The 54203-nt window shown below is 60.2% G+C and carries 61 protein-coding genes and 1 other RNA gene (1 of these 62 running past the window's edge); 19 read left to right on the forward strand and 43 right to left on the reverse strand.

What is annotated here, in order from left to right; genetic code table 11:
• The first annotated feature begins 341 nt into the window (after positions 1-341).
• The 4 genes from ACGKZZ_RS14010 (at position 342) to aat (ending at position 3314) form a co-directional block, all read left to right on the forward strand.
• Positions 342-581, forward strand: coding sequence for a hypothetical protein (locus tag ACGKZZ_RS14010; RefSeq protein ID WP_411224203.1), 240 nt, complete (start codon positions 342-344; stop codon positions 579-581).
• Between the two features lie 200 nt (positions 582-781).
• Positions 782-1264, forward strand: coding sequence for an acetyl-CoA carboxylase biotin carboxyl carrier protein (accB, locus tag ACGKZZ_RS14015; RefSeq protein WP_411224204.1), 483 nt, complete (start codon positions 782-784; stop codon positions 1262-1264).
• 15 nt (positions 1265-1279) lie between these two features.
• Entirely contained in the window at positions 1280-2638 is a 1359-nt protein-coding gene (gene accC, locus ACGKZZ_RS14020; RefSeq protein WP_411224205.1) for an acetyl-CoA carboxylase biotin carboxylase subunit, read from the forward strand.
• A gap of 40 nt (positions 2639-2678) precedes the next feature.
• Entirely contained in the window at positions 2679-3314 is a 636-nt protein-coding gene (aat, locus tag ACGKZZ_RS14025; protein WP_411224206.1) for a leucyl/phenylalanyl-tRNA--protein transferase, read from the forward strand.
• Here the strand turns inward: aat and ACGKZZ_RS14030 are convergent.
• From ACGKZZ_RS14030 to ACGKZZ_RS14045, 4 genes are all read right to left on the reverse strand, one after another.
• The gene (locus ACGKZZ_RS14030; protein ID WP_411224207.1) at positions 3278-3640 is read right to left on the reverse strand and encodes a DUF2155 domain-containing protein; all 363 of its coding nucleotides are present in this window, start codon (positions 3638-3640) and stop codon (positions 3278-3280) included. The two genes, aat and ACGKZZ_RS14030, sit on opposite strands and share 37 nt — an antisense overlap.
• Positions 3641-3671: 31 nt before the next feature.
• Positions 3672-4055, reverse strand: a complete 384-nt coding sequence (locus ACGKZZ_RS14035; RefSeq protein ID WP_411224208.1) for an NADH:ubiquinone oxidoreductase subunit NDUFA12 — start codon at positions 4053-4055, stop codon at positions 3672-3674.
• A gap of 153 nt (positions 4056-4208) precedes the next feature.
• The gene (clpX, locus tag ACGKZZ_RS14040) at positions 4209-5474 is read right to left on the reverse strand and encodes an ATP-dependent Clp protease ATP-binding subunit ClpX (protein WP_411224210.1); all 1266 of its coding nucleotides are present in this window, start codon (positions 5472-5474) and stop codon (positions 4209-4211) included.
• 149 nt (positions 5475-5623) lie between these two features.
• Positions 5624-6253: an ATP-dependent Clp protease proteolytic subunit gene (locus tag ACGKZZ_RS14045; RefSeq protein WP_411224211.1), complete on the reverse strand. Its 630-nt coding sequence runs from the start codon at positions 6251-6253 to the stop codon at positions 5624-5626.
• Positions 6254-6398: 145 nt separating this feature from the next.
• On the opposite strand from ACGKZZ_RS14045, the gene ACGKZZ_RS14050 reads away from it, so the two are divergent.
• Entirely contained in the window at positions 6399-7592 is a 1194-nt protein-coding gene (locus tag ACGKZZ_RS14050; RefSeq protein WP_411224212.1) for an FAD-binding domain-containing protein, read from the forward strand.
• Between the two features lie 115 nt (positions 7593-7707).
• On the opposite strand, the gene ACGKZZ_RS14055 is transcribed toward ACGKZZ_RS14050, so the two are convergent.
• The 11 genes from ACGKZZ_RS14055 to ACGKZZ_RS14105 all read right to left on the reverse strand — a co-directional run bounded on the left by ACGKZZ_RS14055 (position 7708) and on the right by ACGKZZ_RS14105 (position 17568).
• On the reverse strand, positions 7708-8976 hold the full coding sequence (locus ACGKZZ_RS14055; RefSeq protein ID WP_411224213.1) for an FCSD flavin-binding domain-containing protein: 1269 nt from the start codon (positions 8974-8976) through the stop codon (positions 7708-7710).
• Between the two features lie 55 nt (positions 8977-9031).
• Complete coding sequence (locus ACGKZZ_RS14060) at positions 9032-9712, reverse strand: c-type cytochrome (RefSeq protein WP_411224301.1); 681 nt, start codon at positions 9710-9712, stop codon at positions 9032-9034.
• 39 nt (positions 9713-9751) lie between these two features.
• Complete coding sequence (locus tag ACGKZZ_RS14065) at positions 9752-10804, reverse strand: c-type cytochrome (protein WP_411224214.1); 1053 nt, start codon at positions 10802-10804, stop codon at positions 9752-9754.
• Positions 10788-12062 (reverse strand): sulfite dehydrogenase, encoded by a 1275-nt coding sequence (gene soxC, locus ACGKZZ_RS14070; protein WP_411224215.1) that lies wholly within the window; start codon positions 12060-12062, stop codon positions 10788-10790. Before soxC ends, ACGKZZ_RS14065 begins: the two co-directional genes overlap by 17 nt.
• Before the next feature lie 18 nt (positions 12063-12080).
• Positions 12081-13778 carry a thiosulfohydrolase SoxB gene (gene soxB, locus ACGKZZ_RS14075; RefSeq protein WP_411224216.1) on the reverse strand — a complete coding sequence of 566 codons (1698 nt, stop codon included), beginning with the start codon at positions 13776-13778 and terminating at the stop codon, positions 12081-12083.
• Between the two features lie 97 nt (positions 13779-13875).
• Positions 13876-14730, reverse strand: coding sequence for a sulfur oxidation c-type cytochrome SoxA (gene soxA / locus ACGKZZ_RS14080; protein ID WP_411224217.1), 855 nt, complete (start codon positions 14728-14730; stop codon positions 13876-13878).
• An 85-nt stretch (positions 14731-14815) separates the two neighbouring features.
• A complete protein-coding gene (gene soxZ / locus ACGKZZ_RS14085) occupies positions 14816-15145 on the reverse strand; it encodes a thiosulfate oxidation carrier complex protein SoxZ (RefSeq protein WP_411224218.1) in 330 nt (109 codons plus the stop codon).
• A 32-nt stretch (positions 15146-15177) separates the two neighbouring features.
• Positions 15178-15594 carry a thiosulfate oxidation carrier protein SoxY gene (soxY, locus tag ACGKZZ_RS14090; RefSeq protein WP_411224219.1) on the reverse strand — a complete coding sequence of 139 codons (417 nt, stop codon included), beginning with the start codon at positions 15592-15594 and terminating at the stop codon, positions 15178-15180.
• Positions 15595-15624: 30 nt separating this feature from the next.
• On the reverse strand, positions 15625-16104 hold the full coding sequence (gene soxX / locus ACGKZZ_RS14095; RefSeq protein WP_411224220.1) for a sulfur oxidation c-type cytochrome SoxX: 480 nt from the start codon (positions 16102-16104) through the stop codon (positions 15625-15627).
• A gap of 129 nt (positions 16105-16233) precedes the next feature.
• Positions 16234-16812: a thioredoxin family protein gene (locus ACGKZZ_RS14100; RefSeq protein ID WP_411224221.1), complete on the reverse strand. Its 579-nt coding sequence runs from the start codon at positions 16810-16812 to the stop codon at positions 16234-16236.
• 18 nt (positions 16813-16830) lie between these two features.
• Positions 16831-17568: a cytochrome c biogenesis CcdA family protein gene (locus tag ACGKZZ_RS14105; protein ID WP_411224222.1), complete on the reverse strand. Its 738-nt coding sequence runs from the start codon at positions 17566-17568 to the stop codon at positions 16831-16833.
• A 72-nt stretch (positions 17569-17640) separates the two neighbouring features.
• On the opposite strand from ACGKZZ_RS14105, the gene ACGKZZ_RS14110 reads away from it, so the two are divergent.
• From ACGKZZ_RS14110 to ACGKZZ_RS14125, 4 genes are all read left to right on the forward strand, one after another.
• Positions 17641-18033 (forward strand): thioredoxin fold domain-containing protein, encoded by a 393-nt coding sequence (locus tag ACGKZZ_RS14110; RefSeq protein WP_411224223.1) that lies wholly within the window; start codon positions 17641-17643, stop codon positions 18031-18033.
• A gap of 9 nt (positions 18034-18042) precedes the next feature.
• Positions 18043-18378 carry an ArsR/SmtB family transcription factor gene (locus ACGKZZ_RS14115; RefSeq protein ID WP_411224224.1) on the forward strand — a complete coding sequence of 112 codons (336 nt, stop codon included), beginning with the start codon at positions 18043-18045 and terminating at the stop codon, positions 18376-18378.
• A gap of 80 nt (positions 18379-18458) precedes the next feature.
• A complete protein-coding gene (locus tag ACGKZZ_RS14120) occupies positions 18459-19520 on the forward strand; it encodes a YeeE/YedE family protein (RefSeq protein ID WP_411224225.1) in 1062 nt (353 codons plus the stop codon).
• 137 nt (positions 19521-19657) lie between these two features.
• The gene (locus ACGKZZ_RS14125; protein ID WP_411224226.1) at positions 19658-20722 is read left to right on the forward strand and encodes a Hint domain-containing protein; all 1065 of its coding nucleotides are present in this window, start codon (positions 19658-19660) and stop codon (positions 20720-20722) included.
• Positions 20723-20772: 50 nt separating this feature from the next.
• Here the strand turns inward: ACGKZZ_RS14125 and ACGKZZ_RS14130 are convergent, their stop codons facing one another.
• On the reverse strand, positions 20773-21294 hold the full coding sequence (locus ACGKZZ_RS14130; protein ID WP_411224302.1) for an SH3 domain-containing protein: 522 nt from the start codon (positions 21292-21294) through the stop codon (positions 20773-20775).
• Between the two features lie 117 nt (positions 21295-21411).
• Between ACGKZZ_RS14130 and ACGKZZ_RS14135 the strand changes: the two genes are divergently transcribed.
• From ACGKZZ_RS14135 to ACGKZZ_RS14145, 3 genes are read left to right on the forward strand one after another with little or no spacing between them, the layout of a single operon-like run.
• Positions 21412-22398, forward strand: coding sequence for a 2-hydroxyacid dehydrogenase (locus tag ACGKZZ_RS14135; RefSeq protein WP_411224227.1), 987 nt, complete (start codon positions 21412-21414; stop codon positions 22396-22398).
• A 49-nt stretch (positions 22399-22447) separates the two neighbouring features.
• Positions 22448-23128: a ligase-associated DNA damage response endonuclease PdeM gene (pdeM, locus tag ACGKZZ_RS14140; RefSeq protein ID WP_411224228.1), complete on the forward strand. Its 681-nt coding sequence runs from the start codon at positions 22448-22450 to the stop codon at positions 23126-23128.
• Positions 23129-23154: 26 nt separating this feature from the next.
• Positions 23155-23568: a PaaI family thioesterase gene (locus ACGKZZ_RS14145; RefSeq protein WP_411224230.1), complete on the forward strand. Its 414-nt coding sequence runs from the start codon at positions 23155-23157 to the stop codon at positions 23566-23568.
• A gap of 33 nt (positions 23569-23601) precedes the next feature.
• Here the strand turns inward: ACGKZZ_RS14145 and folD are convergent, their stop codons facing one another.
• From folD to ruvC, 15 genes are all read right to left on the reverse strand, one after another.
• Complete coding sequence (folD, locus tag ACGKZZ_RS14150; RefSeq protein ID WP_411224231.1) at positions 23602-24504, reverse strand: bifunctional methylenetetrahydrofolate dehydrogenase/methenyltetrahydrofolate cyclohydrolase FolD; 903 nt, start codon at positions 24502-24504, stop codon at positions 23602-23604.
• A 76-nt stretch (positions 24505-24580) separates the two neighbouring features.
• Complete coding sequence (locus ACGKZZ_RS14155) at positions 24581-26257, reverse strand: formate--tetrahydrofolate ligase (RefSeq protein WP_411224232.1); 1677 nt, start codon at positions 26255-26257, stop codon at positions 24581-24583.
• 214 nt (positions 26258-26471) lie between these two features.
• Complete coding sequence (gene ftsH / locus ACGKZZ_RS14160) at positions 26472-28391, reverse strand: ATP-dependent zinc metalloprotease FtsH (RefSeq protein WP_411224233.1); 1920 nt, start codon at positions 28389-28391, stop codon at positions 26472-26474.
• Positions 28392-28469: 78 nt separating this feature from the next.
• A complete protein-coding gene (tilS, locus tag ACGKZZ_RS14165; protein ID WP_411224234.1) occupies positions 28470-29819 on the reverse strand; it encodes a tRNA lysidine(34) synthetase TilS in 1350 nt (449 codons plus the stop codon).
• Positions 29816-30643, reverse strand: a complete 828-nt coding sequence (locus tag ACGKZZ_RS14170; protein ID WP_411224235.1) for a tetratricopeptide repeat protein — start codon at positions 30641-30643, stop codon at positions 29816-29818. The genes tilS and ACGKZZ_RS14170 overlap by 4 nt, the downstream gene beginning before the upstream one ends.
• An 8-nt stretch (positions 30644-30651) precedes the next feature.
• Positions 30652-31170: a peptidoglycan-associated lipoprotein Pal gene (gene pal / locus ACGKZZ_RS14175; protein WP_411224236.1), complete on the reverse strand. Its 519-nt coding sequence runs from the start codon at positions 31168-31170 to the stop codon at positions 30652-30654.
• Between the two features lie 137 nt (positions 31171-31307).
• Positions 31308-32633 (reverse strand): Tol-Pal system beta propeller repeat protein TolB, encoded by a 1326-nt coding sequence (tolB, locus tag ACGKZZ_RS14180; RefSeq protein ID WP_411224237.1) that lies wholly within the window; start codon positions 32631-32633, stop codon positions 31308-31310.
• On the reverse strand, positions 32630-33772 hold the full coding sequence (locus ACGKZZ_RS14185; RefSeq protein ID WP_411224238.1) for a cell envelope biogenesis protein TolA: 1143 nt from the start codon (positions 33770-33772) through the stop codon (positions 32630-32632). Before ACGKZZ_RS14185 ends, tolB begins: the two co-directional genes overlap by 4 nt.
• Positions 33773-33780: 8 nt before the next feature.
• The gene (gene tolR / locus ACGKZZ_RS14190) at positions 33781-34248 is read right to left on the reverse strand and encodes a protein TolR (protein WP_411224239.1); all 468 of its coding nucleotides are present in this window, start codon (positions 34246-34248) and stop codon (positions 33781-33783) included.
• 3 nt (positions 34249-34251) lie between these two features.
• The gene (gene tolQ, locus ACGKZZ_RS14195) at positions 34252-34947 is read right to left on the reverse strand and encodes a protein TolQ (protein ID WP_411224240.1); all 696 of its coding nucleotides are present in this window, start codon (positions 34945-34947) and stop codon (positions 34252-34254) included.
• A gap of 114 nt (positions 34948-35061) precedes the next feature.
• On the reverse strand, positions 35062-35451 hold the full coding sequence (gene ybgC / locus ACGKZZ_RS14200; protein WP_411224241.1) for a tol-pal system-associated acyl-CoA thioesterase: 390 nt from the start codon (positions 35449-35451) through the stop codon (positions 35062-35064).
• Positions 35448-36092, reverse strand: a complete 645-nt coding sequence (locus ACGKZZ_RS14205) for a hypothetical protein (protein WP_411224242.1) — start codon at positions 36090-36092, stop codon at positions 35448-35450. The genes ybgC and ACGKZZ_RS14205 overlap by 4 nt, the downstream gene beginning before the upstream one ends.
• A 65-nt stretch (positions 36093-36157) precedes the next feature.
• On the reverse strand, positions 36158-37180 hold the full coding sequence (gene ruvB / locus ACGKZZ_RS14210) for a Holliday junction branch migration DNA helicase RuvB (RefSeq protein ID WP_411224303.1): 1023 nt from the start codon (positions 37178-37180) through the stop codon (positions 36158-36160).
• A gap of 71 nt (positions 37181-37251) precedes the next feature.
• A complete protein-coding gene (gene ruvA, locus ACGKZZ_RS14215) occupies positions 37252-37917 on the reverse strand; it encodes a Holliday junction branch migration protein RuvA (RefSeq protein ID WP_411224243.1) in 666 nt (221 codons plus the stop codon).
• Positions 37914-38402 (reverse strand): crossover junction endodeoxyribonuclease RuvC, encoded by a 489-nt coding sequence (gene ruvC, locus ACGKZZ_RS14220; RefSeq protein WP_411224244.1) that lies wholly within the window; start codon positions 38400-38402, stop codon positions 37914-37916. The genes ruvA and ruvC overlap by 4 nt, the downstream gene beginning before the upstream one ends.
• A gap of 316 nt (positions 38403-38718) precedes the next feature.
• Here ruvC and ACGKZZ_RS14225 point away from each other — a divergent pair, with 316 nt between their 5' ends.
• Positions 38719-38910, forward strand: coding sequence for a DUF1127 domain-containing protein (locus ACGKZZ_RS14225; protein WP_411224245.1), 192 nt, complete (start codon positions 38719-38721; stop codon positions 38908-38910).
• Positions 38911-38994: 84 nt separating this feature from the next.
• Here the strand turns inward: ACGKZZ_RS14225 and ACGKZZ_RS14230 are convergent, their stop codons facing one another.
• Both ACGKZZ_RS14230 and ACGKZZ_RS14235 read right to left on the reverse strand, forming a co-directional pair.
• Positions 38995-39324 (reverse strand): hypothetical protein, encoded by a 330-nt coding sequence (locus ACGKZZ_RS14230; RefSeq protein WP_411224246.1) that lies wholly within the window; start codon positions 39322-39324, stop codon positions 38995-38997.
• 141 nt (positions 39325-39465) lie between these two features.
• On the reverse strand, positions 39466-40350 hold the full coding sequence (locus ACGKZZ_RS14235) for a 50S ribosomal protein L11 methyltransferase (RefSeq protein ID WP_411224247.1): 885 nt from the start codon (positions 40348-40350) through the stop codon (positions 39466-39468).
• A 284-nt stretch (positions 40351-40634) separates the two neighbouring features.
• On the opposite strand from ACGKZZ_RS14235, the gene ACGKZZ_RS14240 reads away from it, so the two are divergent.
• Positions 40635-41696, forward strand: a complete 1062-nt coding sequence (locus tag ACGKZZ_RS14240) for a YeeE/YedE family protein (protein WP_411224248.1) — start codon at positions 40635-40637, stop codon at positions 41694-41696.
• A gap of 175 nt (positions 41697-41871) precedes the next feature.
• On the forward strand, positions 41872-42165 hold the full coding sequence (locus ACGKZZ_RS14245) for a 5-aminolevulinate synthase (protein WP_411224249.1): 294 nt from the start codon (positions 41872-41874) through the stop codon (positions 42163-42165).
• 24 nt (positions 42166-42189) lie between these two features.
• Here the strand turns inward: ACGKZZ_RS14245 and ACGKZZ_RS14250 are convergent, their stop codons facing one another.
• From ACGKZZ_RS14250 to hemE, 3 genes are all read right to left on the reverse strand, one after another.
• On the reverse strand, positions 42190-42951 hold the full coding sequence (locus ACGKZZ_RS14250) for an ABC transporter permease (protein ID WP_411224250.1): 762 nt from the start codon (positions 42949-42951) through the stop codon (positions 42190-42192).
• On the reverse strand, positions 42948-43883 hold the full coding sequence (locus tag ACGKZZ_RS14255) for an ABC transporter ATP-binding protein (RefSeq protein WP_411224251.1): 936 nt from the start codon (positions 43881-43883) through the stop codon (positions 42948-42950). The genes ACGKZZ_RS14250 and ACGKZZ_RS14255 overlap by 4 nt, the downstream gene beginning before the upstream one ends.
• A 112-nt stretch (positions 43884-43995) precedes the next feature.
• A complete protein-coding gene (hemE, locus tag ACGKZZ_RS14260) occupies positions 43996-45030 on the reverse strand; it encodes a uroporphyrinogen decarboxylase (RefSeq protein WP_411224252.1) in 1035 nt (344 codons plus the stop codon).
• A 100-nt stretch (positions 45031-45130) separates the two neighbouring features.
• On the opposite strand from hemE, the gene hemC reads away from it, so the two are divergent.
• Entirely contained in the window at positions 45131-46081 is a 951-nt protein-coding gene (gene hemC, locus ACGKZZ_RS14265) for a hydroxymethylbilane synthase (protein WP_411224253.1), read from the forward strand.
• A 10-nt stretch (positions 46082-46091) separates the two neighbouring features.
• Here the strand turns inward: hemC and ACGKZZ_RS14270 are convergent, their stop codons facing one another.
• Genes ACGKZZ_RS14270 through nudC form a run of 3 tightly spaced genes read right to left on the reverse strand, consistent with a single transcriptional unit; the run spans position 46092 to position 48367 of the window.
• Positions 46092-46895: a DUF4198 domain-containing protein gene (locus tag ACGKZZ_RS14270; RefSeq protein WP_411224254.1), complete on the reverse strand. Its 804-nt coding sequence runs from the start codon at positions 46893-46895 to the stop codon at positions 46092-46094.
• On the reverse strand, positions 46892-47359 hold the full coding sequence (locus ACGKZZ_RS14275) for an SRPBCC family protein (protein WP_411224255.1): 468 nt from the start codon (positions 47357-47359) through the stop codon (positions 46892-46894). Before ACGKZZ_RS14275 ends, ACGKZZ_RS14270 begins: the two co-directional genes overlap by 4 nt.
• A 39-nt stretch (positions 47360-47398) precedes the next feature.
• Positions 47399-48367, reverse strand: a complete 969-nt coding sequence (nudC, locus tag ACGKZZ_RS14280) for an NAD(+) diphosphatase (protein ID WP_411224256.1) — start codon at positions 48365-48367, stop codon at positions 47399-47401.
• Between the two features lie 128 nt (positions 48368-48495).
• On the opposite strand from nudC, the gene ffs reads away from it, so the two are divergent.
• An RNA gene (gene ffs / locus ACGKZZ_RS14285) (signal recognition particle sRNA small type) lies at positions 48496-48594 on the forward strand.
• Here ffs and ACGKZZ_RS14290 read toward each other — a convergent pair.
• The 4 genes from ACGKZZ_RS14290 to thyX form a co-directional block, all read right to left on the reverse strand.
• Positions 48594-49109 (reverse strand): protein-tyrosine phosphatase family protein, encoded by a 516-nt coding sequence (locus ACGKZZ_RS14290; protein WP_411224257.1) that lies wholly within the window; start codon positions 49107-49109, stop codon positions 48594-48596. The two genes, ffs and ACGKZZ_RS14290, sit on opposite strands and share 1 nt — an antisense overlap.
• A gap of 2 nt (positions 49110-49111) precedes the next feature.
• Positions 49112-49945, reverse strand: a complete 834-nt coding sequence (locus tag ACGKZZ_RS14295) for a neutral zinc metallopeptidase (RefSeq protein WP_411224258.1) — start codon at positions 49943-49945, stop codon at positions 49112-49114.
• Between the two features lie 63 nt (positions 49946-50008).
• Positions 50009-50800: an inositol monophosphatase family protein gene (locus ACGKZZ_RS14300; protein ID WP_411224259.1), complete on the reverse strand. Its 792-nt coding sequence runs from the start codon at positions 50798-50800 to the stop codon at positions 50009-50011.
• Positions 50801-51004: 204 nt separating this feature from the next.
• Positions 51005-51910, reverse strand: coding sequence for an FAD-dependent thymidylate synthase (gene thyX / locus ACGKZZ_RS14305; RefSeq protein ID WP_411224260.1), 906 nt, complete (start codon positions 51908-51910; stop codon positions 51005-51007).
• A 220-nt stretch (positions 51911-52130) separates the two neighbouring features.
• Here thyX and ACGKZZ_RS14310 point away from each other — a divergent pair, with 220 nt between their 5' ends.
• On the forward strand, positions 52131-53243 hold the full coding sequence (locus ACGKZZ_RS14310; RefSeq protein ID WP_411224261.1) for a hypothetical protein: 1113 nt from the start codon (positions 52131-52133) through the stop codon (positions 53241-53243).
• Positions 53244-53610: 367 nt separating this feature from the next.
• Positions 53611-54203 carry the 5' portion of a hypothetical protein gene (locus ACGKZZ_RS14315; RefSeq protein ID WP_411224262.1) on the forward strand. Its footprint extends 442 nt past the window's final position, so only the first 593 of its 1035 coding nucleotides appear in the window; its start codon is at positions 53611-53613; the stop codon falls past the right edge of the window.

Here is a 54203-nt window from a genome sequence, read left to right on the forward strand (position 1 = left end):
TGGGCCCCCGGCCTGCCCAAAACCCGTTCCGGCAAGATCATGCGCCGCATCCTGCGCAAGATCGCCGAAAACGACACCGGGTCCTTGGGCGACACATCCACCCTCGCCGACCCCTCCGTCGTCGAAAACCTCATCGAAAACAGAGCCATAAAAGGGTGACACACATGCGCGATACGCCGGCACGAGCGTCCGGGCGTATCGCCAATTTGAATAAGTTCTTCAGCATTCTGAAGCTGCAGAAAAAGAATGATCGGTCTAAACTCAAATCTGGAGGGGGTCTTTGAACACAGGGTAAAATCATGCCTTCGATACAACCAGTGATGCCAAACCTTGTCACTCCGGTGACACGCAAACCTGATATTCAGGCGACGTCCTGTTCGACAACCGCTGCGGCGCCTGCGGCAGCAAAGCCCGCATCAGAACCGGAAACCGGTGAAAAGGCCGTCACCCCTGCCGCGCCGCCCTCGGCGTTGCAGGTACAGATCAAGGCGATCATCACGGAACAGGCCAAATCCCTGGTTCGCGAGGAAGCGGAGCAAGCAACCAAGGACCACGAATTCGCCCCTGAGCAGGACATCTGAAAACACCCATTGCGCCCTGCGCCCTCAATCAGAACGTCTGATAACACGATTGATCACCGGCTTGCTCTTGCTCCTGACGGTCAATCGGTGCAAGGAAAGACATCTATGACAGGCGATGCCTTTGGGTAAAGCGACACTCCGGTCCATCCGATGAGGGAGGCGCGCCTTGGGCGGCGACAAAGAACCGGGCGAGGGACAGCATGACGAAGAACAAGCATGATGCCGATGTGGCTTTTATTGAAGCCTTGGCGCAACTGCTGCGAGACAACGACCTGACAGAACTTCAGGTCAAACGCGAATATGGGGAAGATGACAGCCTGAACGTCCGGGTCAGTCGCATGATCCAGTCTGCGCCGGCCGCGCCCGCACTTCCCTCCGTCGCAGCGCCGCTTCCGGCTGCCGCACCCGCCAACCCGACAGCGGCATCCCCTGAAGACCCGGCGGAACACCCCGGCGCGGTCACCTCTCCGATGGTCGGCACGGTCTATATGCAGGCCGAACCGGGATCGCCCGCGTTCATTTCGATTGGCCAACAGATCAGTGAAGGCGATACCTTGCTGATCGTGGAGGCGATGAAAACCATGAACCACATTCCCGCCCCACGCAGTGGCACGGTCAAGCGTATTCTGGTCGAAGACGGCGCACCCGTCGAATATGGCGCGCCTCTCGTGATCCTCGAATAACCGGGCCGCAGAAACATGTTTGACAAAATCCTGATTGCCAACCGGGGCGAGATTGCTCTTCGCGTCATCCGCGCGTGCCGCGAGATGGGCGTCGCCAGCGTTGCCGTCCACTCCACTGCCGATTCCGACGCCATGCATGTGCGCATGGCGGACGAGGCGATCTGCATCGGCCCACCGCCATCGACGGACAGCTACCTGTCGATCCCGGCGATCATTGCCGCCTGCGAAATCTCCGGCGCACAGGCGATTCATCCCGGCTATGGGTTCCTGTCGGAAAACGCGCGCTTTGTTCAGATCGTCGAAGATCACGGCCTGACCTTTATCGGACCGACCGCGGAACATATCCGCGTCATGGGCGACAAGATCACTGCCAAAGACACGATCAAGGCATTGGGGGTGCCCTGCGTTCCCGGGTCTGACGGTGGCGTGCCCGACCTTGCAAGCGCCAAGAAGGTCGGAGAGGAAATCGGCTATCCGGTGATTGTCAAAGCCACCGCTGGCGGCGGCGGGCGCGGCATGAAGGTTGCGCAAACAGCCGCCGATATGGAGCGCGCCTTTCAGACCGCGCGATCCGAGGCGAAAGCCGCCTTTGGCAATGATGAAGTGTATGTGGAGAAATACCTGACCACGCCACGCCATATCGAAGTGCAGGTGTTTGGCGATGGCAAGGGGGGCGCCGTACATCTGGGCGAGCGCGATTGCTCGCTGCAACGACGCCATCAAAAGGTACTGGAAGAAGCGCCCGGCCCCAGCATCACGGCCGAGGAGCGCGCGAGCATCGGCAAGGTTTGTGCCGATGCCGTGTCGCGGATCAACTATGCGGGCGCGGGCACGATCGAATTCCTGTACGAGAACGGCGCATTTTATTTCATCGAAATGAACACGCGCCTCCAGGTCGAGCATCCCGTGACCGAAGCGATTTTCGGCGTCGACCTTGTGCGCGAACAAATTCGCGTTGCCTCAGGCCTGCCGCTTTCGTTCGAACAGGACGATCTTGTGATCAACGGTCATGCGATAGAGGCGCGCATCAACGCGGAAAAACTGCCGACGTTTGCACCGTCACCGGGGCGTATCACGCAGTATCACGTGCCCGGCGGGCTTGGCGTGCGCATGGATAGCGCGCTCTATGACGGGTACAAAATCCCGCCCTATTACGACAGCCTGATTGGGAAACTGATCGTGCATGGCCGGGATCGCGACGAGGCGCTGGCGCGGATGTCGCGCGCCTTGGGAGAATTGATCGTGGATGGCATCGACAGCACGGTTCCGCTGTTCAAGGATCTGTTGGAAGACCCTGATATTCAACGCGGCGAGTACAACATTCATTGGTTGGAGCAGTGGCTGGAGCGCACCTATGCCAGTCGAAAGGCTTGAGACGACGGGCGCGGGTGGCTGATACCTCTGGTTCTGGGCGATGAGTATCACGCCGGATTTGCTGTTGCGAGCCTACCGCGTCGGTCTGTTTCCGATGGCCGAACATCGTGACGATTTAGATTTGTTCTGGGTCGATCCGCAAAAGCGTGGGGTTCTGCCCCTGAACGCGTTTCGGATTTCACGCAGCCTTGCCAAGACGCTTCGCAGCGACAAATTCACCGTGACGCGCAACAAGGATTTCTCGCTCGTCGTCGACGCCTGCGCCGATCGCAGCGAGACGTGGATCAACAACGATATTCGTCGCCTGTACCAGGAACTGCATCACCGCGGAGCCGCGCATTCCATCGAGGTTTGGCAGGACGACAATTTGGTGGGTGGCGTTTACGGCGTCGCTGTCGGAGCGGCGTTTTGCGGCGAAAGCATGTTCTCGCGCGAACGCGATGCGTCTAAGGTTGCTCTGGCCTGGCTGGTCGATCTGTTGCGGCGCGGCGGGTTTGTCCTGTTCGACACCCAGTTCATCACCGATCATCTGGCCTCACTCGGCGCGGTCGAGATCACGCGCGCAGAGTATCGGCGTCGGTTGGACCAGGCCATCCTCGGACATGCCGACTTTTCAGGCACGCCGCTCGCCCTTTCGGGTCAGGACGTGATGCAGCGCAATACCCAAACGTCATAACGCGGGTGGTCCATCGGGTTCAGCGCCGGGGATGAGGCAATCATCCACCCCTGGTAGACGGGCGCGTCGATTCCGATTTCCGTGATCGTCATATGGGCATATGCCTCGCCAGCCGCGTTGCCGTTGGGATAGCGACATTCGTCGGCTGTGATCGTGATCCGGCCAATTGTCGTCTTTTGCCGCGCGGCAATCTCAAGATCCGAGACTTTCCCCGTCAACTTGTCCAAAGCGCGCACATTGACGCCGCTTCCGTTGCTCGTAGCCAACTGCGCGGCTCCGGATGTCGCGATCACGCAGGCGCAGGCCAAGGCGGTCAAACGTTTCATTCTGTCGCGGTTCTTTCAAACATGCCCTGCCCTATTCCGGGCTCCACGCCTCGTAATCCCGCCGGTCGGCGGGAACAGGGCGTCGAATCGATCCGTCCGGCGCATAGGCCAATGCCGTTCCGGTCAGGTTTTCCTGATGGGGCTTGATCCACGGTTGCTGGGGCAACGGCCGTTCGCTGGGCAATTCGTCAAAGGTATGATGCAGCCATCCATGCCAGTTGGCATCCACCCGACTCGCTTCGATCTCGCCGTTATAGATCACCCAACGCCGCACACCGTCTTTGGACTGGTAGAAGATGTTGCCCTGCGAGTCTTCTCCCACCTTGTTGCCCTTGCGCCAGGTGTAAAACTGGGTGCCATAGGTTTGACCGTTCCACCAGGTCACGGCGCGCAAAAGAGAGTTCATAATGCCCATGGAGGACTCCTCGGGGTGTTGTTTGCGCCGTTATAGGGCGCATTGTAGACCAAGGTCCAGCGCAGCTATGACGCAGTTTGAATAACAAAGGGTGGATGCACGCACCCACCCCCAATCCAGTGTTACGCAGGTCCGGCCCTGCGCTTGTCAAACTCACCCCGCTTCCGCAGACCCTTTTTTCTGATCGGCATAGATCATCAGCGGCTTGGCGTCGGACGTCACGGCCTCTTCGTTCACGACGATCTCGGTCACCTCGTCCATCCCGGGAAGCTCGAACATGGTATCGAGCAGGATATCCTCAAGGATCGAGCGCAAACCCCGCGCGCCGGTCTTGCGCTGAATGGCGCGCTTGGCGATCGCACTCAGCGCGTCTTCGGTGAAGGTCAGCGTGGTATCTTCAAGCTCGAACAGGCGCTGGTATTGCTTGACCAGCGCGTTCTTGGGCTGTGTCAGAATGATGATCAACGCGTCTTCATCCAGGTCTTCCAATGTTGCGATCACCGGCAGACGGCCCACGAATTCGGGGATAAGGCCGAATTTCAGCAGGTCTTCGGGTTCGAGCGACTTGAAGGTTTCACCGATACCCGCCTCGCTGTCATCGCGCACATCGGCACCAAAGCCCATGGCCGACCCTTTGCCGCGCTGCTTGATGATCCGTTCCAGCCCGGCAAACGCGCCGCCGCAGATGAACAGAATGTTGGTCGTGTCCACCTGCAGGAACTCCTGCTGTGGATGCTTGCGCCCACCCTGCGGCGGCACAGAAGCGACCGTGCCTTCCATCAGCTTGAGCAACGCCTGCTGCACACCCTCGCCCGATACATCGCGGGTGATCGAGGGGTTCTCCGACTTGCGTGTGATCTTGTCGACCTCGTCGATATAGACGATGCCGCGCTGCGCCCGCTCGACGTTGTATTCAGACGATTGCAGCAGTTTGAGAATGATGTTCTCGACATCTTCGCCCACATACCCCGCTTCGGTCAGCGTGGTGGCGTCTGCCATGGTGAATGGCACATCGAGGATGCGCGCCAGTGTCTGGGCAAGCAGCGTCTTGCCGCACCCGGTCGGCCCGATCAGCAGGATGTTGGATTTCGCCAGTTCGATGTCGGAGGATTTCTGCGAATGGTTCAAACGCTTGTAGTGGTTGTGCACGGCCACCGACAGCACACGCTTGGCGACCGCCTGACCGATCACATAATCGTCCAGCACATCGCAAATCTCGCGCGGGGTCGGTACACCGTCGGTCGACTTCAGCCCGCCGCCCTTGGTCTCCTCGCGGATGATGTCCATGCAAAGCTCAACGCACTCATCGCAGATGAAGACAGTTGGCCCGGCAATCAGTTTTCGCACTTCATGTTGGCTCTTGCCGCAAAAACTACAGTAGAGGGTGTTCTTGCTGTCGCCGCCAGAATTCGTCGCCATGTCTTACCTTTCCCGACTCGCCTTTGGATGGTTGATTGAACTCACCACTCTCCTCTGGCGTGTGTCGTATTTGCTCCTCAGAACCTTAGGACAGCAGAACTTGGGCCACAACGCCAAAAACGCCGATTGGCGAAGCGGCCCGTTCACGATTATTCGTCCTCGGCGGTTTTGGCCCGGCTTTCGACGATCTCGTCGATCAGGCCCCATTCCTTGGCCTCTTCCGGCGACATGAAGTTGTCGCGCTCGAGAGCCTGTTCCACCTTCTTGAGGCTTTGCCCGGTGTGCTTGACGTAGATTTCGTTCAGCCGCTTTTTCAGCTTCAGCGTCTCTTCGGCGTGGATCATGATGTCCGTCGCCTGACCCTGGTAGCCGCCAGAGGGCTGATGCACCATGACCCGGCTGTTGGGCAGCGAAAAGCGCATTCCCGCCTCGCCAGCTGTCAACAGGAGCGAGCCCATGGACGCGGCCTGTCCGATCACCAGCGTCGACACCTTGGGCTTGATATATTGCATCGTGTCATAGATCGAGAGCCCGGATGTCACCACCCCACCGGGCGAGTTGATGTACATGCTGATCTCTTTGGACGGGTTCTCCGCCTCAAGATGCAAAAGCTGCGCCACGATCAGCGATGACATGCCGTCATGCACGGGACCGCTGAGGAAAATGATCCGCTCTTTCAACAGGCGGGAGAAAATGTCGTAAGCCCGTTCGCCGCGGCTTGTCTGCTCGACCACCATGGGGACGAGCGTGTTCATATAAGTCTCGAAAGGATCGTTCATCTGTGCCTGCCTGATATTGCCACCGCCAAAGCGGTGGTGCGGTTGCGAGTTGGGGGGAGACTAGTGTTGCGCCATGGGGGCTGCAAGGGGGGTGCGGTCGCGCGCGCGGCTTGACCGGACATCCCCCCAGATTAATTGCATCAAAATGTCAGAACTTTTTCCCCCGACCCGCGCAGGCGCGCTCGATAAACTGTCGGGCTTCCTGGAGTGCGGCGCCGCGCGCTATGGCACAGATCGTAATTTTGATCGCGGTCGCGGCCAGCACTATAACGTGTCGATGCTGTCACCCTACATCCGTCACCGGATCCTCACCGAACAAGACGTCCTTGCTGCTGCGTTGGGCCGGAACGCAGCCGGTCCCGGCGACAAATTCGTGCAAGAAGTGTTCTGGCGAACCTATTGGAAAGGCTGGTTGGAAATGCGTCCCTCGGTCTGGCAGAGCTACCGCCAAGGGCTGGTGCGCGCATGGGATGATGTTCAAACCCAATCCGGCCTGCGCGCCGGCTGGTCCTCGGCGTGTCAGGGTGACACCGGCATCACGTGTTTTGACCATTGGGCGCAGGAGCTGGTGGACACCGGTTACCTGCACAACCATGCGCGCATGTGGTTCGCGTCGATCTGGATATTCACGCTGCGCCTGCCATGGGAATTGGGTGCCGATTTTTTCCTGCGCCATCTGCTTGACGGCGATCCCGCCTCCAACACGCTCGGGTGGCGCTGGGTCGCAGGGCTTCAGACCCAGGGTCGCAATTACGTTGCAAGCGCCAGCAATATCGACACATTCACCCAAGGTCGGTTCAATCCCGAAGGCCAGCTTGCCGTCGATCCCGCCCCGCTTGACGGCCCTCCGCACCCGCCCTGCACTGACGCACCAAAGGGCGACGACCCAGACCTCTCGAAACCATCCGTCCTGCTCTTGCACGAAGACGATCTGAACCCTGACCACATCCTCGAAACTGGGTTGATCCCGTTGGCGACAGCGACACTTGACGCCACCAACGCAACAAGCCCGCTAACGATGTCTGCGAACGTGACCCGCTTCAAGACCGCGCTCATGGCAGACACCACGTTTCGCCACGCCGAAAGACTTGGTCCCGTGACCAACGCGCTGTCCACCGCCACGCAGATCGAGGATTGGGCCAAAGCCAACGGCGCGGCTCAGATCATCACACCCTACGCGCCGGTTGGCCCGGCGGCTTCGATCCTGGATCGAATCAGCGCCATGCCGGTCGTGCGCCCCTTGCGCGATTACGACCGTCGCGCCTGGCCACACGCGACCGCCGGTTTCTTCAAGTTCCGAAAGAAAATTCCGGATTTGCTCGCGGCCTTGAATCTCTGACCCCCTGTTGGTCTCGCGGCGGCTTCTTCTCAATTCAAATGGCCCGGGGAGTTCGGGGGCTGCCCCCCACCGAGCGGATCGGATCGCACCGCGATCCGATCGTCTTGGTCATGGCCTAGCCAAACATGTCGGCCGTGATCCCCTCGTACCAACCGACGCTTTCTTCAAACGTCACCTTGCGCAACGCGGCATCCTCACCGGTCTGGCTGATGAACCCGTCGACCTTGGCGATCTTTTCGTCTGTCGCCTCGTAGGTCGCGCCGACCTTCACGCCGTCTTCGGTGTCGATCAAAGACCAGCAGGTGTTCGAGAACTTGGCCGGAAACACGCGTGATCCTGTCAAGGCCCCGCGCACCGCCATTGCCGCGACCTTGGCTTGGGAATTGGCCGAAAACGCCGATTTCGGCATATCGCCCTGATTGGTGGCATCGCCAAGAATGTGGATATTCTCATCCAGACGTGACTGCATGGTGTGGCCATCGACCGGTGCCCAGTTGTTTTCCGTCAGGCCCGCGGCCTCGCAAATCAGCCCGGCTTTTTGCGCCGGTATCACGTTGACCACGTCGGCTTTCACCACCTCGCCGTCGATATCGACGGTCATTGCAGCCGGATCGACAGAGACATTCTTGCCGCCGAAATCTGGCCCGATCCGTTCGATCATGCCGGTATAGTGTTTCTGCCAGCCTTCCTCGAAAAGCGCCTGCTTGGAGTAATTCGCCTTGGGATCGGCGATGATGATCTTGGCGGTCGGGTTGCTGGCTTTCAGCACATGCGCCACCATCGAGATCCGTTCGTACGGTCCGGGCGGGCAACGGTACGGATTGGGCGGCGCAACCATGACGTAGGTGCCGCCTTCGGGCATCGCCTCGACCTGCGCCTTGAGCAATTCCGTCTGACTGCCGCCCTTATAGGCATGCGGCATCGCGTTCTGTGCCGACACGTCCCAACCCGGAACCGAGCCGTCGACGAAATCAATGCCGGGGCTCAGGATCAGGCGGTCATAGGGCACCGAACCGCCCCCCGCCAGAGATACGGTCTTGGCGTCCCGATCAACGCCGACGGCCCAGTCATGCACCACGTTGACACCGTAGTCTGACGCCAAGGTGCCGTAAGAATGCTCGATGCTTTCGAGATCACGGAACCCGCCGATGTAGAGGTTGGAGAAGAAGCAGGTGTAATAGCTGCGGCTCGGCTCGATCAGGGTCACATCGATCTCGCCGTTGCTGTCCTTGGCGATATAGCGCGCCGCGGTGGCGCCACCGGCGCCGCCGCCGACGACAACCACCTTGGGTTTGCCATGCGACGCGGCGTGTACGGTTGGCGCGGTGAGCGTGGATGCTGCGGCAAACCCTGTGCCGACAAAGGTGCGTCTGTTCAGTTTCATGAGTAACCTCCCTTGAGTTAACGTTAAAACCGAACCACCCGACGTCTTTTGCGCCTTATTCGAGTTCGGCAAAATATGCCGCCAGAGCGGCAATCTCTTCGTCCGACAATCTTTCCGCCATCATCTGCATGACCGGATGGGAGCGCAATTTGCGTTTGTAGGCGTGCATCGCGATCACGAAATCCTCGGTCGGCCAAAGCGTGATCGACGGGATCCCCTTGTCCGAGCCGTCCGGCTGGTGGCAGGTCGTGCATTCGCTCGCCAGATACGCGCCGTATTCCCGATCACCGACAATCGCCAGAATGTCCGGCGGCAGATCGACCTCGCGCGCTTGTGCGGTCGGGGCGGCTTCGGGGATATCCTGCGGATTGTCGGAAAACTGGCGCAGATAGGCCAGGACATCATGCCGATCCTGCGGGCTCTTTAATCCGTCAAACGACATCCGCGTACCGCTGACCAGCGCTTTGGGATTTTCCAGATAGGCATCGAGATGTTCGAAATCCCAGGTCAACCCGTCCGCCGCCGCGCGCTTGAGGCTTTTCGAATAGGAAAACCCGTCAACCGCGCCTGCCCTGCGATCAAAGACGCCGTTCAGATGCGGTCCGATGCGGTTTTTGGCGTTCGGCCCGACCATGTGGCATCCCGCGCATTGCGCGAAGATCTCGCCACCGCGATCCCTGTCACCAAGCGCGGTGGCCTCTTCCTCGGCCCACGCCCCGGCCATCGGCCAGAGCATGGCACAGACAGCGGCTATGACGCGAGACCGGCGCACCGGTCAGCCGTCAAAGCTTTTGAGATACTCCGTGACGGCCTTGATGTCTTCGGGCTTTCGCAGCCCGGCAAAGCTCATCTTGGTGCCTTTGGCATAACCGCGCGGGTCGGCGAGATAGGCAGCAAGCGCATCCTCGCTCCATACGCCGTCGAGCCCCTCCAGCGCACTGGAATACCGGAAACCCTCGACCGTCGCGATTTCCCCGCCAACAATTCCGTTCAGAGCCGGACCAACCCGATTTTTCGCGCCCTCACCCACCATGTGGCAGGCCTTGCATTGGCGAAATACCTTCTCGCCATCGGCGACGAGTTCAGGGTCAAGCGCCGCGGCCTCGGCCACGACCACGTCAGCCTCTTCCTTCACTGCGTCTGCCGGAACGATCACAGCCTCTTTCTCCAGCGCCTCGGTGCCCTCCTCGTTGGGGGTGACATCAAGAACGGTGGCGCGCATCGTGATCTCGACGCTGTCCTTGCACGCGCTCATGCACGGCTCGGCCCGCCATTGCGGATATTCCGTTTCGGCCCGGTCATCGACGATGAAGCCATCGGCGTTGGGCATCTCGACCTCAAGGAAATTCTCGTTGCTCAGAACGAAATCGTCATCCACGAGGAAGTTGGAATAAAGAATATAGGCAACGATGGCATAGACGTCGTCATCGCTCAGCGATTGCGCGTTGCCATAGGGCATGGAGCGATGGATGTAGTCCCACGCGGTCGACAGATAGGGCCAATAGCTGCCCACGGTCTTGACCGGATCCTCATCGGCCAGTGTCCCTTCGCCGCCGGCGAGCGACGGCCAGTTGTCCACGCCTTCGGCAAATTCTCCGTGGCACGCGGCGCAATTGTCCGAGAACAATATTTCGCCATCGGCGGCAGACCCCGATCCCTCGGGCAGACCGGTGCCATCGGGGCGCACTGCGACATCCCATGCCGCGATCTCTTCCGGCAGCGCTTCGCGGCCAAGGCCCAGTTTTTCCTCGGCCAGCGCCTGCGACGAAACAAGTGCGCTGGACGCAAAAAGCGCAGCGCTCGCAATTCCTTTAGGAAACTTCAACATTCTCCGCCTCCCCGTTCGGCTTCACATGCCATGTCTGGATGCCGTTATTGTGGTAAATCGAGTTCTCGCCACGCACCTCGCGCAGTTCATCCTTGGTTGGCTGGACATATCCGGTGTCATCCATCGCCCGTGCCTGAAGCAGCATCTCTTCACCGTTCCACGTCGTATCGAGGTAAAAGCGGGTCAGCGCCATCTTCTCGCCCGGCTTGGCAAGCCGCGCGGTTTCCCACGTCATGCCGCCATCCTTTGACACATCCACGCGCGTGATCGCGCCGTGGCCCGACCATGCCAGACCGCTGATGACCAGCGGACCGTGACCGTGCGTGATCGGCGATTGCGGGCTCGGAGAGGTGACGACGGATTTCGCGTCCATCACCCATGTCCACTTGCGGCTGGTGCCGTCGGCCAGCGTGTCGGTGTATTTGCTGGTTTCCTCTCGGCTTTCGACCGGGCCGTCCATCACCTCGATCCGGCGAATCCACTTGACCCACAGGTTGCCTTCCCAACCCGGCACGACAAGACGAACCGGATAGCCATGCTCCTTGCGCAACGCCTCGCCATTGGCTTTGAACGCAACGAGCACGTCGTCCAAGGCTTTCTCCATCGGGATGGATCGCCCGTTCGAGGATGCATCGGCTCCTTCGATGAACACCCATTTGTCCGCCAGATCGCCAGCGGCATCGAGCCCGGCCTCTTGCAGCAGCGTGCGCAATGGCACGCCGGTGTATTCCATGTTGTGAATCATCCCGTGCGTGAACTGCGCGCCGTTCAACTGCGCGCCGGCCCATTCCATGCCTGTATTGGCTGCGCATTCGCAGAAATAGACATGATTTTCGCGCGGGAAGCGTTCGAGATCGTCATAGGTGAAGACCAACGGCGTATCGACAAGGCCGTTGATCATCAGACGGTAATCCTGCTTGCGCAGATCGATCGCACCGGAGTGGTGCCGCTCGAACGCGCAGCCCTGCGGCGTGATCGTGCCGTCAAGCGCGTGAATCGGCGTGAAGTTGATCGAGGAGATCGTGTCGGCGGTCAGCCACTCGACATTGCGGCGGATCACATCGGCCTCGTACTCGATCGGCAGTCCGTAAGGGTGCGCATCGACGGCATCGCCGAAGGAGATCGCCCAATCCTGCGTTTCGGTGATCAGCGGATCGGGTGTCTGCGCGCGCGCGGCCGAACCGGCGGTCAGGCCTGCGGCAGCCGCCGCAGTGCCACGCAAGAACGCGCGGCGGGAAGGTTTGAAGATGTCGGACATGCCTCACACTCCGCTAGGTTACGCGCCCACAACCGTGACGCTGTCGTTTTGGTTTACGGTGACGGTGCCAAGCTTCTTGATATGCGCTTCGACGACGTCCCAAATTTGCGGCCCCTCGGTGCCCTCGTTCACCGATGCCCATCCGGCGACAATGTAATTGCGCGAAGGATCAATGGCTTCACCGGTCTTGAGCAACGTCATGTCGCTGATGCGTTCGCCCTGCGGTTTGGTCACGTCGATGCGATAGCCTAGACCGCCCGTGCGCACCATGTCGCCACCCTGCTGGTAGTAGGGATCGGGGTTGAAGATATTGTCGGCCACATCCTCAAGCACGACCTTGAGGAATTCGCCCGTCATCTCGTTTCGATACGCCTCACCATAGGTCATGGAGGTCACGTTCCAGATATCCTCGCGGGTGATGTCCTGTCCGGGGATCAGGCTCGGCCCCCACCGCACGCCCGGCGATAGCGCGATCTCTGCATCGCGCTCGCTGAGCAAGGCGTCGCAGATCACGTCGTCCCATGACCCGTTGAAATTGCCCCGGCGATACAGAAGGCTGTCGGTCTGGCCGACCACCTCGTTCAACTCGGCTTCGAACGGTGCGCGCTGTTCGTCGATCAGCGACGCCATCTCGGCATCGGGTTCGATCACGTCAGAGAAGATCGGGATCAATTTGTGACGGAATCCCATCATGCGGCCGTTTTGCACGTCCAGATCAACCCGGCTCACGAACTTGCCGTTAGAGCCTGAAGCGACGATGATCGTATCGCCCACCAGCACGGGTTCGGGCAGCGCGTCATGCGTATGGCCCGACAGGATCACGTCGATGCCAGTCACGACGCTTGCCATCTTCTTGTCGACGTCAAAACCGTTATGGCTCAGGCAGACAACCAGTTCGGCGCCCTGGCTGCGCACCTCATCGACCATCGCCTGCATGTTCTCGTCGCGGATGCCGAAGCTGTATTCGGGGAACATCCAGCCCGGATTGGCGATCGGCATATAGGGGAACGCCTGCCCGATCACCGCGATCTTCACGCCGCCACGCTCGAAGAACTTGTAGGGCGGGAAAAGCTCTGCCGGTTCGTCCCACTCCGCATCGAAAATGTTCTGGCCCAAGGCCGCAAAGGGCAATCCCTCGACAATCTCGGCCACGCGGTCGGACCCGAGGGTGAATTCCCAATGGAAGGTCATCGCGTCGGGCTTGAGCCCGTTCATCACGTTGACCATGTCCTGACCTTCGGTGTGATAGCAGGTGTAGCTGCCGTGCCATGTGTCACCCCCATCGAGCAACAACGCATCGGGCCGGTCCGCGCGGATCGAGTTGATCACGGTGGCCACGCGATCAAGCCCGCCGACACGGCCATACGCCTCGGCAAGAGCCGTGAAATCGCCCGAACTCAGTGCGTAATGGTAGGGGCTGCCGTCGTCGATGCCATAAAGCCTGCGAAAGTCGGCACCGGTCACATGCGGCACTGCGCCCTTGTTCTCGCCCACCCCGATATTGACCGACGGTTCGCGGAAATAGATCGGTTTCATTTGCGCATGGATGTCGGTGATGTGGATCAGCGACACGTTTCCGAACGTGTCAAATTGCAGCAATTGATCCTGCGTCAGCGCCTGTTGCGCCGCCAATCGGGACCAATTGCCAAAACCGGACGCGCCGACGAGCGCGGAAGCGGCCATCGACACCTGAAGGAAATCGCGTCTTGAGATCATGGGATGTGCCTTTTGGGTTTCGCACCACACATTCGCATGTGTGAATGGAAAATTCGTCGAAAAACCCCGCGCTTGCAACAGCGCGAGGTCGTAGGATTTAGTTGCGGACCGAGGGGCCTTCGACCGACAGGCCGTTTCCGCGCGACGCAACGTACAGCTCAAGCGCGACGAACTCGGGCGAACCGGGAGAGAACGTCTCTGCACGGGTATCGCGGATGCACCCCTTGAAGCGGTTATGCTGCTGGATAAGTCCGGCCTGCTTCAGGCGGTAGGTCGGGAATCCGTTGATCTGGCCTTGGCTCAGGTGATCGGCGCGGATGTAATTGCCGTAGTTCTGTTCATGGCAATTCGCACAGGACAGCTCTAGCAGACCATATCGCGTGTAGTAGATTTCCTTGCCCTTTTCCCACGTTTCGGCAACCGGCCCATCGATGGCCACATTGACGGGCATGCCGCGCGATTGCACCGAGATCAGCGCCTCCATGGCGGTCATCTGGGCGCCGTCATATTTGTAGGGCTCGGCCCCCATACGCTCGGTGCGGCAGTCGTTGATCTGCATCGCAAGCGTGCGGACCTCGCCAGCCTCTTCGTTCCACTTGGGATAAACCGCGCGCACGCCCTCCATCGATTCCGGGCCTTCGTGGCACGAGGCGCAGGATTTTTCGGCACTGCCTTCCACGGTATTCCATGTGTCAATCGCCTGGTCGACGAAGATCATGCCGGGATTGTCGAACGTGTCGGCCTGCATGGCCTGCGTGTCGTCCTCGCGGAAATGCCAGCCCGACATGATCGTGTCGATTCCGGTCTCTTCCATATGCGGCGGAGCGGCGGTCTTGGTAATCATCTCCTGACCGTCAATGGCCAGCGTGTCGTCATCCGGACCACCGGCAAACGCCACCGGCGTTGCGATGGCAAGCGTGGCGCATAGCGCCGTCATCGCCCTTAATTTCATTCCTGTTCCTCCCGTTGAGCTATCCCGCCATTCCATGTGGCGGGTCTTGGCGTCCCTGCCCCCAAACCAGGGAGCAGGTGCAGGATCAGCCGACGGCGATCGCTTTGGAATCTTCGTAGACCGACCCGTCATCATCGTACCAGGTGAACTTGAACTCACCGGCTTCGGGCACGGTGGCCGCAAATTCGATATAGGGGTTGGTCGAAATCGCCGGTTCCAGCTTCACGTCGATCACGTTCTCACCGTTGAAGTCACAGGTGAAGCGGTTGATGATCGAGCGCGGAATGACGTTGCCGTCACCATCCTTGCGCTGGCCGGATTCCATTGGGTGACTGATCAAGGTCTTGATCGTGATCGCGTCGCCAGCGGCGGCGGATTTCGGAACCTTGACGCGGGGTTTTACACCGGATGCCATGTTTTATCTCCTGAAATTCTGGGGTTTGACCGTCAGCCGCCGCAGCCGCCGATGGTGACCTTCACGGTCTTGGAGCTGCGCGCAAAGCTGCCATCCGCCAATTTGGCAATCGCGATAACGTCTTGCGTACCCGCCAGACGAATGCGTGTGCTTGCCGTCTGGGACGCCGCGAGCGGTCCGAAGTTGAATGTGGCGACCGGCGGCGTCGGGTTGCCTGCGGCCAGAACCATGATCGCCGAGGCGCCGGGTGCCGACACTTCGATCGGAACCGTGTTACCGTTCTCCGCGATCTCCGGAGCCGTCAACTCGACACCTGACTCGGCCAGATCGGCCCCGCCGGTGAATTCGCTGACCAGATCCTCGACCGCCGCGTTGGCGCGGAATGGCAGAACAAATGTCAGCGCGGCTGCCCCACCGATGGCCAGGGCTTCGCGTCTCGTAAAATCCATGTCGTGTCTCCTAACTCGTTTGGGGGCGGCTCAGCCGTCTTTCAGCGTCATGAGAAACGCCACCACATCTTCGATTTCCTGTGCCGACAGGATCGGCTCAAGTTCATCCATGTTGGCGGCCTTGCCCGTGTACCCGTCGCCGGGGCGGATAAAGCCGCTGGTCTTGTAGAACGCGGGCATCACCGTGCCTTCGAACGTCATCTTGGAGTTGGCGACAAGGCCGCGCAGCTCTTCCTCGGTGCGGTATTCGGCAATGCCGTCAAGCGTCGGCCCGACCTCGCCGTGAAACGGCGCGTCGTTCAGTGCAGTCACGGCGTGACATGCAATGCAGTTGCCCTTTCCGCGGTCGACCATGATCTTCGCTCCGCGTTCCGCATCCCCCGTTTCACCGGAAAGCGACGTCTCGACAGCGCCGTATTCGGTGAACTCAACCTCGCCCGGCTTGACCGGGTTCGCGATCGCAGCAGTCGCACTCAAGGCGATCACCGCAGAAATTCCTGTTAGCTTCATTGTCCCTCCCTTGCCGCCCGGTCTTTGATGCGGGCCAAATGTGGCTTTGCATACCGTAGGCCACCGACATCGATTCATGCAACTACAAATTCACGAAAGTGAATAATTGAGTGTGAACGAAGTCGGCGCTCAGTCGAATTTGCCGTTATCGCGCTCCTGAATCCGGCGCGCATGGTAGCGCTGGAAATCCTCGCCATCATCAAGTAGGTAACGTTTCTCGTTGACCCAGGTGAACATGTCGAGCGTCGTGCCCTTGGCGAACGCTCCGGGCATCACCGCAACCGACGCCTCAAGCGCGGTCTGATCCTCAGGAACTTCTTCGGGAAGGAAGACGATGCTCGGCGTGAACAGCACGCGCCACCGCTGCGCCATATCCTTTTCAGACATCGCCTCGCCGTCAAAATCGACCACTTCGATGTCGCCATGCAGGTTCAATTGCACAACAAAGTAATTCTCGGCGATATAGTCGCTGACTTCGCTGTCCGAAAACACCTCCTCGTGCATCTGCTTGCAGTAGATGCAGCCGCGCTGTTCGAAAAACAGCACCAGACGTTTGCCCTCGGCGTTGGCCTCGTCCAGATCCTCGCGCAGATCCTTGAACGTGTCGCGCATCCAGGGCTGCTTGTGCAGCCCGTCATCGCCAATCTCCGCCGCAGCGACCGGCATCGCCATCATCATGGCCAATGCGCCTGCCAATACGTGTTTCATCTGACTTCCTCCCAAGTGTTAACCAAGTGACGACCAGTTCGGGAACCACTCCAACATCGCATTCGCAATCAGGTTTATGGTATCCGTCGCGATCAGGATCGCAAACACGATCAGCATTCCGCCCATCGCCTTTTCCGCATAGTGCAACAGCCCCCTGTTGCGCGCCGTCCAGCGCAGGAACGGTCCCGAAAACAGCGCGGCTATGACGAATGGAAAGGTCATGCCGACACCGTATACGAACAGCAGCAAACCGCCCTGCACCACATCTCCCATGCCCCCCGCGATCATCAGGATCGATGCCAGCGCCGGACCGACGCAGGGCGTCCAGCCAAACCCGAATGCCAGCCCCATGACATAAGCGCCAATCCAGGTCGTCGGCTCTGTCTTTGCCTCAACCTTGGCCTCACGATACAGGATCGGGATGCGCACGATGCCCAGAAAATGCAGACCGAATGCAGCCAGAACCACGGCTGCCACATATCTCAGCGGTTCTCGATAATCGGCAAATGCCTGTCCCACCGCCGTCGCGCCCATGCCGAGCAAAACAAAAATTGTTGTCACGCCAAGCGCGAACAAACACGCCGACGCCACCAGATTCCACGCCACGCCCTGAGGGACATCCTCCTCGCCCTTGAGTTCGTTCATCGAGATTCCGGCCATGTAGCACAGGTAGAATGGAACCATCGGCAGGATACACGGCGTAAAGAAACTCAGAATGCCGGCAAGTGCCGCACCCGCGAACGAAATGTCGAACATGGACCGAGATTCCTTGAATTATTCACATATTCAAATTAGGTGTTTTGTCACAACAACGTCAATCGGTGTCTCATGCACGTGGTCACATCCCTGAAAGCCTCGCTTTTCGCGGCAGTCGGCATCTGCTGGGGTGCTGCCGCACTGTCTGACCCGGTGCTCGTGATGGTCGAGCAGCCCGGCTGCATCTATTGCCAGCGATGGGACGCGCAGATCGCGCCCGCCTATCCAAATACGGACGAGGGAAAATTCGCGCCCCTGATGCGCACAGGGTTGCGCGACGGACCACCCGACGGCATGACCTATGCCCGCCGGGTCGTTTTCACACCGACCTTCATTCTGGTTGAGGATGGCGAGGAACTGGCCCGGATCGAGGGCTATCCGGGCGAGGACTTCTTTTGGCCCGTGCTGTCAAAGATTCTCAAGGAACACACGGATTTCGCACCCTCTGACACGATTGAAAACTGAAGGTACGCCATGGGACTTCCTCAACTCAGCCCCGATTTGACCGTCCAGGAGCTTGACCGGATTGCCGACAAGGCGACCACAGCTTCGAATTTCCTCAAGGCGATCAGCCATGAGGGCCGCTTGATGATCCTGTGCCATTTGGTGACGGGCGAAAAAACCGTGACCGAACTGGAGGAATTGCTGTCTGCGCGGCAGGCCGCTGTCTCGCAACAACTCTCGCGCCTGCGGCTCGAAGGGTTGGTGATTCCGCGTCGCGACGGCAAGACGATCTTTTACCGTCTTGCAGACCACCGGCCGCGCAAGATGCTGGAATGCGTCTACGAATTGTTCTGTCAGGACGACTGAACCGATCACGACCTTGTGTCCTTGCTGTAAGCGCACTCTGCACGCAAACTCCCCGTTCTGAACCTTTGGGAAAATAGCACATGTTCCAGAGCATCCCCGAACCCGTGATGGTGGCCCTCGTCGGGCTTTTTGGCGGTGTGCTTTTGGGCCTCGCCGCGCGGCTCGGGCGGTTTTGCACCTTGGGCGCGATCGAGGATGTGCTCTACGGCGGGTCCGACACGCGGATGCGGATGTGGGGCATCGCGATCGGCACGGCCGTTTTCGGCAGCTTTGGCCTGATTGCGTCGGGGCATCTGGCGAGCAGCGATACCTATTATCTCTCGATAAAATGGCTGCCCTGGGCGTCGGTGATCGGCGGATTGATGTTCGGCTACGGCATGGCGCTGGCGGGAAACTGCGGCTACGGCGCCATCGCGCGACTGGGCGGCGGTGATCTGCGCAGCTTCGTGATTGTTCTGGTGATGGGGGTTTCTACCTACGTGGTCCTGAGCGGGCCGATTGCCCCGTTGCGCGACTTGATCTTCCCGCAAGCCGAGGTTCTACCGGGCGATACACCGCCGGGGCTCGCCCACCTTGCAGCCCAGTTCATCGGCCTCCCGGTACATTTCATTGGCATGGCTTTGGGTCTCGTGATCCTTGGCGTCTCGGCAAGCTCACGGGCTTTTCTCGACTCCCCAAAGTCAGCCTTCTGGGCGGCGATGGTCGGAGTGGCCATCATCAGCGGCTGGGCGGGCACAAGCTGGGTGGCCGATACAGGCTTTGACGCACCGCGCGTCGTCTCGCACAGTTTTGCCGCCCCGCTTGGGGAAAGCATCCTGTGGTGGATGATCGGCTCTGCACAGCCGATCAGCTTTGCGGTCGGGTCTGTCTCTGGCGTCTGGGTCGGAGCCTTCATCGGGTCGTTGATGAAAGGGCATTTCCGCTGGGAAGCGTGCGAAGACCCTCGCGAATTGCGCCGCCAGATTTTCGGCGCGGCTCTCATGGGGGCCGGTGCGGTGATCGCTCTCGGGTGCACCATCGGTCAGGGCGTCAGCGCATTTTCGATGCTCGCCTATAGCGCGCCGGTCACATTTACTGCGATTTTTGCCGGAGCGAGCCTTGGCTTGCGGCAATTGATCGTCGGATTTAACCCGGCTGAATAAGCGTAAGCCGGCGTCAGTAGTTGCCAAAGAATCACGATTTCCTCCAAATGTTCCGGCTCTTTTTTCAACAGGCGGGTTTTCGCCGTCGTTCTCGGCTAAGCTCAAAAAAAAATAAGAAGAGCAGGCAGTACAGGAACATGGGAACGGCTTTCAATGGCACGTTCGTCATCTCTTGGTCGCAGACAACCATCGACACGCTTCAGGCGGCACCGGCCGACTTTTTGAACATTGGCGCGGCGTGGAGTTGGACAGGCGAGGCCGTCCGAGTGGACGGGCCCAACGATCTGTTGCGACTGGAAGAGGCGGAAGGCGACGCAGAACGTCGCAAACGCGCGGCGCTCATGGTGCAGCGCCTCGTCGGTGCGGCGACCGATGGCGCGGCCGACGCATCGCCGCGTCCGGTCGACCATCCGATTGCCGAAAAGTGTTTCGTCGTCACCGACGGCGAGCGGACCTACACTGTCACCTTGATAGAACAAGGCGTGCGCAAGGCATCACTGTTGATGTTCTTCAATGGCATCCCGCCGCGCAACACGGAACTTTGGGTCGTTCACACGTCCCTGTTCAATGCCATATCGCAAACGAATGCAGAGCATCAGGGCGCCGTCATCTGCTTTACGCCGGGCACGTCCATTCTGACACCAAACGGCACGCAGCGCATCGAAGACCTGCGCGAGGGCGATCTTGTCCAGACCAAGGACAACGGCGCGCAGCCGATTCAGTGGATGGGCCACCGCCGGATGAGCGGTGCCCGGCTGTTTGCGATGCCCAGATTGCGCCCGATCCGCATTCGCGCCGGGCTGTTCGGGCTGGATGAACCCGACGAAGACCTTCTCGTTTCGCCAGAACACCGCATGTTGATCAAGGGCCGTGTCGCACGCGATTTGTTCAACACCGGCGAGGTTCTGGTCGCCGCACGCGATCTCATCGACCACGACCGCGTCAGCGTGGATCTGTCGGTCAAGGAAGTCACCTATGTGCACATGCTGATGCCGCAACATGAAATCCTGTTCGCCAACGGCGTGGAATCGGAAAGTTTTCATCCCGCCAACGCTGCACTGTCGACGCTTGACGCCAAGGATCGCGCCCGCTTGTCACAGATGTTGCCCCGGATCGAGAACAGCCCGCAAAGCTATGGCGGGTTTGCGCGCCGCAACCTTTCGTCTTCCGAAGCTGCCATCCTGATGCATCAGGCGGCCTAGGGTTTGGCCACGGGGCGCACCGCGGCGCGCCAGTCGCCAACCTGCCCGATCTATTCAAACACCTCGGATTCGCGAACGCCCCAGTAGCTTCCCTTGCGCGCCCAACCCTTGTAGCCGCCTGCCGACAGCTCGCACCACTCCACCTCGCATTGACGCACTTCAGCCACCACCCCCATCGACAGTTGGGCGTTCACAGGTGACGACGGGTCCGGTCGCGCAAAGAGTGTGAGCATATCCACTTCGACAATGGCCGTCCGAACTCCGGACAACAAAGCATAATGCACCCAACCGCCGGCGCCGTCGCGGTCTTGTACCCGGCGCCAATGGCCATGCTCGGCGGTGATCTGCAATGGCATGTTGCGGCGTTTGTAGACCCAGTCGATCCGGTGCGACAGCGATGGGCCGCGCCGCACGTTGCCTTCGCTTGCCTTCATCGAAACAAAACGGGGCAACGGGAGATTCGTGACCGCCCCCTTCTCCTCTGCCGCCACCGGTTCGGCGATAAGGACTGCAACAGCCAGGCCCACAGACAATAAGGGCCCATATACGGTCCGGATCAAACACCAGTTCATGAAATGCGCCTCGACTTGCTCGGTTTTTCTAATTTTTCCGGCAGGTTCTTGTGCCCGCCGTGCCTTTGCGACACTGTGCCAAAACCTGAGAGACCGGGAAAGCAGCAGGAGCAAATCATGTCATCTAATCGCCTGAGTGTTGTTGTCACGCGACGCCTGCCTGACGCGGTTGAAACCCGTCTCAAAGAACTATTCGACGTGCGTCTGCGGGACACCGACGCACCGATGACTCAAGCAGAATTGACGGCCGCCGTGAAGGAGGCAGATGTTCTTATTCCCACCGTCACCGACAGGATCGACGCCCGGCTCATCGGTCAGGCCGGACCGCAATTGCGTCTTATCGCGAATTTTGGCGCCGGTGTGGACCATATTGATGTCGATACCGCTCGAAGCCGCGGCATACTGGTCTCCAACACCCCGGGCGTTGTGACCGAAGACACCGCCGATATGGTGCTCGCACTCATCCTCGGAGTGACGCGGCGCATTCAGGAAGGCCTGAACGTGATGCAAAAGGGTGAATGGGACGGCTGGTCGCCGACCGCATTTCTGGGCGGTCGCCTTGGCGGGCGTCGCCTCGGCATCCTCGGGATGGGCAGGATCGGTCAGGCCGTCGCAAAGCGTGCGCGCGCGTTCGGAATGCAGATCCACTACCACAACCGCCGCCGCTTGCGCCCCGAGATAGAAAATGCGCTGGAGGCCACGTATTGGGAAAGCCTTGACCAGATGGTCGCCCGCATGGACATCCTGTCGGTCAATTGCCCGCACACCCCCTCGACGTTCCATTTGCTGAACGCGCGTAGGCTGAAGCTCCTGAAGCCGAGCGCGGTCATCGTGAACACATCGCGCGGCGAGGTGATCGACGAGAACGCCCTCACGCGCATGCTGAAGGCTGGTGAGCTGGCGGGGGCCGGTCTCGACGTGTATGAACACGGGCATCGCGGCACACCGGAACTGCGCGACATGCCAAATGTCGTCATGCTGCCCCATATGGGGTCGGCCACGCGCGAGGGTCGGCTGGAGATGGGTGAAAAAGTCATCATCAATGTAAAAACCTTTGCTGACGGACACCGGCCACCGGATCAGGTGGTTCCCGCAATGCTCTGATACCTCTCGCCCTCTTGCATCCTATGTAATGGCGGTACATGAACAAAACATGAACGCACTCGAATTCGAATTCCGTAGCGAAGCCTTGCTGGCTCTTCCGAGCGGTGCCCTGTTCTGGCCCAACGAAGATCTGCTGGTTGTTTCGGATCTTCATTTCGGAAAATCAGCCCGCGCCGCCCGATTCGGAGGGGCGCAATTGCCACCATACGAGACGACTGAAACGCTGAACCGCCTCGTGTCGGACGTGGAAAACACCAACGCCAGACGGGTGGTCTGTCTGGGCGACAGCTTTGATGCCACTCCGATGCAACATGCGCTGCCGGGCCAGGATTTGCAGGTTCTCACCGCATTGCAAGCGGGCCGCGAGTGGATCTGGATCGAGGGCAACCACGATCCCGGTCCTGTCGCGCTTGGCGGAACGCACATGAAGCGGTTGGTCGTCGGCCCGTTGCACTTCCTTCACATTGCTCAGGCAGTACCACTGCCGGGCGAAGTGTCGGGTCACTACCATCCCAAAGCAGCGATCCGACTGCGCGGACGCACTCTGACCCGGCCTTGCTTCCTGTTTGACGCCACGCGCCTCATGCTTCCCGCTTATGGCACGTTCACCGGCGGACTTTTTTGTCACGATACGTCGCTGAGACGTCTGATGGCGCCGACCGCACAGGCTATTCTCACAGGGCCGCGCCCTTGCAAAATCCCCATGCCTGGCCTTGCCCCCTTGTCTTGATCCAAGCGGCGTGCTTCCTTTCGCACATGGACATCTCACCTCGCATTCAATCCAGTTTTGACCGCCAATCGCTGATGCAGACACTCGGTGCGCGATTGGTCGAAACGGGTGACGGGACGGTGACGATCACCGCACCGATTCTGCCAACCGCTACGCAACAACAAGGTTTCGGTCACGCCGGTTTGACATTCTCGATCGGAGACAGCGCCGCTGGCTATGCCGCTCTCACCATGATGAGCGAGCATCAGGAAGTGGTCACCGCCGAGATCAAGATCAATCTACTTGCACCTGCGATGGGTGATCTTCTGATCGCCTATGGCCGTGTCATAAAGCCCGGCCGTCGCTTGATCGTGGTCTCCTCGGATGTTTACGCCAAGACCGACGCGGGGGAACGCCACATCGCTTGCCTGATCGGGACGATGATACCTGTCGATCTGTGAATAAGTTGTAAACATCAGGCTGCTATCTATTGATCATGCCGTCAGATCCGCAGGTTCGGGCAAGCCGTTGGCGCGGCAACAGGCCGTAAGCGTATTGGCCAGCAGACAGGCGATCGTCATCGGCCCGACACCACCGGGAACCGGCGTGATGGCGCCCGCGACGGCTGCGCAGCTCTCGAAATGGCAATCGCCCACGAGGCGCGTCTTGCCCTCGCCTTTTTCCGGCGCATCGACCCGGTTGATCCCGACATCAATCACCGTCGCGCCCGGCTTGATCCAGTCTCCCGGAACCATTTCCGCGCGCCCGACAGCCGCCACGACAATATCCGCGCGCCGCACGACATCCGGCAAATCCCGCGTCCGACTATGCGCGATCGTCACCGTGCAACTGTCGCCCAACAAGAGCTGCGCCATCGGCTTTCCGACAATATTGCTTCGTCCGATGACAACCGCGTTCATGCCCGAAAGCGATCCATGATGGTTGCGCAACATCATCAGGCAGCCAAGCGGAGTGCAGGGCACCATCGCCTTTTGGCCTGTTCCCAACAGACCGACATTCAGGATGTGAAAGCCGTCCACATCCTTTGCAGGATCAATCGCATTTATCACCAGATCCTCGTCAAGATGATCCGGTAGCGGCAATTGAACCAGTATCCCGTGCACCTTCGGATCGGCATTCAAGCCCTCGATCAAGGCCAGCAGCTCGGTTTCCTTGATGCTGGGGTCGAGCCGATGTTCGAACGAATTCATCCCCACTTCGACAGTCATCTTGCCCTTGGATCGGACGTAGACCTGACTCGCCGGGTCATCCCCCACGAGGACAACAGCGAGCCCGGGCTTCAATTGGTGATCAGCTTTCAATCTTGCGACTTGATCCGCAACGTCGCGGCGCAGCTTTGCGGCAAAGGCCTTACCATCAATGATCTCTGCACTCATGTCGCGTCCTTCTTCGATTTTTACTCAGATTTTCCGGAAAGTCCGCACCGGTGTTTCAACGTCGCTTGGCGCAACGTCAGAACAGCCCTTCGATATGCCCATCTTCGTTCAGACGAATGGTTTCAGCCGACGGCACCCGGGGAAGACCAGGCATGGTCATGATTTCACCGCAGACCACGACGACAAATCCTGCGCCGGCCGACAGCCGCACCTCTCGCACCGGCACGGAATGGCCCGTGGGCGCGCCACGCAAACTTGGGTCGGTGCTGAACGAATACTGGGTTTTTGCCATGCAAACAGGCAGGTGCCCATACCCTTGCTCTTCCCAAAGCTTCAGTTGATCTCGGATTTTCTGATCCATCAGCGCCTCGTCAGCACGGTAAATGCGCTTTGCGATCGTTTGGATTTTTTCTGCCAGCGACATGTCATCAGGGTAAATCGGGGCAAAATGCGCGCTATCCTTGTCTGCCACTTCCGCAACCTTGCGCGCCAGATCGGCCGATCCTTCCGAGCCCAGTTCCCAATGACGGCTGAGCACCGCTTCGGCACCATGCTCGGCAACATAGGCTTTGATGGCGCCAACCTCTGCGTCGGTGTCGGTGACAAAGTGGTTTATCGCCACCACCACCGGAACGCCAAAGCTCTTGAGGTTTTCGATATGGCGTCCGAGATTCGGGCATCCCGCCTTGACGGCATCAACGTTCTCGGTCCCAAGTTCAGCCTTGGCGACGCCGCCATTCATCTTCATCGCGCGCACGGTTGCCACGCACACCACAACCGAAGGCGCGATTCCAGCCTTGCGACACTTGATGTTCATGAACTTTTCAGCCCCCAGATCGGCGCCGAAACCAGCCTCGGTGACAACATAATCCGCCAGCTTCATCGCAGTTGTGGTCGCAATCACCGAATTGCAACCGTGCGCGATATTGGCGAACGGGCCGCCATGAACAAAAGCGGGGTTGTTTTCCAGCGTCTGCACCAGATTGGGTTGCATCGCATCCTTGAGCAGGACGGTCATCGCGCCCTCTGCCTTGATGTCTCGGCAAAACACCGGGCTGCGGTCGCGCCGATAGGCGACGATCATATCGCCCAAGCGCTTTTCCAAATCCTTGAGATCGTTGGCCAGACACAAGATCGCCATGACTTCTGATGCGACAGTGATGTCGAACCCGCCTTCGCGAGGAAAGCCGTTGGCGACCCCGCCCAGCGACACATTCACCTGCCGCAGCGCGCGGTCGTTCATGTCCACGACGCGCTTCCACTGCACGCGCCGGATGTCGATCTCCTGCTCGTTGCCCCAGTATATGTGGTTGTCGAGCATTGCCGACAGCAAAGAATGGGCCGAGGTGATGGCGTGGAAGTCACCGGTGAAGTGGAGGTTCATATCCTCCATCGGGACGACTTGCGCATACCCGCCCCCCGCAGCGCCGCCCTTCATTCCGAAGTTCGGCCCCAATGACGCCTCGCGAATGCAAATCATCGCTTTCTTGCCGATACGGTTCAGACCGTCGCCCAAACCCACGGTTGTCGTGGTCTTGCCCTCCCCTGCCGGTGTCGGATTGATCGCGGTCACCAGAATCAGTTTGCCGTCGGCACGATCCTGAACCGAATTGATGAAGGATTGACTAACTTTCGCCTTGTCGTGCCCATAGGGCAGCAGATCATCAGACCCGATGCCGATCTTCTCGCCGATTTCCTGAATAGGGCGCTTCTGCGCGTCGCGCGCGATTTCGATATCCGACTTGTAGGCCATGACTGGGCTCCGCTGTTGGCTGGTTCAATTAGCAAAGGAATACCGTTGCACACCAGTCAAATGACACGGTGAAACCGACACTTCCAAGCAGGTGTGCGGCGGAAATGGAACGGATGGGAAAGATGAACTGAACCCGACCCCGACAGCATCGCTCGGCACGCCAATAAAAAACCCCGAACCCGGCTGACGGATTCGGGGCTATTCCTTCATGGGATCAAGCCGTGGGCTCCGGTTCCAGACCGCCTTCGCCCGGCTGTGGCTTTGCCTTGGGCTTGGTCTTCGGAATCGCCGTGACACTTGGCGTGTCGGCGGCATCGCCCGAGGCATCATCGTCGCTCGCTTGGGGAGGATCGCCGCGAATGACACGCTTGATCTCGTCTCCGGTCAGGGTTTCATACTCCAGAAGACCCTGAGCCAGGCGTTCCCACTCGTCTTTCTTCTCGGTCAGGATCTCGAACGCGCGTTCATAGGCGTTCTGAATGAACCGTTTGACCTCTTCTTCGATCATTTCCTTGGTGTTGGCGGAAACCGAGAATCCGGCAGTGTTGCCGCTATAGCCCTCGGCCGCCTCACGATAGTCGATATTGCCAACCTTGTCTGACATACCCCATTGCAGCACCATTGCGCGCGCCAGGGCAGAGGCTTGCTGGATATCGCCAGCCGGCCCGTTCGAGACATTTTCCTCACCATACTTGATGATCTCGGCCGCTTTACCGGCCATGGTCATGGCAAGCTTTTCCTCGCACTCGGACTTGTGCCAGTTCAGCCGGTCAATCTCGGGCAGCGACACAACCATGCCCAATGCACCACCGCGCGGAATGATCGTGGCTTTGTAAACCGGATCGCATTGCGGAAGGCTCATGCCGACGATCGCGTGTCCTGCTTCGTGATAGGCGGTTTTTTCCTTTTGCTCGGGCGTCAAGACCATGGACCGGCGCTCCGCCCCCATCATCACCTTGTCCTTGGCGTTCTCGAAGTCTTCCATCGTCACGAACCGACGACCAACACGTGCCGCCATCAAAGCGGCTTCGTTCACCAGGTTGGCGAGATCCGCACCAGAGAAACCCGGCGTGCCGCGCGCGATGATTCGCAGATCGACATCCGGACCAAGCGGCGTTTTGCGCGCATGAACGCCCAGAATTTTTTCCCGGCCCTTGATGTCGGGGTTCGGAACGGTGACCTGGCGGTCAAAGCGCCCCGGACGAAGCAGCGCCGGGTCGAGCACGTCACGACGGTTCGTCGCCGCCACGATGATCACACCCTCGTTAGCCTCGAACCCGTCCATTTCGACCAGAAGCTGGTTCAATGTCTGCTCGCGCTCATCGTTGCCACCGCCATAACCGGCGCCGCGCGCCCGGCCGACCGCGTCGATCTCGTCGATGAACACGATGCACGGCGCGTTCTTCTTGGCTTGTTCGAACATGTCGCGAACGCGAGATGCGCCCACGCCGACGAACATCTCAACGAAGTCCGAGCCCGAGATGGTGAAGAACGGAACCCCCGCCTCGCCTGCGATTGCGCGCGCGAGGAGCGTTTTACCGGTTCCCGGCGGACCCACAAGCAACGCGCCCTTGGGGATCTTGCCGCCCAGACGCGAGAACCGCTGAGGATTGCGCAGAAACTCGACGATCTCCTCAAGCTCTTCCTTCGCCTCGTCGATGCCAGCGACATCATCGAAAGTCACACGGCCGTGCTTTTCGGTCAGCAGCTTGGCTTTGGATTTGCCAAACCCCATCGCGCCGCCACGGCCACCGCCCTGCATCCGGTTCATGAAGTAGATCCAGACCCCGATGAGCAGAAGGAACGGCAGCAGGCTGAGCAGGAACGACTGGAACCCCGACTGCTGTTGCTGTTCGGCGCGGATCGGAACGCCGTTTTCGATCAACAGATCGGTGACGGTCGCGTCTTCCGGTTTGATCGCGACATAGTCCTGACCATCCTTGCTGCGGAAGCGAACTTGCTCGCCATCGAGTGTGACCGAACTGACGGTGTCATCATCGACCGCGGCGACAAAATCAGAATAGCTGATTTCGCGGCTCTGAAGCGTGTTTCCGCCACCAGAGAATATGTTGAAAAGCGCCAGAATCAACAGGAACAGTACGACCCAGAAGGCGATGTTTCGTGCGTTGCCCAAGAAAATTTCTCCTGAATTCGACGGAGGCGAATAGGCCCGCGTCTCTTGGCCTATAACATAGACATGCACGGCCCGGGTTCAATGCGAAAGACAAAATGCCCTGAAACCGGTATCGCGGCGCCCGAGTACGTAGCGCTCAGCGGTTATGCCGCTGCCGATACCCAGCGCCGGACAGGCAAGCATAACATCCTCCCGCCAGACCGATGGCAGCCCCAAGGAGGCCCGCATCGTCAGCGGCAGATTTTCGCGCGCCTCGATCTGGCGCCAGCCCTTGTCGCCCAAAGCGCGAACGGTCGCACCTCTTGTGTCCAAGCTGTCATCACCTTTCAAAACCCATTGCCCGTCCCATAACGCCTCCAGGTCACTTACTTCATCCCTAACGCACGCGGCTTCACGAAAGACGCGGATTTCGCTCTTTGACACCACGACCTCGGCACCGTGCAACGTTCCACCGCGGCCAGAGAGGGCCCTTTCCAGCAAGTCCTCACTTGCCGCCTCCCGTGGGCGATACGGGCTCGATGCGACATAGCGCAAGGACGCCGTCAGCATCCTCAACTGCGTTTCGCCGTCCAGTGCGGCAAGCCCGTCCCTTTCGATCAGCACCTGCCCCAACGGTGCGTTCATGCAAATCCGATCCACGGCGTCCGACAGGCGCGCGGTCAGTCCCGCCCGCGCCCGTGACAAACGCGTGGCCGTTTTGGCCAAAACGGACGCAGTGATCCCTTCGTGGCGCAGAAGTGTTAACAATTGCCGAATGCGGACGCGATCATATGACCGATCCTCATTGCTGGGGTCTTCGATCCAGGGCGCCTGCAAGACCCGCGCATAGTGCCGCAATTCCGCCCGCGACATGCCAAGGCACGGGCGCACTACGTCAAATCCGGGTGTTCCGCCTGCTTGCGGCGGCGTCTGGCCAGCATAGGTTCCCGGCTCCAGTTCGGGCGCGCCCAAAGCGTGAGGAGCAACCAGGCGGATGGCTTGCATGCCCGCCAAACCGTCCACACCGGAGCCGCGCGCAAGTCGCATCAGCACCGTTTCCGCTTGATCGTCCTCAGTATGGGCAAACAGCACATGTTTCACCGAACCGCGCCATCGGTCGATCAGCTCGAGTCGTGCCTGGCGCGCTGCGGCCTGAACGTTTCCCCGCCCGTCCCAAGACCAGAGCACGCGCGTATGCGGCCAGCCCAGCGTTGCACATTCGCGTGCCACCATCTCGGCCTCGGCCGCAGATTCGGCTCGCAATCCGTGATCGATGGTAATCACCCACAAGCGAACGCCATAGATATGCGTCCAGTTATGGGCGAGGTAGAGCATTGCCATGCTGTCACCGCCGCCCGACACGGCCAGCCCGATGTCGGGGGGAAAATCGGGGCCAAGCAACTGGCCCATCTGATCGGCAAACCGCTGTTGCAGCGGTGGCTCGTTCACGAACAGTTGAACCGCGCCCTGGCGGCCTCTGCCTCCGCGATCGCTGCACTGCCGGGATAGCGCCCCGCCACCTCGGACAAGGTCACGCACGCTTCCGGCACATTGCCCAATTCACCCAACGCCGCTCCAAGGCGCCACAGCGCCTCAGGGCCAACGCTGTCGTCAGGATAGCCGGCATAGGCATCCAGATACCGGCGCGCGGCCTCGCGCAGGTCGCCAAGACCGGCAAGAGCCTTGCCTTCAGCCACAAGCGCCTGGGCCTCTAGCGGACCGCCGGGATAGGTCTGGCGAAAGGTCGCAAACTGGTCTGCGGCGGATTGAAAGTCACCATTGGCGAGCGCCTCCCCAGCCCGCCGAAAGTCTGTTTCCTCGCCAACCGCCAATTCCGGTCCGGCCGAGCTTGGGAGTGATTGCGGCACAGGCTGCGGCGCTGCGGCGCTCGTCCCCGTCTCCCCACCCAAGGTCGGTGTCTTGCCCACATTCGCGATATCGCAACCGCTTTCCAGCTCGCACAGGCGAAATTCCAGATCACCGATCCGGCGGGCTCCGTCTTCGGCGACGCTGCCCACACGAAACTCAAGCTCTTCGGTCTTGGCGGTCAGGCGCTGCAACTCCGATTCGATTGCATTGATTCGATCCAACGCACCGCTGGGCAGCGCCATTGCGCTGGGTCCGGTGGTGCTCAATTCGCGCTTCAGTTTCTGAATTTCAACGAACAAGACCGACATGTCCTGCCGAATATCCGCCAACGTTTCCGACGCCAGAACACTCATCGGCGCGACCGCCAGAACACCCGTCAAAAGGATCGCATGCAATCGCATCATCCGCTCCGTCAGCTTGTCAGACCGGCTGAAATGATCGTCACAGCGCGGCGGTTCTTGGCGTAACACGACTCTTCAGAACAAATCTCGATCGGGCGCTCCTTGCCATAGCTGACATAGCGCAACCGGTTCGACGGGATGCCCTGTGCCACCAGGTATTCCATCACCGAATTGGCCCGACGTGCCCCGAGCGCGAGGTTATAGGCGCGGGTGCCCTGCTCGTCGGCATGGCCCTCGATCACGGCGTTGTAGTCGGTGTTGGTCTGCAACCAGCGGATTTGCCCATCCAGCGTTGCGCGGGCCTGCGGATCAAGCGTCGACTGGTCAATCGCAAACAATACGCGGTCGCCCACGGTCTGCTGGAAATAGGCCGGCGAACTCGGATCGCTGGCGCTTCCCGGCACGATGCCCCCCGCCGATCCGGTGGCCGCATTGAGATCGACCGCGTCGTTGTCGAACCGGTTGGCGTTGGTACAAGCCGAGACGGCCAGAACCGCCATAAGCATCGTCAGTTTTGCGGAGAGTCGCATCGGGGTATCCTGCCCTTTCAATTGGTACCTGTTGAGTATCACAGCACGCGTGGCGCGCAAAGCCGTGACATGAGGATCGCCATTTTCGTCAGAAAATGGTTTGCTGGAAAAATCTTTGGAAAAAGATTTTTTCAGGGTCATTGCAACGGCCCCCAGCTCGGGTCCGATGCGCCTTCGGGAGTGCGCACGCGCGTCAGCTTTCGACCCGAGATGTCCACCGTGTACAAAGAGGATGATCCTTGCGCGCCCTGGGTTTCGCGCGCGAACATGATGACGCGCCCGTTGGGAGCCCAGGTCGGGCCTTCATCAAGGAACGACGCGGTCAGCAGTCGCTCTTCCGAACCATCGGTGCGCATGACACCGATAAAAAACCGCCCCGCGTTTTGTTTGGTAAACGCGATCATGTCACCGCGCGGCGACCAGACGGGTGTCGAATAGCGCCCCTCGCCAAAGCTGATCCGTCTGGCTTCGCCACCCCCGGCGGGCATAACATAAAGCTGCTGGGTACCCGAGCGGTCGCTTTCGAATACGATCTGGCTGCCATCGGGCGAATAGCTTGGCGCGGTTTCGATCGAGGGCGCGTTGGTCAATTGGCGCGTCGCTCCACTGGCGACGTCCATCGCGAAAATGTCGGTATTCGACCCTTGGGTGATCGAATAGACCACCGTCTGCCCGTTTGGCGCAAATCGTGGCGCAAAGCTCATCACACCGTTCTGCCCCTGCAGGATGCGGCTTTGCACCGTTCCCACCTCAAGAACATGCACGCGCGGCATTCCGGTTTCGTAGCTGGTATAGAGCACCCGCTGCCCGTCATTGGAAAACCGCGGCGCGAGGACCAGCGAATTGCTGCCGGTCAGGTACTGCACGTTGGCACCGTCATAATCCATGACCGCCAGACGCTTGGCGCGATTGTCCTTCGGACCACTTTCCGAAACGAACACAACGCGGCTGTCGAAATACCCCGACTCGCCGGTGATCCGGCTGTAGACCTGATCGGCCACCTTGTGCGCCATGCGCCGCCATCCGTCGGGCGTGCCGGCAAACTGCATCCCCTGGCCCAGCTCGGTGCCGGCGAACACGTCCCACACGCGGAACTTCACGACCACCTGCCCGCCAGAGGAACTGACCGCGCCGGTCACCAAAGCCTGTGCGTTGATCGCCTTCCAGTCGGCGAACTGAACCGGGCTGCCGAAACTGGTGATCTGGCTGATATGCGCCTCGCGCGGCACTTCTCGGAACAACCCGGTGCCGGTCAGGTCATCGGCCACAACCCGCGCGATCTGCTGCGCCAATTGCTGGGCTTCTGCGCTTTCGGCAACGAAATCCGGCACCGCATAAGGCATCGGTTCAACGACACCTTCGGTGATCTCGATCCGCAACGGTCCGCTTTGCGCCTGCGCCGTCACGGGCGCGGCAAAAGCCAAAACCAGGGCAGACATCACAAACGCGACGATCTGTTTCATCGGATCCTCATATTCTCTGGGTTGAACGTCATTTCGACAGTTTTCCATTGATCAAATTTTTCTGCGGGCAGAGTGTACCCGTCGCCCTGACAGCGCAAGATCGCGCGGCGCGCCGATTGAAACGCCGTCTCGGCCGCCGAGCCGCTGCCCCCTTGGGCATTCAACATCCGCAACGACGAACTCACGACCTTTCCCGACCTGTCCATGTCAAATCCGACGGTCACTGTCACATTCGCCGCTTCCGATCCCACATCGACCAGCCAGCATTCCTGAACCGCAACGCGAAATCCGTCCGTTTCTCCCTGGGTCAAGGGCGGGCCTTCGGCGCTGCCAGAGCTGTCGCCGCCCAGCGCTTCCTCCAACGCACCGGCAATCGCCGACGCCGTCGCATCCGCAGACGGCGGGTTGTCTGCTGGTGCGGCTTCAGCCGTCGTGTCAGGCGCGGTTGTGCTTGGCGTCTCGGGCGCAGCCGCCGTCTGCGTCGGGGCCGGGCGATTGGGCCGCACGCGCGGACGCATCGACGATGTCGGCGCCCGCGCCGGCTCCTCGGCCTCGGTCACGATCTCACTCGCCGCCGCTTCGGGCGCGGTCGCTTGCTGTTCTTCGGCCTCGGTCACATCGGGCGTTTCAGAGCGTTCCACCGTTTCCTGGACCTCGGGCGCGATGTCGGCCTCCGGCTCGGGCTCCGGCACCGCCTGAGGGGCCACGCGGGGTGCCGGTCGCGGCGTCGGGCGCAACGCCATCTCGGGCGCATCGACCTGCGGCGTCGGCTCGGGGGCCGGCGGCTGCGGCGGGGTCTCTGCGACCTCAGGCTCGGGCATCGGTGCTACGGGCTCGGGGGTTGGATCTGGCTCTGCGGCTTCCGGCTCCGCCGGTTCGGGTTGAACGTCCGGCTGAGTGTCGGGAACCGGCGTGTCCGGCGCGGTTTCTTCAACTTCGGGCTCTGGCAGCGCGGCAGGTTCCGTTCCCAGCGTGGGCGCTGCCTGCGGTTGCGTCAGCGCAGCGTATTCCGCCTCGGAGATCACCGACACGTCAGCCACCTGAACTTCCGGCGGATTGCTGCTGAACACGCCGCCAAACAGCACCCAGAGGATCAAGACCCCATGCGCCCCGCCCGAGATATAATGGCCCGTATGCACTGCGCGTCTCAGCCATCCGACCCGTCGAACGCCGGGCCACCGATGTCTGTCACCAGACCGATGGAACTGAAGCCACCGGCATTCAGCGCGCCCATGACCTGCGCCACCGTCTCGTAGGTCACAGTGCCGTCGGCGCGCAAGAACACCCGGTCATCGGCCCGCTCTGCCGCGATCGCCCGCAGCCGCGGCACCAGATCGCCGCGCGCCACTTCGGTGTTCTGGATCGACACGATCCCGTCTGCACCGATGGTCACTGTCAACGGTTCCTCGGTTTCCGACGGCAGCGCCGTTGCGGCAGTTTTCGGCAATTCGACTGGCACACCCACGGTCAACAACGGTGCCGCCACCATAAAGATGATCAGCAGCACCATCATCACGTCGACAAACGGCGTGACGTTGATTTCCGACATCGGCATCGCACGGCCCTTGCGCCGCCTGCGCCCGCCGCCGCCCGATTTGATCACGCCACCTGCCATCGCTCAGCTGTCCAGCTGACGGCTGAGAATGGTCGAGAATTCGTCGGCAAAGGATTCGTATCCCGCCAGAATGCGGTCACTGTCAGCCGACAGCTTGTTATAGAACACCACCGCCGGGATCGCGGCCAGAAGGCCCAGCCCTGTGGCCAGCAATGCCTCGGCGATACCGGGCGCGACCACGACTAGCGATGTGTTCTGCTGCTGCGCAATCTCGACAAACGCATGCATGATGCCCCAGACAGTGCCGAACAATCCGACAAACGGCGCAACCGATCCAACCGTCGCCAGCACCGCAAGGTTTTTTTGCAGGTCCTCGGCTTCTTTCTGGATTGCGACGTCCATCGACCGGTCGATGCGCGCGTGCGCCCCAGCGATCAGCCCGCCATCGTCGCGATGCGAGCGCCGCCACTCCGTCATTCCCGCCGCAAACACCTTCTTGGCGCGCCCACCGGGTTCGGGTCCGATCTGGTCGAACAGCTCGTCGAGCGGTTCGCCCGACCAGAAGGAGCGGTCGAACTCCGATGCTTCGGACCGTGCGCGCCGATACGACATGAGTTTTTCGAAAATGATCGCCCACGCCCAAAAGGACGCCAGCATCAGCATCACCATGACAATCTTGACGGTGAATGTGGCGCGCGCGAACAATCCCCACATGGAGAAATCAATCTCCTGCGCCAGCGCAAGTGTCTCTGCTTCCATCTGCCTGCTCTTTAGCCGGTTGGCCCCGTTACCGGGCTCTGATTAACAGAGGTCATAGCCCAATATCAGGGCAAACGCCAACACAATGGCGTCATAACACCGGAAATCGGCTCCTCAGTGAATCTGCCGGCGGATATTCGCCGGAAGCCGCGCCGGCAGTCCACCATCGGTTACGCAGACGACAAGCACCTCGGCCTGAAACAACAGATCCTCGCCGCGCAAGACATCCTGCATCATGGTCAGGCGCACTCCGGTCACCGATTTCACGGTGGTGCGCACCACAAGATCGTCGTCGAATTTTGCCGGCAGCAGATACTCCGCCTCGAGCCGCCGCACCACGAACACGATCCCGTCCTGTTCGCGCATCGCGTTTTGATCGATGCCTAGCGATCGAACCCAATCTGACCGTGCACGCTCGATGAAGCGCAGATAATTGGCGTAATAAACGATCCCTCCCATATCGGTGTCTTCGTAATACACCCGTACCGGAAATTCGTGTATCATTCGTTAATCCCTTCAAGTGCCACGGAAACCCTAGCGGCCAGCCGCAGTGCATGGCTCGCATCCTCGGTCGTCGGCGGCATCACGGGATCATAGGCTGCGCCGATCAGCGAGCCGATCTCCGGACGCAGCACCACGCGCCCGTCGTCCAACAGGCCCAGCGGTGAGCGCTCGGAAAATGCCGTGTCCGACCAGAGCACCATGGTCTGGACCGCCTGGTTCAGCGCCAGCGTATCGGCTGGCAGCGCGGCCAGTTCGTCGTCCATGCGCAAAAATACGAAACACGCCTTGATCGCGCCCGCCTCATCGAAGCGGAACACCCGGTACTGGTTGGCATCCGCGGCCGACAAGCGCGCGACCAGCGGCGTCAACCCGTCTATCAAGCGGTCCAGATCCGGCACGCCCAGCAATTCGTCCCAGTCGCGAAAGAAAAACACCATGACATTGCTGCCAAGCTCCGGGTCGGTCTCTGTCATGCTATGGCCTGCCAAGGTGCAGAGCGCTTCGAACGCGCCCTTGATCACCGACAGGCTTGCATCGTCTACTCCGAAGACAATCGGCGCGATTGGTCGTCCCCACCTGGCGAACAGATACGTCCCGTCGGATCGTGTGAACAACCTCTCAACCTCGGCTGCGTCCATCATAGCGCGTTGGTCCCTTCGCGTCTTGTCTTTCCAATTGTGACTGTCATTGCATCGCGAACAGCGAATTACCCGAACAGGTCCGACTGACCCGCCACCCTCGGGGCCGCAAGACCAAGATGAGCCCAGCTTTTTTGCGCAAGCATCCGGCCGCGCGGTGTCCGCTGGATCAATCCTTGCTGCAACAGATAGGGCTCGATCACTTCCTCCAACGCATCGCGGCTTTCGGACAATGCGGCGGACAGCGTCTCGATCCCCACCGGCCCGCCCTGATAACTCTCGGCAATCAGCCGCAAATAGCGCCGGTCCGCTCCGTCAAGGCCCAGCTCGTCGACACCCAGCCGCGTCAGGGCATTGTCGGCCAGCGCCTTGGTGACAATTCCGTCCCCTTCGACCACCGCGAAATCCACCACGCGGCGCAGCAATCGCCCCGCAATGCGCGGAGTGCCACGGGACCGGCGCGCGATTTCGCGTGCCCCTTCAGGAGCCGTCTTTACGCCGAGTTTGACGGCGTTGCGTGCAACAATCGTGTTGAGTTCGTCTTCGGTGTAAAAGTGCAAGCGTGTCGGAATACCAAACCGGTCGCGCAGGGGTGTTGTCAAAAGCCCAAGGCGCGTCGTTGCGCCGACCAGGGTAAAGGGCTGCAATTCGATCCTGACGGTGCGTGCCGCTGGTCCTTCGCCGATCACCAGATCGAGCTCGTAATCCTCCATCGCAGGATAGAGCACTTCTTCAACCGCCGGGTTGAGGCGATGGATCTCGTCGATGAACAACACATCGCGCGCTTCGAGATTGGTCAGGATCGCCGCCAAATCCCCGGCCTTGGCGAGAACCGGCCCCGATGTCATGCGAAACCCGACGCCAAGCTCGCGTGCCATGATCTGCGCCAGCGTTGTTTTTCCCAACCCCGGAGGGCCGTGAAACAACGTGTGGTCCATGGATTCACCGCGTTGGCGCGCCGACTGGATAAAGATGCGCAGATTTGATCGCGCCTCGGCCTGACCGACAAAATCGTCGAGCATCTGGGGCCGCAACGCGCGGTCCCGGTCGCCCACCATCGGCTCTGGCCGCAATGTCGGATCCGAGGTCATCGGCACGCCTCACACATAGTCTGATCTGTCTTGCAAGGCAGGCCGACACGACCCGGAAGCGCGCACATGGGTCATCCTTTCGGAGCAAGAAGTTTCAGCGCGGCGCGGATCAATTCCGAAGTGTCCGCATCCGGAGCGTCGCCGGTGGCTTGCGCCACCGCGCCTGCCGCTTCGCCCGGTGCGTACCCCAGATTGCCGAGCGCCGACAATGCCTCCGCCTGCGCGGACGCCTGCATCACCGGCGCGGGCCTGGCGGTGGCCGGAGCCACCGTTTCCAGAACGTCCACGTCGCCGGCCACCGCAGCGACCGACGCGCCTGCCCCCATCGCCATGACGCCCGGCGCCTTGTCTTTCAGTTCGTTGACAACACGCTGCGCCGTCTTGGGGCCGATGCCCTTGGCCGCTTTCACCGAATTCCAGTCGCCCAGCGCGATCGCGCGGCTGACGCCGTCCGGGCCAAGCGTGCCCAAAATCGCCAACGAGGCTTTTGCGCCGACTCCCTGGACCGACATCAAAAGCCGGTGCCATTCCTTTTCCACCAAAGTGGGAAAGCCGAAAAGCTGCAACAGGTCTTCGCGCACCAATAGATCGGTAAACAGCGCCACGGCCTCTCCCGGCCCCGGCACTTGCGCCAGCACCCGGTCCGAGCAGTAGACCACATAACCGATGCCGCGCACGTCGATCAGAACATGATCGTCGCCCTTGTATTCAACGCGGCCCGCAATGCGCCCGATCATGCCCGGATCCTCATTCCCGGCCCGCCGAAATGATGCGCATGGCAGATCGCGATTGCCAGCGCATCCGCCGCGTCCGAGCCGTTGATCTGCGCGCCGGGCAACTGCATCTTCACCATATGCTCGACCTGATTTTTATCCGCATGGCCAACTCCGACCACGGTTTTCTTCACCGAATTCGGGGCGTATTCGCCGATCTCAAGCCCGAACTGCGCCGGAACGAGCAGCGCCACGCCTCGCGCCTGTCCCAGTTTCAGCGTCCCGACCGCGTCCTTGTTCACGAATGTCTTTTCGATCGCCACCGTGTCGGGTTGAAACCGCTCGAAGATCTCGGTCAGGCCGCAATGCAAGGCCAGCAGTCGGGTCGCCAATTCGCCGCTTCCCGACAGGCAGACACCATTGGCAATGTGACGCAACCGGCTGCCTTCGGCTTCGATCACGCCCCAGCCGAGGAAGCGTAAACCCGGATCGATCCCCAAAACGCGCATGGCTGCTCATTCTTTTGTTGCTTTTGCATCACGGGTAGCACGAAAGGCGAACAAACGCCAAGCGGTCAATATCGTGTCAGCACATCAAACAGCCTGTCGCTTTGCGTCACCGCCATGTCGCAATTGTCCGCCTTGGTGCGAATACGACCTTGAACCTGTCGTTTTCAGCCTGTTTTCCACGTTGCCCCCATCGCGGTGCGGAGCCATGCGAATTCCGCATGCGGTCTATGCAGAAACCATCGTTGTCGAAGCGGTTTGTTCTGACTACCTGCCGCTCAGACACAGATGACAGATTTTCGCTTCAAGGAGCATGGCAATGGCCGCATTCGACACAACCCGCCCCACCTACGCGTCTCGCGACAAGAGCCTGAACGCTTTCTTTTTCAAACTCGCCGCATCTGTCGCGGCATGGAACGACTCGCGCCGGACACGCAAAGCGCTTGAGCGCCTGTCGGATTATGAACTCAACGACATCGGCCTAACGCGCGCCGATATCAATTCGTTCTGAAAACGACCCGAAACCGAAATTGAAAAGCCGTGTCGGATCATCCCGACACGGCTTTTTTCGTCGCTGAAATCTGGCGGCCCGCCCCTATCCGATGACTGTCGCCATCAGTTGGGACAGCGGCCAGGTGATCGGATCCATCTGCATCAGGAACGCGCCGATTTGCGCGCCAAATCCGCCCTCTCGCAGCAATGCGACCTGCGCGGCATACGCGTCGTGCCCCAATACCGTCACCATGCACGCTTTGAGAAAGAACAGAATTCCCAAGGGCAGCAACAGCATTTTGAAAGTGATGGCGTCGCGAAGATGCCCGATCGGGTGGTGATCGATCACCCCGTTCTTCCCCAACCGCGTCACATATCCGCGCGACAACTGGCGGTGCCGCTTGAGCACCTTGCGGTAACGTTCGTCAAACATATCCTGCTTGTTGGTCATGTTCAGCAGCTTTCGATTCCGGCCCCCACCGGATGTGTCAGTGATAGGGGCAGAATGTGGCAACTTTTGGGCAAACATGGCAAATTGGCTTAAATTGCGGCAAAAACTGGAAAATTTGGTTAATTATGGCGATTTTGTGGCGGCGGCCTCGAGTGTGAGGGTCGTCCAGTCACCAATCTCCTCGCGATGCCAGGGATTGAAGCCATTTCGTGCATAAACCTCTGCCACGTCATCGGCTTGTTCGTTTAAAATTCCCGATAAAATGACATGCCCACCCGCCGCGACATGGTTTGCCATATCGGGCGCAAGGTCGATCAGGGGCTGCATCAGGATATTGGCAAACACCAGATCAAACGGTGCAGCGCCGTGAAGCGCGTCATGCTCGAAGCCCGCCGCCTCAAGACATGTTATCCGCCCCACAAGATCGTTCGCCGCGACGTTTGCCTCTGCAACATCCACCGCAACGCGATCCATGTCGCTGGCCCAGACAGGGTCGGGCCAGGTGCGTGCGGCTGCCATCGCAAGCACTGCGGTACCACAGCCGATATCCGCCACCTTGTGGCAGGTCACGCCCGCGCCGATCAATCTGTCGAGCGCGCGCAAACAGCCCTGGGTGGTGCCGTGATGACCCGTTCCAAAAGCCATCGCCGCCTCGATCAGCAATGGCTCCACACCCTCGGGGACGGTATCGGCATCATGGCTGCCATAGACATAAAACCGCCCGGCCCGCACCGGCACCAATTCGCGGCGCACCTTTGCGACCCAGTCGGTTTCAGGCAGTTCCGACACGACAAAGGACTTGGCACCAAAGCCCGCCGCCAACAGAGCCAACCCAACCTCATCAGGCGCCTGCATGAAATAACCGCCCACTTCCCACATGCCGGACCCGTCCTCGATTTCAAACACCCCAACCCCGTAGGGCTCGGGTTCAAGACCTTCCAGAGCGTCTCCCAACGACTCGGCAGACGTTTTCGACGACACTGTGGTAAAGGCGGTGAAGGTGATCATGTGGCAGGCTTTCAAGTCAATGGCGATGCAGCCCTCTGCCATGATCGGGCCACTGCCACAAGTTCACACTGTCTATACGCACCGCTTGCAATCGCCGGAACACCCACACCCGCCTCAGATCAGCGTCTCTGTCCATCCCCTTTCCCACGCTGACATCCTCTGGATAACAGGCACCTCTTGGCAAAGCGTTAATTCGATCCGTGTAAACGAGGGCGATCTGATATACATCAAGGCTCACACATTCGCTTTGCTGCATCCGTAGCCAAATTAGACAAGAGACGGACATGGATCTCATCGCACTTGTAGACAGGATCGGAGAGGCTCCGACATCGGCGCTTTTCGGGCTGCTGACGGGAATCGTGTTCGGCGTCGCGGCGCAGCAATCGCGCTTTTGCCTGCGGGCCGCCACGGTGGAATTCGCCCGTGGCATGATGCAGGACAAGGTCGCGGTCTGGCTTTTGACATTTTCAACCGCCGTGGTCTGGGTTCAGGGCGCCTATCTTCTGGGCCTGTTTGACAGCGCCGAAGCGCGCATGATGGCGGTCCCCGGAAGCTGGTCCGGCGCGATCATCGGCGGGCTGATGTTCGGCGCGGGCATGGTGCTCGCGCGTGGGTGTTCCGGCCGCCTCCTGGTTCTGGCGGCCACCGGCAACCTGCGCTCCGTCGTGTCCGGGCTGATCTTTGCCGTGGTCGCGCAGATGAGCCTGACCGGATGGCTTGCTCCGATGCGCGATTCTCTGGCCGCGATGTGGATCACCGAGGGCGGGCGCAACATGAACTTGCTGAGATCGCTGCACCTGCCGGAGGGAACCGGCGTGGTGTTTGGTCTGGCAACCGCCCTTCTGGCGCTCGAATTATCGCGTCGCAACAGGATCGGTTGGCATCGGCTGGTGTTCGCATCCGGTGCCGGGTTTGCCGTAGCAATGGGCTATGCGTTTACCTATGCGCTTAGCCTGATCGCCTTTGATCCGGTGCAGATCGAAAGCATCACGTTTACTGGCCCGTCGGCCAACACGCTGATGTTCTTCCTCGATCGCGGCTCCATTCTGGAGTTCGATATCGGCCTTGTGCCCGGTGTTGTGATCGGGTCGTTCCTCGCCGCGCTTTTTGCCAAAGAGCTTAAGTTTCGCGGATTTGATGGCCCGACACCGATGCGCCAGGCGATGATCGGCGCCGCGCTCATGGGGTTCGGCGGGATGCTGGCCGGTGGCTGTTCCATCGGCGCGGGTGTGACCGGCGGGTCGATCTTTGCCGGCACCGCGTGGCTTGCACTTTTCTGCATGTGGGTCGGCGGCATGAGCATGGACATCCTTCTGGGCGGTCGGGGAAAACCCGCGCAGGTGTAACCCCTAAACCAGCACAAAACAGCAGGACAGCACCGCCCTGCCCTCGGACCTCACGCTTTTTTCACACGCGAAATTATCGCTGAATGATGAAAATCGTGTTAACATAATAGATATTTTATTGTTCATTCCCGGTGAAAAAATGGTTGCTCTAGATCTTGTGTCCAGCAAAACCGCGTTGGCTATAACCGCAGGCGTGGGATATGCCATCGCCACTTTGCTGATGAAGATTGCGTCGGACAAACTCACGCTGATCGTTCTGTGCGCAATCGGTATCGTGTTGATTGTGGTGGTTGCCTCAGAGGTCTTGCTTCTGCGCCAGATTGACCTCGGAATGGCATATATCGCCATCATTGCCACGGAGACGCTGCTGGTCCTGGCGGCAACGTTCCTTGTCGGTCAGCCACTCACATCGCGTGAGATGTTCGGCGGCGCGCTTGTCGTCACCGGTGCCGCTCTGGTCGCGTTCTGAGCGCATGTGTATCGCTTCGGTGCCTCAGGTTCTGATCCGCCAGCCGGTTTTGAAGATCCACCAGATGATCCCGAGACACAGCGCCGTGAAACCTGCAATCGCGAGCAGGCTCAGCCCGATGGGCACGTCCGCAAGGCCGAAAAACGCCCACCGGAAACCCGAGACAAGATAGACCACCGGGTTGAAGAAGGAGATCGTCTGCCAGACCGGCGGCAGCATGGAAATCGAATAGAACGAGCCGCCGAGAAACACCAAGGGCGTCACGATCAAGAGCGGAATGAGCTGTAGTTGTTCGAAGTTTCCGGCCCAGATGCCGATGATGAACCCGAACAGTGCAAAGCTCAGGCAGGTCAGCACCATGAAGGCCAGCATGGCAAAAGGGTGCTGGATGTGGAGATCCACAAACAACGCAGAGGTGGCGAGGATCACCACCCCGATAAAGAATGCCTTGGTCGCAGCCGCGCCGACATATCCCAGAACGATTTCCAGAAAGTTGATCGGCGCCGATAAAAGTTCGTAGATTGTGCCGATGAATTTCGGGAAATAGATGCCGAACGACGCGTTCGAGATCGCTTGCGTGATGACACTCAGCATGATCAGCCCCGGCACGATAAACGCGCCATAGCTGACCCCTTCAACCTGGTCGATCCGGCTTCCTATGGCGGCGCCGAAGACCACGAAATACAGCGAAGTCGAGATCACGGGCGACACGAAACTTTGCAGAAGTGTCCGAAAGAACCGTGCCATTTCAAACACATATATCGCGCGGATGGCCTGCCAGTTCATGCCGCATCCTCTTGGTCGCTGACCAGCCCGACAAAGATGTCCTCGAGCGAATTCTGGCGCGTTTGCAGATCGCGCAGCACCAGCCCGGCCGCGCTGAGGTCGCCGATCAACGACGCCATGCCGGTTCTGTCCTGCGTTGCGTCGTAGGTGTAAACCAGCACCAGACCGTCCTCTTCCAGGCGCAGACCGCGCCCCGTCATGCTCTCGGGTATGGCGTTGATCGGCTGCTGCAACTCGATCCGCAACTCCTTCTGCCCAAGCCGCGTCATCAACGCGTCCTTGGCCTCGACCAGCAGAATCTCACCCTTGTTGATCACCGCGATCCGGTCGGCGATCGCCTCGGCTTCCTCGATGTAATGCGTGGTCAGAATGATGGTCACTCCATCGCGCTTGAGTTGCGCCACGATATCCCACATGTCTCGGCGCAATTCGACATCGACGCCCGCGGTGGGTTCGTCCAGAAACAAAACGCGCGGCTCATGAGCCAGCGCCTTGGCGATCAGAACGCGGCGCTTCATGCCGCCCGAAAGCTCCATGATGCGACTGTCGCGCTTGTCCCAGAGCGAAAGCTGACGCAGAATTTTCTCAAGCAACGCGTCGTTCTTGGCCTTGCCGAACAACCCGCGCGAAAATTTGACCGTGTTCATCACCCGCTCGAACGGCTCGAGGTTGATCTCCTGCGGCACCAGCCCGACCAGTGACCGCGATCCGCGATACTCCTCCACGACGTCATATCCACCGACGTGAATGTCACCCGAACTGGCGCGCGTGATGCCGCAAATCGTTGAGATAAGCGTCGTCTTCCCCGCACCGTTGGGCCCGAGCAGGGCAAGGATTTCACCGTCTTCAATATCAAGGGACACGGAGTTGAGGGCGCAAAACCCGTCGGCGTAGGTTTTGCTGACTTCGTTGATTTGAACCATCGCGGGCATCGGTCGACCTTTGTAAAAGGAGAGCCGTTAACCTAGCCCCGCTTTGGCTGAACGCAACGGACAAAGCTGTGCACCAATAAGATGCAAGCTGTGCGCACGGCATTGCGGCCGGTTACATGCCGCGCACGGTCTCGATCATCAGCTTGACGTTTTCGGGGTCCGCATCCGGAGTGATCCCGTGCCCCAGATTGAAGATATGCGGCCCACCCGACAGCGCTTTGACGACCTTGCGGGTTTCGTCCACCAGCGCTTGTCCGCCCGTGACCATGTGCTTGGACGCCAGATTGCCCTGCACACAGCCACCCGCCTGCACATGCTCGGCCACCCATTCCGGGCTGACACTGTCATCGACAGCAACACAATCCGCGCCCGTGGCCGCGTGAAAGCCGATATACTTGTCACCTGCCTGACGCGGGAACACGATCACCGGCGTCCCGGGATGGCGGCGCTTGATTTCTTCGGTGATGATCTTTGTCGGGCGCAACGCGTAGCGGTCAAAATCGTCACCTTCGAGAGAGCCGGCCCAACTGTCGAAAATCTTCACCACCTCCGCGCCCGCGTCGATTTGCGCTGACAGATAATCAATGGTGCCTTCGGTGAGACGGTCGATGATCGCCTCGAACACGGGGCGGTTTTCATCCTTGAGCTTGTGCGCCGGGCCTTGATCGGGCGTGCCTTTGCCTGCGATCATGTAGGTTGCCACCGTCCAGGGCGCACCTGCAAAGCCGATCAGCGTGGTCTCTTTCGGCAATTCGCGGCGCAGGATGCGGATGGTTTCATAGATCGGGTTGAGCGTGTCATGGATCATCTCGCCCTGGCCCAGCTTGTCGAATTCGGCTTGCGTTGTGATCGTCGACAGTCGCGGCCCTTCGCCGGTGACGAACCACAAATCCGCGCCCAGCGCCTGCGGCAGCAGCAGGATATCGGCAAACAGGATCGCGCCGTCAAAGCCGAAGCGGCGGATCGGTTGCAACGTGACTTCGGCCGCCAGTTCGGGGTTGTAACACAGCGACAGGAAATCGCCCGCCTGCGCGCGAGTCGCCTTGTATTCGGGCAGATAGCGCCCCGCCTGACGCATCATCCAGATCGGCGGGGTGGGAAGCGTCTCGCCTGCAAGCGCACGCAGAATGGTTTTCGTCTCGGCCATGATACATTCCTTCACTTTAAGGCTCGGATCTCCCCTTGGCGGCGATAAGTCAAGCCGGGCCCTGTTGTCAGGACAAGATTACGCGCCTAAAGGAGGGCTTATGACGATTGAATTACCCAGCCCCGCCAAACCGCTCAATATCGGCACCCGTGGATCGCTGCTCGCGCTCGCGCAAGCCAACGAGACCCGCGAACGACTTGCGGAGGTGTTCGATCTTCCGTTCGAGGCGTTCACCATCGTCGTCATCAAGACGACCGGCGACCGGATCATCGACCGACCGCTGAAAGACATCGGCGGCAAGGGCCTGTTCACCAAAGAGATCGAAGACGCCATGTATGCAGGCGAGATCGACATCGCCGTGCACTCGATGAAGGACATGCCGGTGGAGCAGCCAAAGGGGCTGATACTCGATTGCTACCTGCCACGCGAAGATCCGAGAGATGCGTTTATCTCGCCCGAATACAGCTCCATCTCGCAACTGAGCGAGGGCGCGATTGTCGGCACCTCATCGCTGCGGCGACGCGCACAATTGCTCAATCGGCGGCCCGACCTCAACGTTGTCGAGTTTCGCGGCAACCTCCAGACGCGGCTGAAAAAACTCGACGACGGCGTCGCATCCTGCACCTTTCTTGCGATGGCCGGGCTGAACCGGCTGGCGCTGGACGATGTGCCGCACACGCCAATTGATACCGACGACGTTCTGCCAGCAATTGCCCAAGGGGCGATCGGCATCGAGCGGCGCGACGATGACAGCCGCGCGGCAGAGATGCTGGCGGCGATCCACGACACGCAAACCGGCCAGAGACTGGCCGCCGAGCGGGCCTTTCTGGCCAAGCTCGACGGCTCGTGCGAAACACCGATTGCAGGCCTCGCCGAACTTGACGGCGATACGCTCCATCTGCGCGGTGAAGTGTTGCGCCCCGACGGGTCTGTGTCTCATGCCGACGAGATCAGCGGGCCGATTTCCGACGGTGCCAAGATGGGCACGGCGCTGGGGCAAACCCTGCTCGAACGCGCCGGACCCGGTTTTTTCGACTGGCACACGTCCTAGACGCCAGACCTCATTCGGGCACTGCAAAGGTCAGCGATGCCCAGAGCGATTCCCAGACAGGAGCGCCGGTCTGCGCCGCGTCCACTGGCCGCAGAACAACCGCGTCGACCAGGTAGGCATGCCCGGCCTGCACCGGCAAGACAGCCCGCCCGGCCTCGTCGGTCCGGTGTAGGGTCACCTCGACACTGCCGTCGGGGGCCTTGGAAAACAGCTCGACCTGCACGTCGGCGCGCGGCGCGCCGTTATACAGCACGCGCACCGGCATCCCATCTCCCAACGCGTCGGTATAGGGATTGGCATCCGCCACGATCTCGGTCGTCAGCCCCATTTCGGCGTCGGCACCTCGACCCTCTCCCACGGCGATCAGGCTCTTGGCGTACCGGCTATACTGCTCGACGAAGCCCGTTTGCGGCAACCCGCGCGCCAGATGGTCCGACGCGGCGTTCGCGAAATCCTTGTGCTCCACAAAGTTCAGAAACTTCTGCCAGTCGCGATAGGTCAGCGTGTAGTCGCGCGTCTGGTGGACGACGACGCAAAGCCCGTCCTGCGGTGCATCCACCGTCAATGCCGGGCGATCTCCCGCGCGCCCTGCAACCGCTTGCGTTTCGCCGCTGCAACTCAGGTCGAAGCGCTCGAAATTGCGCGGCAGGTAAGCCTGCACCGCGCCGCCGAATGTTTCACCGACCTTCAGATCTGCCCGCATCGGCGCCCCCGGTGCCACCTGATACGCCTCTGGCTCGATCCAGAATTCATGTGCGTTCACCACCACCGGCAACGTCGTCGTCACCAGCGCAATCACTCCGAACCAATTCATACCGATCTCGTCGCTTTCAATTCGATTTCGCGCGCATAATGCGTCATTCGCTTCTTCAATTTTCGGTTGATCGAGGACCGCGCCAGCTTCAACGACTGAACGAGAAGGCGCGAGGATAAAGATTTCGGCATCATCTTGAAGGCGACGTTGACCCGCGTGCGCCCGGGAGAAAGCGGCACCAGTTCGATCTGCGTGTCGGTCTCAAGCCCGCCCGACGCTCCACTGAACCGCAGGAAGTTCAGTGGTTCAAACGCCGCAAGCTGGATATCGGCCTCGCGTTCCTTGCCGCGAAACCGGAATTTTGCCACCCAACCCTCGCCGGTTTCGGGCATCGCCCCTCTGAACTTGCGACGTACCTCGATGCCACGTCGCAAGGCCTGCCGTTCCAGCACATCGAATGCGATCAGCTCGGCAAACACATGATCAATCGGTGCAGCAACATCTTCGATTGCCGTAACTTGCATCGTGGGCTTCCTTTTGGTCCGTCAACGTTCAGAGTTGCGTCATTCAAGCGTATCGGCAAGCCAATTGCGCAACAAAAAATGTGCGATGGCTCCTTTTCGGGCTGGCAGCAACCCGTCACGGCGCCCGGCAAAGGCATCCATGATCTCTTCCCGACTGACCCACATCGCGTGCTCGATTTCGACCGGATCGATGGTGATCTCGTCGCTCAGCGCAAGAGCGTGACAGCCAAACATCAAGGAGGCCGGAAATGGCCAGGGTTGGCTCGACAGATAGCGCACCTCGCCGATGCGCACCCCCGTCTCTTCGCGCACCTCCCGCCGCACTGCGGCTTCGATCGCCTCGCCCGGTTCGACGAACCCCGCAAGGCACGAGTACATGGCCGGTGGCCATCCCGGAGACCGCCCCAAAAGCACCTTGTTGCCACGTGTGACAAGCATGATGACGACCGGATCAGTGCGCGGGAAATGATGCGCGCCACACTCCGGGCACACCCGTTGCCAACCCGATTGCGTCACCTCGCTTTGCGCACCGCAGCGGGCGCAGAACCCGTGTGTCTCGTGCCAGCCGATGATGGCCTTTGCGGTGGCAGCTAGTTCGGCGTCGCGCGGGCAAAGCGAGGTCATGACGCCGCGCAACTCGCCAAACACATGGTCTGCCGTGGTGGAAGGATGACGTTGTTCACTCGAATCGACAAAGGCCCCGACCTCGGCCGTGTCACCGTCCGGTTCCCAGGCCGAGATATCATGCGCAAAACGCACCGCGCCGTCCTCACGCCCCAGCAAGACAGGCGCACTCCGGGCCTCCTTGAGGATCGCGTGATCGAGCGGCAATCGCGCCAACTGGCGGGTTCGACCGTCGCCGACCAAGAGCGGCTTGCCTTTCCAGAGAACAATGGTGCGGCTCTCGGGCGCGTGCAGTGCTGCGGCAAGCGCCGGGATATTGCCTCTGATTTCCGCCGCCCGATCAAGGCCGGAGCCCCCGAACGTCACATATTCCGCATTGCGCATGACGCGCGCGCCTCCCGTTCCGTGTCTCCTTGCGATGCCATGCGTCATGGGAAAGCGCAACGCGGATCCCGAAAAATGACGCGCCCGACGGCCTTGCAATTCGCCGCGCCCCCCCTTATTTGAAGCATTGAGAGGTTGGCGCGGGCGAGCGCCTCGCCAACCCGGTCAGGTCCGGAAGGAAGCAGCCGTAACGAGCCCCGCTTGGGTCGTTGTCCAGCCTCTCACCCTAGCTGTTCTCATCATGACGCAAGAAAACCGCCGGCTCCCGCCTGGCGCGTTTTGCCCAGCGCATCTGGGATGATGTTTCCACGGCACAGGGCCGGATTGCCCGCAATCTTTCCAAGGCGTCATCTGCCGCTTCTCCGACTTCGATCATCAGCCGCAAGGCCACCATCCCCGAACGCCCGCATCCGCTGCGGCAATGCACCAGCACCCGGCCTCCGCCCATCAAGGCGCGACGCGCATTGACGCTGAACCTTGGCCACGCGGTTTGGAAGGTCGCGTCGGGCGCGCTGAAATCCTGGATTGGAAGATGTTCCCATCGCGCGCCTGCATCCATCAGATCGCGGCCCAATGAGGATGCCCCGGCAGCGACCAGTTCGACATCGGTCACAAGTGTCAGGACAAGCGCCGGAGTCCATTCCACGAGATGCTGCACATCATCGGCATAGTTGCTCGTGCTTCCGGGAATGGACGACATCGCAAGGATGCCATTTCCAACGGGCAACGCGTAGACAATCATGGCTACAACTGATCGGCGCCGAACGTGTCGCAATCGCGAATTGCGCCGCTTCGATACCCCGTGGCAAACCAGCGGGAGCGCTGCTCTGATGTTCCATGTGTAAACGTGTGGGGCTGCGGCACGCGGCCCGCGCGACGTTGCAGATGATCGTCCCCGATCATCCTCGCGGCGTTCAGTGCTTCTTCCATGTCGCCCGGTTCCAACAGCCCGTCAACCGACCGCGCCCAGACACCGGACAGGCAATCGGCCTGCAGTTCCAGACGGACCGTCAAGGCGTTGGCGCGCGCCTCGCCGGCAGCCTGACGACGCTCGTTGACCTGGCCCAAAATCCCGAGTTCATTCTGCACGTGGTGCGCAACTTCGTGCGCGATCACATAGGCTGCCGCGAAATCCCCCCGGGCACCCAACTGACGCGCGAGCGTGGCAAAGAACGCCGTATCGAGATACGCTTTTTCATCCGCCGGGCAATAAAATGGCCCCGTCGCTCCGCTGGCGTTGCCACAGGGCGATGACGTCACGCCCGAGAACAGCACCAGCACCGGGGGCTCGTAGGATTGGCCGACCTGAGTCTGGAAGACATTGCTCCACACCTGTTCGGTGGTGGCCAACACGCGCGAGGTGAATTGCGCCGCGCGCTCTTCCTCGGGGCTTATATCACGCGACGTCTGCGCGGATTGCGGCGTTTGCTGCAAGAGCGGTGTGACATCGATGCCGGCAAAGTAGCCGATCGCGAGAACCACGAGAAGTCCGACGCCGCCAAGGCCCGCCTTCGCGCCACCGCTGCTGCGGCGGCGGTCTTCGATATTGCGGCTGCCGCGAATTCCACGAAGGCGCATGTCCCGTCTCCCTCTCCCTCGGAAGACATGATACACAACGCGCGATGCGCTGACAGCCCCCGATCAGTCGGTGCCGCGGATCGTGCTGGCGAGCGCGGAAAACACCTGGTTGTTGGCGGCCAGAACGGTGCCGTCTTCCAGTGGTTTCTGCCCGTTCCGCACCCCTTCGATCAGCGCCCCCGCTTCGGACGCAACCAACAGACCGGCGGCAAGTTCCCAGACCTTGGCCTCCCGCTGCCAGAAACCTTCGAGCCGCCCCGCCGCCACATACGCCAGATCAAGCGCGGCCGATCCGGATGCCCGCAGGCCCGAGCATTCCGGCATCACGCGGGCGAGGTCTTTCAGGGTTGCCGGCAAGGTCCGTTTGACACCATGCGGAACACCATGGCCGAATACGGATTCAACCATTTTAGCGCGGTTCGACACCCGAACCCGTTTATTGTCGTTCAGCCACGAGCCCCGGCCCTTTTCGGCATAAAACATCTCATCCTTGGCGGGGTCGAAAACAACCGCCGACACGATCTGGCCCTTGTGTTCCAGCGCGATCGTCACTGCAAAATGCGGCTGCCCGTGCAGGTAGTTGGTGACACCGTCCAACCCGCTGACGATCCAGCGGCGCGTCGGATCTTCGCCTTCAGTCTCGTTTGACGGATCAAGCCAGCCATATGTGGCGCGCACCCCAGCGAGATCGTTGCGCAGAATCTCCAGCGATGCCACCGCAGCGCGTTCGACAAAGTCTTCGGCGCTCTTGACCGAGGTTTGAAGATTTTCGACTTCGCGAAAATCCTTGTTGAGCGACCGACCCGCCTTGCGAGCGGCCTTGATCATGATGTTGAGATTTGCACTGCCCTGCATCCTGGGCCTCCGGCTATTCGGGGTAAGACCGGGCGTATATGCGCGCGCTGCGCCAATGCCAAGGGGGCGCGGCGACGAACATGTTCACAGGGGCTGATGCCTTGACGCTCGCTCCTTGTTGTATCTTCGACTTCAACCAAAGCTCGCTCAGCTTTGTGAAGAAATCGTCAATATCGGAAAAAACTTCCAGTGCACGAAGCGAGATCAACCGATGGCGGCCTCGAATTCCCGCCATTCACCCTTGGACATCCCCGAATTTTCCTGTGTGACCGTCTCCCCTTTCAGCATGCGCCGCACACAATCCAGAGCGGTGCCCGACAAGGTCGCGCCGCCCATCCGGTAATCTTCGAACGCGCGATACGCAAACGGCACCCAATCAGCGACCACTTTACATATCTCGTCGGCGTAAACCCTTATTTCATACTGCGCATGCGAATCTGCGCGCAGACGAAGAAAATGGAGCAGGTTGTGGAGATCGACTTTCCAATACCATTGCGTGTAGATATTCGCGGGCAGGTTCATACGCGCCAACTCGCGGGCCAGACCCTGTTGGCCGTCCTGGCTGATCATTTCCTCGTAATGATCATAGCAGCGCATCGCGTCATCGCGCAGCAGGCGCAGCACGCGGTCCGCCTCCTCGCCCTCCAATGCCGCGCCGCGGCCCTGGTTGTTGACCACCGATTGCGCATTCAGGTGTTCGGGCGAAGGAATGTAGAATTCCCGATCCAGAATCGAATATCGCGCGGAGTATTCGTTGACATTGGCAGTCCGGTGCCGAATCCACTGCCGCGCCACGAAAACCGGCAGTTTGACGTGCAACTTGATTTCGCACATCTCGAACGGAGTCGAATGCCAGTGGCGCATCAGATACCGAATCAGGCCTTCGTCGTTCTGCACCGATTTCGTGCCCTTGCCGTATGACACGCGCGCCGCCTGACAGATCGCGGCATCGTCGCCCATGTAATCCACGACGCGGACCAACCCGTGATCCAGCACGGGATAGGCCGTATATAGATGACGCTCCATTCCCTCGCTGACGGCGCGCAGGGTCTGCCGAGGGCTTTTGCGCTGCTCTTCGATTTCGGCTTGTTGTTCCGACGACAGGGGCACGGCGCTTCCTTTTCCGCTGAGATGAGTCGCAGGCGACTGTACTGCGCCTGCATATTGCCGCCAAGCCGGTCACGACCGCTAAATCTGGGAACGTGTATCTGCGCCGCACTGCCCGGATTTTTACATGCGCGATGCGCGGCGCCCGTTGACTTTCACCAGAGGCTGCCGGACTTTCGGGTCAAGTCAAAAAACTCAAAACCAGCCCGAGGCAGAATTTTCGATGACCCGCACCCTTCTCTTGATCCTATGCCTCGGCCTCGTTTCCGCCTGCGACAGCGGTGGCGGAGATGTCCTGCAAACTCCCGATGATGAGCAGACCGGCAACGGATCGAACGGAGATGGCGACGGCGATCAAGATGGCGCGGGTGGGGGCCCGATCGACAGTGACAAGGAACTGCCACCGGGGACAGAGACTCCCAATCCAAGCGAGACAATTTTTCGCCGCGAACCTTTTGATGCGGAGCGGGGCGACGGTTATCTCAGAGAGGTCCGCTACAACGCTGATGACGATACGTTTTTCGTGGAAGGTCTTGGCTTTGACGGCAGTCAACCAGATGGTGCCGCATTCTCGCGCTCAGCCTTCGGACAACTGGGGTCACGATATGCACTGTATGAGGCGCCTAGAATCTTCAATGATTCAGTTACTGGAACCCCGATCAACCAATTGGCGCATAGGGCGCTTTATGGCGTAAGCCCCTCCGGCCAAACCGAATTTGCGATAGTGCGGACCGGTGGCTACATGAATTACGGTTTCGGAGGCTTCATTTACCAGCGTAACGGCGACGTCGTTCTGCCAGCCGAAGGGCAAGGCACGTACAAAGGAGACTACGGCGCGGTCCGCGATTTCGATGGCAGAGGCGGTTTGGAATATACCGATGGCATCGCCGAAATCGACATCGACTTTAGTGGTTTTAGAGGGAATTGTGTGAGTGCGGAATGCGACAATGCCGTTAAAGGGACAATCAGCGGACGGCGTTTGTTCGACGTCAACGGCAATGACATTACGCGAGTTTACCTAGACGCTCTCAGTGCGCAAAATGGGGGTGTTGCATTGAGTCAAATGCCGGTCGTCTCGTTTGAGGTCGGCCCAAACGTGGCCGATAGGAACGGAGAAATCTCCGGCACGGTCTTTACCGCATTGAACTCGAATGACGGGACTTCCATCACATCCAATTTAGCAGAAGGCGGCAGCTACTACGCGGTCATGTCCGGAGATCACACTTCGTTGCCTGGAGGCGAAATTGTCGGAGTCGTCGTCTTCGAAAATGACGACCCGCGTTACGAAGGAGTCACTGTCAGGGAGACTGGTGGATTTGTCGCGGTGCGGCGTTAAGAAATTTTCGCTTATGTCCTTGAAAAGACATATACTTTCCAATCCGAGAAGACTTATTGCGCTTTGCGTATTGTTGGTCATTGCATCGGCCGCGGCAGCAGACGAAAATTTTGGACGTTTCACTCCCGAACAAATCCGAGAACGAGCAGTGACCGCGGATGCGGTACAGTCACCACGCGAAGCTGAATTTTGGGCTGATGTACTGCTCTTGCGAAATTCAGATGACGTTCAGGCGCTGATCATCAAGTCACGCGCAACACGAAACCTTGGTGATACTAAAACGTCTCTCGATGCGTCACTGGCTGCTTGGAAGCACTCGGAGACGAGAGATCAGCAACATAATTCGGCAGTCAGCCGCGCCCAAGCCTTGTCTTCGGCTGGCCGACGCACATCGGCTCAACTCTGGCTGCGCCGCGCGATCCAGTTGGCGCCGAATGACGCGCTCAAGGACCGCGCGGCGCAGGATTTGCGATACGTGAGGGCACAGAACCCGTGGTCGACGTCGTACACCTTTTCGATCGCGCCGAGTTCGAACATCAACAACGGAAGTCGGAACGAAACGTCAGAGCTGTTCGACCTTCCCTTTGAGTTCGAGCTGGGCGGCGAGGCGCGGGCGTTGTCCGGTGTCGAGTTCCTGACGGGTTTGCGCACGCAATACCGCGTCGTCTCAAATTCGCGCAAGCGCACGGACCTTCTTTTGGGTCTGTCCCATCGCACCTATACTCTCAGCGATGAGGCCAAGAAGATTGCGCCCGATGTGGACGGGTCGGACTTTGCGACGAGTTCCATCTATGTCGGATTGCAGGAAAATTATGCCCTTTCCAGTGGCAAAGCCCAGCTCGGCTGGGATTTCGGTATCGGCCGCACTTGGTATGGCGGTGATCCGCTTTTCGATTACACCCGCATCGGAGCGTCGTTCCGCAGAGCCGCTGGGCCGCGCGGACTACTGGACCTTTCGCT

The sequence above is a fragment of the Marivita sp. S2033 genome (genome assembly GCF_046592965.1).
Lineage (GTDB): Bacteria > Pseudomonadota > Alphaproteobacteria > Rhodobacterales > Rhodobacteraceae > Marivita.

Excerpts from the sequence above, each read along its gene's own strand:
- accB (WP_411224204.1), top strand. The coding sequence starts at position 782 with ATGACGAAGAACAAGCATGATGCCGATGTGGCTTTTATTGAAGCCTTG.
- accC (WP_411224205.1), top strand. The coding sequence starts at position 1,280 with ATGTTTGACAAAATCCTGATTGCCAACCGGGGCGAGATTGCTCTTCGC.
- aat (WP_411224206.1), top strand. The coding sequence starts at position 2,679 with ATGAGTATCACGCCGGATTTGCTGTTGCGAGCCTACCGCGTCGGTCTG.
- ACGKZZ_RS14030 (WP_411224207.1), bottom strand. The coding sequence starts at position 3,640 with ATGAAACGTTTGACCGCCTTGGCCTGCGCCTGCGTGATCGCGACATCC.
- ACGKZZ_RS14035 (WP_411224208.1), bottom strand. The coding sequence starts at position 4,055 with ATGGGCATTATGAACTCTCTTTTGCGCGCCGTGACCTGGTGGAACGGT.
- clpX (WP_411224210.1), bottom strand. The coding sequence starts at position 5,474 with ATGGCGACGAATTCTGGCGGCGACAGCAAGAACACCCTCTACTGTAGT.
- ACGKZZ_RS14045 (WP_411224211.1), bottom strand. The coding sequence starts at position 6,253 with ATGAACGATCCTTTCGAGACTTATATGAACACGCTCGTCCCCATGGTG.
- ACGKZZ_RS14050 (WP_411224212.1), top strand. The coding sequence starts at position 6,399 with ATGTCAGAACTTTTTCCCCCGACCCGCGCAGGCGCGCTCGATAAACTG.
- ACGKZZ_RS14055 (WP_411224213.1), bottom strand. The coding sequence starts at position 8,976 with ATGAAACTGAACAGACGCACCTTTGTCGGCACAGGGTTTGCCGCAGCA.
- ACGKZZ_RS14060 (WP_411224301.1), bottom strand. The coding sequence starts at position 9,712 with ATGCTCTGGCCGATGGCCGGGGCGTGGGCCGAGGAAGAGGCCACCGCG.
- ACGKZZ_RS14065 (WP_411224214.1), bottom strand. The coding sequence starts at position 10,804 with ATGTTGAAGTTTCCTAAAGGAATTGCGAGCGCTGCGCTTTTTGCGTCC.
- soxC (WP_411224215.1), bottom strand. The coding sequence starts at position 12,062 with ATGTCCGACATCTTCAAACCTTCCCGCCGCGCGTTCTTGCGTGGCACT.
- soxB (WP_411224216.1), bottom strand. The coding sequence starts at position 13,778 with ATGATCTCAAGACGCGATTTCCTTCAGGTGTCGATGGCCGCTTCCGCG.
- soxA (WP_411224217.1), bottom strand. The coding sequence starts at position 14,730 with ATGAAATTAAGGGCGATGACGGCGCTATGCGCCACGCTTGCCATCGCA.
- soxZ (WP_411224218.1), bottom strand. The coding sequence starts at position 15,145 with ATGGCATCCGGTGTAAAACCCCGCGTCAAGGTTCCGAAATCCGCCGCC.
- soxY (WP_411224219.1), bottom strand. The coding sequence starts at position 15,594 with ATGGATTTTACGAGACGCGAAGCCCTGGCCATCGGTGGGGCAGCCGCG.
- soxX (WP_411224220.1), bottom strand. The coding sequence starts at position 16,104 with ATGAAGCTAACAGGAATTTCTGCGGTGATCGCCTTGAGTGCGACTGCT.
- ACGKZZ_RS14100 (WP_411224221.1), bottom strand. The coding sequence starts at position 16,812 with ATGAAACACGTATTGGCAGGCGCATTGGCCATGATGATGGCGATGCCG.
- ACGKZZ_RS14105 (WP_411224222.1), bottom strand. The coding sequence starts at position 17,568 with ATGTTCGACATTTCGTTCGCGGGTGCGGCACTTGCCGGCATTCTGAGT.
- ACGKZZ_RS14110 (WP_411224223.1), top strand. The coding sequence starts at position 17,641 with ATGCACGTGGTCACATCCCTGAAAGCCTCGCTTTTCGCGGCAGTCGGC.
- ACGKZZ_RS14115 (WP_411224224.1), top strand. The coding sequence starts at position 18,043 with ATGGGACTTCCTCAACTCAGCCCCGATTTGACCGTCCAGGAGCTTGAC.
- ACGKZZ_RS14120 (WP_411224225.1), top strand. The coding sequence starts at position 18,459 with ATGTTCCAGAGCATCCCCGAACCCGTGATGGTGGCCCTCGTCGGGCTT.
- ACGKZZ_RS14125 (WP_411224226.1), top strand. The coding sequence starts at position 19,658 with ATGGGAACGGCTTTCAATGGCACGTTCGTCATCTCTTGGTCGCAGACA.
- ACGKZZ_RS14130 (WP_411224302.1), bottom strand. The coding sequence starts at position 21,294 with ATGAACTGGTGTTTGATCCGGACCGTATATGGGCCCTTATTGTCTGTG.
- ACGKZZ_RS14135 (WP_411224227.1), top strand. The coding sequence starts at position 21,412 with ATGTCATCTAATCGCCTGAGTGTTGTTGTCACGCGACGCCTGCCTGAC.
- pdeM (WP_411224228.1), top strand. The coding sequence starts at position 22,448 with ATGAACGCACTCGAATTCGAATTCCGTAGCGAAGCCTTGCTGGCTCTT.
- ACGKZZ_RS14145 (WP_411224230.1), top strand. The coding sequence starts at position 23,155 with ATGGACATCTCACCTCGCATTCAATCCAGTTTTGACCGCCAATCGCTG.
- folD (WP_411224231.1), bottom strand. The coding sequence starts at position 24,504 with ATGAGTGCAGAGATCATTGATGGTAAGGCCTTTGCCGCAAAGCTGCGC.
- ACGKZZ_RS14155 (WP_411224232.1), bottom strand. The coding sequence starts at position 26,257 with ATGGCCTACAAGTCGGATATCGAAATCGCGCGCGACGCGCAGAAGCGC.
- ACGKZZ_RS14170 (WP_411224235.1), bottom strand. The coding sequence starts at position 30,643 with ATGATGCGATTGCATGCGATCCTTTTGACGGGTGTTCTGGCGGTCGCG.
- pal (WP_411224236.1), bottom strand. The coding sequence starts at position 31,170 with ATGCGACTCTCCGCAAAACTGACGATGCTTATGGCGGTTCTGGCCGTC.
- tolB (WP_411224237.1), bottom strand. The coding sequence starts at position 32,633 with ATGAAACAGATCGTCGCGTTTGTGATGTCTGCCCTGGTTTTGGCTTTT.
- tolR (WP_411224239.1), bottom strand. The coding sequence starts at position 34,248 with ATGGCAGGTGGCGTGATCAAATCGGGCGGCGGCGGGCGCAGGCGGCGC.
- tolQ (WP_411224240.1), bottom strand. The coding sequence starts at position 34,947 with ATGGAAGCAGAGACACTTGCGCTGGCGCAGGAGATTGATTTCTCCATG.
- ybgC (WP_411224241.1), bottom strand. The coding sequence starts at position 35,451 with ATGATACACGAATTTCCGGTACGGGTGTATTACGAAGACACCGATATG.
- ACGKZZ_RS14205 (WP_411224242.1), bottom strand. The coding sequence starts at position 36,092 with ATGATGGACGCAGCCGAGGTTGAGAGGTTGTTCACACGATCCGACGGG.
- ruvB (WP_411224303.1), bottom strand. The coding sequence starts at position 37,180 with ATGACCTCGGATCCGACATTGCGGCCAGAGCCGATGGTGGGCGACCGG.
- ruvA (WP_411224243.1), bottom strand. The coding sequence starts at position 37,917 with ATGATCGGGCGCATTGCGGGCCGCGTTGAATACAAGGGCGACGATCAT.
- ruvC (WP_411224244.1), bottom strand. The coding sequence starts at position 38,402 with ATGCGCGTTTTGGGGATCGATCCGGGTTTACGCTTCCTCGGCTGGGGC.
- ACGKZZ_RS14225 (WP_411224245.1), top strand. The coding sequence starts at position 38,719 with ATGGCCGCATTCGACACAACCCGCCCCACCTACGCGTCTCGCGACAAG.
- ACGKZZ_RS14230 (WP_411224246.1), bottom strand. The coding sequence starts at position 39,324 with ATGTTTGACGAACGTTACCGCAAGGTGCTCAAGCGGCACCGCCAGTTG.
- ACGKZZ_RS14235 (WP_411224247.1), bottom strand. The coding sequence starts at position 40,350 with ATGATCACCTTCACCGCCTTTACCACAGTGTCGTCGAAAACGTCTGCC.
- ACGKZZ_RS14240 (WP_411224248.1), top strand. The coding sequence starts at position 40,635 with ATGGATCTCATCGCACTTGTAGACAGGATCGGAGAGGCTCCGACATCG.
- ACGKZZ_RS14250 (WP_411224250.1), bottom strand. The coding sequence starts at position 42,951 with ATGAACTGGCAGGCCATCCGCGCGATATATGTGTTTGAAATGGCACGG.
- ACGKZZ_RS14255 (WP_411224251.1), bottom strand. The coding sequence starts at position 43,883 with ATGCCCGCGATGGTTCAAATCAACGAAGTCAGCAAAACCTACGCCGAC.
- hemE (WP_411224252.1), bottom strand. The coding sequence starts at position 45,030 with ATGGCCGAGACGAAAACCATTCTGCGTGCGCTTGCAGGCGAGACGCTT.
- hemC (WP_411224253.1), top strand. The coding sequence starts at position 45,131 with ATGACGATTGAATTACCCAGCCCCGCCAAACCGCTCAATATCGGCACC.
- ACGKZZ_RS14270 (WP_411224254.1), bottom strand. The coding sequence starts at position 46,895 with ATGAATTGGTTCGGAGTGATTGCGCTGGTGACGACGACGTTGCCGGTG.
- ACGKZZ_RS14275 (WP_411224255.1), bottom strand. The coding sequence starts at position 47,359 with ATGCAAGTTACGGCAATCGAAGATGTTGCTGCACCGATTGATCATGTG.
- nudC (WP_411224256.1), bottom strand. The coding sequence starts at position 48,367 with ATGCGCAATGCGGAATATGTGACGTTCGGGGGCTCCGGCCTTGATCGG.
- ACGKZZ_RS14290 (WP_411224257.1), bottom strand. The coding sequence starts at position 49,109 with ATGATTGTCTACGCGTTGCCCGTTGGAAATGGCATCCTTGCGATGTCG.
- ACGKZZ_RS14295 (WP_411224258.1), bottom strand. The coding sequence starts at position 49,945 with ATGCGCCTTCGTGGAATTCGCGGCAGCCGCAATATCGAAGACCGCCGC.
- ACGKZZ_RS14300 (WP_411224259.1), bottom strand. The coding sequence starts at position 50,800 with ATGCAGGGCAGTGCAAATCTCAACATCATGATCAAGGCCGCTCGCAAG.
- ACGKZZ_RS14310 (WP_411224261.1), top strand. The coding sequence starts at position 52,131 with ATGACCCGCACCCTTCTCTTGATCCTATGCCTCGGCCTCGTTTCCGCC.